Raw genomic sequence first — 56,771 nt, forward strand, 5'->3', positions numbered from 1 at the left:
GTGCGCACCGGTGGCCGGGTCGATCAGCTCAACGAGCACGTCAGGGGACGCGGTGAAATGCATGCCGTCGCCCTGCTCGCACTCCGCCCACATCGCGGGCAGCACGTCGCCGAGGCCCATGAACTCGCTCACGCGGGTCGCGCCCCACGCGTCGAGGATCCCCTGTCGGATGTGCGGCACGCCGACGCCGGGTTCGCCTCCTGCGATGACGGTGTGCACCCCGAGCGCAGTCGCCGGCATGTTCAGCTCCTCCTCGCAGCGCTTCGCGAAGTGCGCGGAGAACGACGCCGTGGCCACCAGCACATCGGCGTGGGTGCGCTGCATCCCGACCGCCATGCGCGGCACGGTCTGGCCGCCGATCCACGCCAGCGCGCCGCCGGCTTCCCTGATGCCGTCGGCGTACGGCAGCCCGCCGGCGACGATCGCCATGCCCGTCGTGTGCGCCACCCGCGTGCCGGGGTGCACACCTGCCGTGCGGTAGGCGTTGCCGATCAGCCGGCGCCAGCGTTCGAGATCGTATTCGGTGAGGCCGAAGAACACGGGCGTTCCCGTCGTGCCGGAAGAGCTCGTGATCTGGCGCAGGTCGACCGTGTCGGCGACCTGCAGCGTGCCAAGGGGCTGCTCCGCGGTGGTCTCCGCCTGTGCGCCGCGCAGGTCGGCCTTCGTGGTGAACGGAATCTCGAGCAGGTCGTCCTCGTGCGTCGCACCCGCCGGAGCCCCGGCGAGCTTCTCGCGCCACGCGTCCGCTCCGCGCAGTCTGGCCAGCAGGGGCGCGACGTCGGCGAGCTGCTGCTCGCGGAGCCGACCCCACGGACGAGTGTCGACGTCGGGGTGGAACAGCGCGGTTGTCATCTCTTCTCGCTTCTCTTCAACACGGTGTGTGCGTTCACTATCGCCGTGACGGCAGCCGCCGTTCACATCCGATTCCGTGTGACAGAAGGAACGCCGCCGGTGCGACGCGGCACCGGCGGCGTTCGGGAGCGCTCATCCCTCGGTCAGCTCCGCCTTCATCCGGCGCATGTCGACCTTGCCGCTCGGGCTGCGCTCGAGCGAGGTGCGAATCGAGATCAGGCGCGGCTTCTTGTAGCCGGCGATCAGGGCGGCGCAGTGCTCCCGCACTGCCTCGGGTGTGAGGCCGCTCGCATCCGTGGCGATGACCGCCGCAACGACCTCGCCGAACCGCTCGTCCGGCATGCCGAAGACCACGGCGTCATCGACGTCCGGATGCGCCAGCAGCGCCTCCTCCACCTCGGCGGGGAACACCTTCTCACCGCCGGTGTTGACCACGGCGCTGCCTCGGCCGAGCAGGTCGATCGTGCCGTCGGCGCTCACATCGACGAGGTCGCCTGCGACCACGTGGCGCCGGCCGCCGATGACCTTGAACGTCTCGGCGGTCTTGGCCTCGTCGCCGTGGTACCGCTTCGGAAGCGTGCCGCGGAAGGCCAGCACTCCGTGTGCGCCTGGCACATCCTGCACCTCTCGGTCGTCGTCGTCGAGCACGACCGCACCGGGGAACAGCCGCAGCCTCGCCGGCAGGTCGTCGGCGCCGCGCGAGACGGCGACGGCGTAGGGGCCGCCCTCGGTGGAGGCGAGCAGGTCGGTGATGGTCATGTCCGCCAGCGCGTGCAGGCGGGCCTTGACATCGTCGGTGAACCGCATGCCGGAGCTGATCGCCGACTCGAGCGAATCGAGCCCGCCGCCTGTGCGTTCGGCCGCCTCGGCGATCGGCGCCGCGATCGCGTCGCCCGCCACGATCAGCCTGGTCACACTGTGCTGCCGGATGAGCGCCACCGCGGCGTCGACGTCGAGGCTCGCCTTCGGCAGCAGCACGATGGTGCCACCGAGCACGAGAGTGTTCATCGACGTGAACAGCGCGGTGCCGTGCATCATCGGCGCCAGCGGCATCGTGACGGGAATCGGTGTGGTCGGGTCTGAGGCGATCCGGATGATCTCCTCGAGCGAGGTCGGTTCGTCGAGCCCGATCGTGCCGAAGATGGAGTACATCTGCACCTCGAACAGTTCGGCCACACTCCACACCACGGCCTTCGGGCGACCGGTGGTGCCTCCCGTGTACAGGAACAGCTCGCCGGACTCTGGAGCGTGCTCAGGCAGATCCGGATCGAACTGTTCGAGCGCGTCGAACGGCAGCTCGCCCTCGAGGGGCTCGCCCGGCCTGTCCTCGTCGTCCACACGCAGTCGGAGCCGGATGCCATGGGCGTCGAGCCGGTCGATGACAGGAGCCAGCGAGGCGGCGAACACCAGCGCGACCGCGTCGCAGTCGTCGATCAGTTCGCCCAGCTCCTTCTCGCGGTAGCGGAAGTTCACCGGGACGGGCGTGATCCCCGTCATGTACGAGGCGAACAGCGCGACGAGGTGCTCGGCACGGTTGTGCATGAACAGCATCACGCGCTCGCCTGGCCGGATGTCGTGGGCGCGGAACAGGGCGGCGAGCCGGCCGGCACGATCGAGCAGCTCGACGTACGTCAGCGAGCCGTCACTCGTGACGACCGCGGTGCGCTCGCCGAAGCGCTCGGCCACGGCCCGCCAGATCTCGGCGTAGTTGAGCTTCATCCGGCACCCGTCCTACTGCGGTCCCGAGACCTGCGCCTGCGAGGCGAACTGCGTGCGCCACGCGTCATCGATGCCGTCGGCCGTCCAGCCGCCGTCGCTGTAGGCGGCATCGAGCGCTGTCGGGTGCGCGTACAGGGTGAGCCGATCGCCGCCGATCCCGATGGCCTGCCCCGTGACGCCCTCGGACGCCTCGGACGCGAGCCACACGATCAGCGGGGCCACATCATCCGGCGAGCCGAGGGCGTGGTCGTGGCGGAACTCCGCCGGGATCTCCTCACCGGCGACGAAGCGCTCGTACAGGTCTGCGTATGCGGGGATCGTCGCCGTCATCGGGCTCAGAGCCGTGGGCACCACCGCGTTGGCGGTGATTCCGGCCCGTGCCAACTCGAGCGACCACGTGCGCGCCATCGCCACCAGGCCGGCCTTGACGCTGGCGTAGTTGGTCTGGCCGAAGCTGCCGAACTGCCCGGCGGGGGAGCCGATCAGCACGATGCGTCCTCCCTCGCCCTGCTCCTTCATCGCGGTCGCCGCGGCACGGCCGCAGGTGAAGCTGCCGCGCAGGTGCGTGTTCACCACCAGGTCGAAATCCTCGTCCGGCATCTTCCACAGCACGCGATCGCGCAGCACACCGGCGTTGGCGATCAGTGCGTCGAGGCGGCCGTACGTCTCCATCGCGGCCGCGACCAGCTGATCGGCGGTCTCTGCGGGGCCGACCGGCGCGACCACGGCCGTCGCGCGACCGCCGGCCTGCTCGATCTCGGCGACGACGGCATCCGCGGATTCGGCGTCGACGTCGTTGACGATGACCGCTGCGCCTGCCTCGGCGAGCGCGAGCGCGTATGAGCGGCCGAGGCTGCGCCCGGCTCCAGTGACGATGGCGACCCTGTCCTTCATCGTGACGGCGCTCATCGGTAGTACCTCAGAACCAGCTCGGCGACGCAGACCGGTTTGGATCCGCCCTCGATCTCCCACGTGATCGGCGTGACGAGCTGATAGCCGCCGGCGACCTCGTCGACGCTCGCCACTTCGCCGGTCACCCGCACGCGCGATCCGGTCGGCACCGGAGCGGGGAAGCGCAACCGATTGAGGCCGTAGTTCACACCCATCGACGCGCCGGTGACCTCGAAGACCTCGGCCATCATCGGCACGACGAGCGACAGGGTCAGCAGGCCGTGCGCGATCGTGGTGCCGTAGGGGGTCTTCGCCGCGGCGGCAGGGTCGACGTGAATCGGATTGTGGTCGCCGGTGACCTTCGCGAACAGGTCGATCTCATCCTGCGTCACCTCTCGCCACTCGGACGGACCGAACGTCTTCCCTGCGATGTCTGGCAGGTTCTCGACGGCGGTGGTCAGCGTGGGCGGGGCGTCTGAGGGCTCGGCCATGGGTGCCTCCGTGATCGGCCGCGCATCGATGCGCGGCGGGGTATCGACAATGATCCGTGATTTCAGGGAAACTGAAATCGAAAGCCACGGTAGCGAAGATCCTGCCGGATGTCACGGGTCGGCATCCGGATGATCTGCCGCCGGATGGGAAGATGCGCACGCAGGGCGAGTCGCGCCCGGGCGGATGAGGAGGCGTCATGGACGAGACGACGGGAGCATACGGGGCGATCACGGTGGAGAGGCCGGGGGAGTTCCGCGGCTTCGCCTACGTGATCAAACAGCTGGAGCTCGCGCTGCGTCGCAGGCTCATGGACGCCTGCCGGGAGAGCGGTCTCACGTCGGCGCAGTACACGGCGCTGTCAGTGCTCGTGCGACGGCCGGGGCTGACGAGTTCGGAGCTCGCCAGAAGGTCCCTCGTGCGTGCGCAGACGATGGCGATGACGATCGATCCGATGCTCGAGACGGGGTTCGTGCGTCGTGAGCCCGACCCCGCACACGCCCGCCGCCGCCTGCTCTTCCTGACGGAGCTCGGGGCGCGCAAACTCGAGGAGGTCGATCCGCACATCGCGGCGCTCGAGGAGCATATGGTCGCAGACCTCGACGCTGCGGAGCGGGACATGCTCGCTGAGCTGCTGCGGCGGTGCCGCCGCACGTTCGAGTAACGAACACGGACGCATCCGACTGCGGCGATTGACACGTCCTGTGCGGAGGTGTCACAGTACCCAGTATCAGTCTATCTGAAAGACATCCGGGTCCAGCGTGGGACACCGGATGAGACGCACGTGAGCAAGGGAGCTTCACATGTCGGTCGACGCCGGAACGGAGCCGCTGCTGCGGGTCCGCGACGTGGAGCTCTCGTTCGGAGGGCTCAGGGTGCTCTCCGACGTCGCGCTCGATGTGCGCGCCGGCACGATCCACGGGCTGCTCGGTCCCAACGGCGCGGGCAAGACGTCGCTGTTCAACTGCATCAGCGGGCTGTACCGCCCGCAGCAGGGCAGCATCACGCTGTCAGGCGATGAACTCCTCTCCCATCCGGCGCATCAGCTCTCCGGCCTCGGCCTCGCACGCACGTTCCAGCACCCGACGCTCGACCAGCACCTCACGGTGCTGGAGAACGTGATGGTCGGAGCGCAGAGTCACATGGCGGGCGGATTCTTCAGCGGCGCGTTCCGCCTGTCAGGGGTGAGGCGGGACGAGAAGCGCGTGCGCGCCCAGGCGATGGACCTGCTGGCGTGGACCGGTCTCGCCGATCAGGCTGATGAGACGCCAGGATCGCTGCCCTACGGCAATCAGAAGCTGGTCGAGCTCGCGCGCGCTGTCGTGTCGCGGCCGAAGCTGCTGCTCCTCGACGAACCGGCCGGCGGGCTCTCGCATCAGGAGATCGACGAGCTGGCGCTGTGCATCCGGGCGCTCAGGGACGAATGGGGGATGACGATTCTGCTTGTCGAGCACCACCTGGGCTTCGTCGGCGACATCACCGACATGGTCGACATCCTCGTCGAGGGGAACAACATCATCACCGCGCCGGCCGCCGAAGCGCAGAAGGATCCCGCGGTGATCAAAGCGTACTTGGGGCAGGCCGTATGACCCTCCTGGAACTGACTGACGTGCACGCCTCGTACGCGGGAGGGAACCGAGTGCTCCACGGCGTCTCCCTGAACGTGGACGAAGGCGGGGTCACGACGCTGCTCGGCGCCAACGGTGCGGGGAAGACCACGACGCTGCGGGCCATCTGCGGCATGGTCGGCCGTCGAGGAACGATCCGGTTCGACGGCCGCGATCTCACGCATATGCGCGCCGACAGGGTCGCCCGCCTCGGCATCGCGCACGTCCCGCAGGGACGGGGCACGCTGACCGGTCTCACTGTGCGCGAGAACCTCGACGCTGGTGCTGCTCTGCGCAGGGATCGCGCCCAGGTCAGGAAGGACCTGGACTTCTACTTCGAACTGTTCCCCCGCCTCGTCGAGCGGGGCAAGCAGAAGGGCAGCAGCCTCTCCGGTGGCGAGCAGCAGATGCTCGCCATAGCCAGAGCGCTGATGGGGGCACCGCGGCTCGTGCTGCTGGACGAGCCGTCGCTCGGCCTGGCGCCGAAGGTCACCAGCGAGGTGTTCGAGACGATCTCGACGCTGCGGCGCGAGACAGGAGTGGCGATGCTGATCGTCGAGCAGAACCCCGCACTGGTCCTCGACATGGCCGACGACGTGATCGTGCTCGAGAACGGACGCGTCGCGGCCTCCGGAAGCCCTGCGGAGCTCTCGGCGCAGGACGCCATCCGACGCGCATACCTGGGAGGCGGGGAATGACTGCGGCGCTGCAGCAGGTGATGGACGGCCTCGCGACGGGGTCCATCTACGCGGCCCTGGCACTCGCGCTCGTCCTCGTGCACCAGTCGACGGGCGTTGTGAACTTCGCCCAGGGCACGATGGGGGCCTTCGGCGCCTACCTCGCCTGGACGATGTGGAGCATCGGGCTGCCCATCGGCGTGGCCGTGCTCATCGCGGTCGTGCTCTCCGTGCCCTTCGGCGCCGCTACCGAGCGCTTCGTGATGCGGCGGCTGTACGGCAAGCACCCTCTGACGCTCATCGTCATCACGGTCGGCATGCTGATCGCGCTGACCGGCATCATCAGCCTGATCTGGGGTCACGGCGCCACGCAGTTCCCGACGATGTTCCCCGAGGGAGTGTTCCGGATCGGCGGTGTCGCCGTCACCTACGAGAGCCTCGGCAACCTCGTGATCCTCGCCATCGTGGTGCTGCTGATGCAGTTCGTGTTCATGCGCACCCGGTTCGGCCTGGTGATGCGCAGCGTCGCCGACAACCGCGAGTCGAGTGCGCTGCTCGGCATCCCCACGGGCCAGCTGCTGATGGTCGGCTGGGGCATGGCGGCTGCGTTCGGAACGCTGGCGGCCTGCCTGATCGCGCCGAGAGTGTTCCTGAGCCCGACCCTGATGGACACTGTGCTGATCTACGCACTCTCCGCCGCGATCCTCGGCGGGCTGAACAGCCCGCTCGGCGCCGTGGTGGCCGCGCTCGCGATCGGCGTGGTCGAGAACCTCGCGGCGACCTACGTGCCCGTGGTGTCCACCGACCTGAAGATCGTCGTTCCGCTGGTGCTGATGGCGATCATCCTGGTCTTCCGCCCGCAGGGCCTGTTCGGAACGAAGGAACTGGTGCGCGTATGAACCGGCCGCTTCTCATCGTCAAGTGGGCGGTCGGCGCACTCGTCGCCGTCGCATTGTTGCTGTTCCCGCTGAACGCGTCGCCGTACGCCACGCTTCAGCTCTCGCTCGCCGCGGCCTACGCGGTCGCCCTGGTCGGGCTGAGCATCGTGACCGGTCATGCCGGGCAGATCTCGCTCGCGCAGGCGGCGTTCTTCGGGCTCGGCGCCTATTCCACCGCGATCTTCGCGAACATGGGCGTGCCCGTCGTCGTCGCCTTCGCTGCGGCCTGCCTCATCCCAGGCCTGCTCGGTCTCATCGTCGCCTTCCCTGTCGTGAAGCTGCACGGCCATTCGCTGGCTCTCATCACACTCGCACTCTCGCTGATCGCTGTGCCCATCGCCATCCGGTTCAAATCCCTCACCGGCGCCACGCGCGGCCTGCGCGCCGACATCGGCGAGGCACCGGCGTGGTCGGGGCTCGCACGCGACCAATGGGGCTTCTACGTGAGCGTGGTCGTCGCCGCGGTGCTGTTCCTCGTGGCGCGCAACATGGTCAAGGGCAAGATGGGCAGGGCGCTCGCGCTGGTGCGCACGAACGAAGTCGTCGGTGCGTCCATGGGCGTGCCGATCCGCCGGTACAAGATCCTCGCCTTCGCGATCTCCGCCTCCTTCGGCGGAGCCGGCGGATTCCTCTTCGTGTACAACACCCAGTACGTCTCGCCGGACACACTCGGCTTCCTGCTGGGGATCACCCTGCTGGCATCGCTGGTCATCGGCGGGATGCGCAGCCTGGTGGGGCCCGTGATCGGCGCCTTGTTCTACGTGTACGTTCCGACGATCGCCGGTTCGGTCAGCCCCGAACAGTCGGCGCTGATCTACGGCATCGTGCTCGTCCTGGTCGTGCTCTTCGTGCCAGGCGGAATCGCCGGAGGGCTGGCACTGCTGCCGCGCCTCATCGCGCGACGACGACGCACCGGGGAGGCGACGGCCGCCGAGCGCGTGCGGGCGCCGCTCCCGCCCAAGGATTCACCCGAACCCATCCATACGCACCATGGAGGAGAACAATGAACACCGCGACCAGTCGTCTCATCGCCGGGATCGCCGCAGTCGGCATCGCCGGCCTGGTCCTGTCTGCCTGCTCACGACCGCCGTCGACAGGAGAAGGCGAGGGCGAGGGCGGAGAAACGGTCACCGCCTCGCCCGGAATCACAGACGACACCATCAAGATCGGCTCCAGCCTTCCCCTTTCCGGCCCGCTCTCGCGCAACGGCGAGACGCAGCTGGCGTCGATGCAGGCCTACGTCGACGCGCTCAACGCCGACGGCGGTGTGACGATGGGCGACGGCAATACCCGCGAGGTGGAGTTCGTCTACTACGACGACGCGTACGACCCCTCCAGGCTCGTGCAGAACTTCCAGCGACTGGTCGACCAGGACCAGGTGTTCGCGACCTACGGCATGTTCGGCACCGCGTCGAACCTCGCCGTGATGCCGACCGCCACTGATCTCGAGGTGCCGCAGGTCTTCCTCGGCACCGGCGCCGCAGCGTTCAGCGAGGACCGTGAGGCGAACCCGTACACCCTCGGATGGTGGCCCACCTATCAGAACGAGGCCGCCACCTTCGGCGAGTACCTCGTCTCGCTGGATGAGCCGATGACGGTCGCCTTCCTCGCCCAGAACGACGACCAGGGCGAGGCCTATCTGGAAGGCCTCACATCGGCGATCGAGGGGTCGCAGGTCGAGCTCGTCGATCAGGCGTCGTTCAGTTCGACCGATACCGTCTACGACAGCCAGGTCTCCGCGCTGGCCGCCAGCGAGGCCGACGCCTTCTTCTCCGGCGTGAACGTGCCGTCGGCTCAGACGGCCGTGCTCGAGAAGCTCGGCGACCTGCAGTGGTCGCCGATCACCTACCTGCCGATCGTCTCCGCTGCGCCCGACGTGGTGCGTGAGGCGAGCGCGGGGGACTACCTGCCTGACCTCTACTCCGGGGCGTTCACGAAGTGGCCGTGCTCGCCAGCCGATGAGGAGGACGAGGACGTCCAGAACTACCTGGACGCCATGGCGGAGTACTCCCCGGACGTGGAAGCGTGCTACATCAACACCGTATTCGGATGGGCGATGGCCGACACCCTGACGAAGGCGCTGGAGGCCACCCAGGAGCCGACGCGCGAGTCGTTCATGGAGGCGATCGCGGGCCTTCAGACGGATGAGATCTCGCTGATGCACGATGACCTCACCCTCGACGGCGGCAATCTCGGCAGCCCGCCGATCGCCGACCTCGCCGTGCGCAAGTGGGCATCCGACGATGATGACTGGATGACAGCCGACCTCGGCTGAGTCCGGGCCCCGGCGATGCGCTGAGCTGAATAAGGAGAATCATGGCAGGGATCGAGCTGCCCGAGATCACACCTCGACTGTGGATCGGAGGGCGGTGGCGCGACGCCGCGGACGGCGGCCGGATGGACGTGATCGATCCGTCGACAGGAGAGGTCGTCATCCGTGTCGCCGACGGCGCAGCAGCGGATGTCGAGGCAGCCGTGGCCGCGGCGCGGAAGGCCTTCGACGACGGCGGGTGGTCGCGCATCCCCGCGCGTGAGCGCTCGCGGGTGCTGCTGCGGATCGCGGCCGGCATGCGCGAGCGCAGCGAGGAGCTCGCCGCTGCCGAGAGCATAGACGTCGGCAAGCCGATCTCCCTCGCACGCGCAGTCGACGTGAACAACACTGCGGACTCGTTCGAGTACTGCGCAGCGCTCGCGCAACAGCTCGACGGCGCCACCCGCGATGTGCCCGCTCCCGCCTTCGCCTACACGCGCATCGAACCGCGCGGCGTGGTCGGGGCGATCACGCCGTTCAACTTCCCGATCATCCTGTCGAGCTCGAAGATCGCGCCGGCGCTCGCCGCGGGGAACACGATCGTGCACAAGCCGGCCCCGCAGACGCCGCTGAGCGCGCTGCTGATGGCCGAGATCCTGCGCGATGCGGGAGTTCCCGACGGGGTGTACAACGTGGTCACCGGCGCGAGCCCCGAGCTGGGCGATGCGCTGGTGACGCACCCGGATGTCGACATGGTCGTGTTCACAGGGTCGACGAAGGTGGGCCGGATCGTCGCCAGGAACGCGGGTGAGCATCTCAAGCCGGTTGTGGCGGAGCTGGGCGGCAACGCCGCGAACATCGTGTTCGCCGACGCGGATCTCGACAAAGCGATCGGCGCCGTGATCAGTGCCTTCGTCTTCAACACCGGACAGTTCTGCATGGCGGGACCCCGCCTGCTCGTGGAGCGCTCGATCCACGACACAGTCGTGGGCATCCTCCGCGACGCCGTCGGGAATGTGCCGCTCGGCAGGCCGAGCGACCCCGAGACGGTGATCGGACCGCTGGCGAGTGCCGACCAGCTCAGACGCGTCGAGGAGATGGTGCAGGACGCCGTCGCATCCGGCGGCGAGATCGTCACGGGCGGGGAGCGCATCGATCTCGACGGCGGCTACTACTATCAGCCGACCGTGATCTCGGGGCTCGACCAGAATGCGCTAGCCGTGCGCGAAGAGGTGTTCGGCCCTGTGCTGACCGTGCAGCCGTTCGACACCGAGGAGGAGGCGATCGCGCTCGCGAACGGCACTGCGTACGGTCTGGCCGCCGGCGTGCAGACCACCGACATCAGCCGCGCCCACCGCGTCTCCGCGCGGCTCGAGGCCGGCATCGTGTGGGTGAACGGCTGGGCGATGCTCGACGCGTCGATGCCGTTCGGCGGCGTCAAGGATTCCGGATGGGGCCGCGAGAACGGCCCGGAGGCCCTCGCCTCCTACACCCGCACGAAGTCGGTGCTGATCGGGCTGGAGGAGTAGCCGGATGCGCAGAAGGGGCCGGACGGAGAAGACCCGTCCGGCCCCTTCTCGTCGCGTCAGCGCGTGGCGCCGGCGCGACGCTTGTTGTAGATGTCGAAGGCCACCGCGAGCAGCAGCACGAGGCCCTTGATGATCTGCTGGGCCGACTGCGGCACGCCCATCAGCTGCATGCCGTTGGTCATCACCGCCATCACCAGACCGCCGACGAGCGCGCCGCCGACGCGGCCCACGCCGCCCATCGTCGATGCTCCGCCGATGAAGCAGGCCGCGATCACATCGAGCTCGAACATGTTGCCCATACCGGGCTGCGCGCCGTTGGATCGCGAGGAGAACACCGCGGCGGCGATGCCGGTGAGCATTCCCATGTTCACGAAGATCCAGAAGTTGACGCTCTTGACGTTCACACCCGACAGGCGCGCCGCCGACAGGTTGCCGCCGACGGAGTAGACGTGGCGCCCGAACACTGTGCGGTTCGTGACCACCTGGTACACCAGGATGAGCACGGCCACGATGATCAGCACGAGCGGGAAGCCGCGGTTGTAGGCCAGCGCCCACGCGAAGGCGAGCAGCACGACCGAGACCGAGGCGATCTTCAGGATGAACAGGGTCATCGACTCGACGGGCTGGTTGTAGCCGAGGCGGGTGCGGCGGCTGCGCCACGCGCTGACGATCACACCTGCGACAGCGAACACGCCGATCAGCAGCGTGAACACGTCGACGGTCTGCGCGACGGACTTCAGGCCCTCGCCCTGGCCGACCACGATCTCGCCGAAGACCGGATCGATGAACCCGCTCGCGACTTCTCGATAGGCGTTCGGGAACGGCGACAGCGAGACGTTGTCGAGCACGAGCCACGTCAGTCCGCGGAACAGCAGCATGCCGGCGAGGGTCACGATGAACGCCGGAATGCCGACGAAGGCGACCCAGAATCCCTGCCATACCCCGACGATGAGACCTGTGATGATCGCGGCGATGACGCCGACCCACCACGGCAGGCCCATCCGGATGACGAGCACGGCCGACACGGCCGATGCGAACGCCAGCACGGAGCCGACCGAGAGGTCGATGTGGCCGCCGACGATCACGAGGATCATGCCGAGCGCCATGATCAGGATGTGCGCGTTCTGCAGCACGATGTTGGTCACGTTCTCGGGGCTGAGCAGCGTGCCGTTGGTGAGGATCGTGAACAGCACGATGATCGCGACGAACGCGATGTAGATGCCGGACGTGCGCAGGTTGTGGGTGAGGAGGTTCTTGGCCTCAGTCAGCACGTTGTTCATGCTGCGGTCTCCTTCGCGGAAGTGCTTTCGATTGTCATGAGGCCCATCATCTTCTCCTGCGTCGCCTCAGCGGCGGGAAGCTGGCCCGTGATGCGCCCGTAGGCGAGAGAGTAGATGCGGTCGGACAGCCCGAGCAGCTCAGGCAGCTCGCTCGAGACGACGATGATCGCCTTGCCCGCGGCCGCGAGCGCGCCGATGATCTCGTAGATCTCGTACTTCGCTCCCACGTCGATGCCGCGTGTGGGCTCGTCGAGGATGAGCACATCGGGGTCGGTGTACAGCCACTTCGACAGCACGACCTTCTGCTGGTTCCCGCCGGAGAGGTTGCCCACCACCTGCGCGACCGTCGGAGACTTGATGTTCAGATCGCGGCGGTACTGCTCCGCGATCTTGATCTCCTCATTGCCGTTGACGAAGACCGACGCGGTCGAGAGCTTGCCGAGCGCCGACGAGGAGACGTTCGTCTTGATGTCGCTGATCAGGTTCAGCCCGTACGTCTTGCGGTCCTCGGAGACGTACGCGATCCTGTTCGCGATCGCGTCCTTGACCGTGCGCGTCGAGATCTCCTTGCCGTGCAGGAACACCTTTCCCGACGCGTCGCGCCCATAGCTGCGGCCGAAGACGCTCATCATGAACTCGGTGCGTCCGGCGCCCATGAGGCCGGCGATGCCGACGATCTCTCCTGCCCGCACCGAGATCGAGGCGTCGTCGACGACGATGCGCCCCGGCTGGGTGGGATGCGAGACGCGCCAGTTCTCGACGCGGAAGATCTCTTCGCCGATCTTCGGGGTGCGCTCGGGGAAGCGGCTCTCGAGTGCGCGCCCGACCATGCCCTGGATGATCCGGTCCTGCGTCGCGTCCTGACCGTGCATATCGATCGTCTCGATCGTCTCTCCGTCGCGGATGATCGTCGTCGAGTCGGCGATGTCGACGATCTCTCCCAGCTTGTGCGAGATGATGATGCAGGTGATGCCCTGCTCGCGAAGGTCGCGCAGCAGGCCGAGCAGATGCTCGGAGTCGTTGTCGTTGAGGGCGGCCGTCGGCTCGTCGAGGATCAGCAGCTTCACGTCCTTGGTGAGCGCCTTCGCGATCTCCACGAGCTGCTGCTTGCCGACGCCGAGCTGACCGATCGGGGTCGTCGGGTTCTCGCGCAGGCCCACCCTCTCCAGCAGCTTGGCCGCCTCGGCGTTGGCCTCGTGCCAGTCGATCAGACCCCCGCGGACGATCTCGTTGCCGAGGAACAGGTTCTCCGTCACCGACAGGGCCGGGACGAGGGCGAGTTCCTGATGGATGATGACGATGCCGGCTCGCTCGGAATCCTTGATGGCACCGAAACGCTGCGGCTTGCCGTCGAAGACGATATCGCCGTCGAATGTGCCGTGCGGGTAGACACCGGACAGCACCTTCATGAGGGTTGATTTTCCGGCGCCGTTCTCACCGCAGATCGCGTGGATCTTGCCTCGTTCGACGTTGAGGCTCACGTCTTTGAGGACCTTGACGCCGGGGAAGTTCTTGGTGATGTTGCGCATCTCGAGGATCGCGTCAGACATCGCTGCTCCTGTCATTCGTTCGCAGAATCGATTCGGGCCGGTCCGGCGGGGCCGCCGCGTGCGACGGCCCCGCCGGACCTCAGCGCGCGGAGTTACTCCGCGACGCCCGCTTCGATCTCGTCCTCCGACCAGTAGTCGGAGTCGACCAGCAGCTCGCCGATGTTGTCGGCGACGACGATGTCGGACTCGAGCAGGAACGACGGTACGACCTTGACGCCGTTGTCGTACGACTCGGTGTCGTTCGCCTCAGGCTCCTCGCCCTCGGCGAACGCCGTGGCTGCTGCGACGGCCTGCGAGGCGAGCTTGCGAGTGTCCTTGAAGATCGTCGCGTACTGCACACCGTCGCGGATCAGCTTGACCGATGCGATCTCGGCGTCCTGACCGGAGAGGATCGGCAGGCCCTCCTCGATCGTGGAGCCGTAGCCGGCGTTCTCGAGTGCCGTGATGATGCCGCGCGAGATGCCGTCGTAGGGCGCGAGCACGCCGTCGAGCGGGTCGGAGCCGCCGTTGTAGGTGCTCGTGAGCAGGTCCTCCATGCGCTTCTGTGCCGTGGCCTGGTCCCAGCGCAGCGTGGAGATGGTGTCCATGTCGGTCTGACCGGACGGCACCGTGAGGCGGCCGTCGTCGAGGAAGGGCTGCAGCGTGTCCATCGCGCCCTGGTAGAAGAACTTCGTGTTGTTGTCATCCGGCGAACCGGCGAACAGCTCGACGATCTTCTCCTCGTCGAGCCCGGTCTCCTCGTTGTTCTCGTCGAGGTAGCCGAGACCGCGCAGCAGCGACTGCGCCTGCTGCACGCCGACCGTGTAATTGTCGAAGGTGACGTAGAAGTCGACGTTCTCCGTGCCGTTGATGAGGCGGTCGTACGAGATGATCGGGATGCCCTTGCCCGCGGCGTTCTCGAGCTGGGTCGCCAGCGCCGTGCCGTCAATCGATGCGACGATCAGGATGTCGGCGCCGTTCGTGATCATCTGGTCGATCTGCTGCTGCTGACGCGGGATGTCGTCGTTCGCGAACTGGAGGTCGACGTCGTAGCCGGCATCCTCCAGCTGCGACTCGACCGCCTCGCCGTCGGCGATCCAACGCTCGCTCGTCTCCGTCGGCATCGCCACACCGACGGTGATGTCCTCTGCCGCGCCGTCTCCTTCGCCTGATCCCGAGCCGTCGCTCGCACACCCGGCAAGACCGATGCCCAGGGCGACGGCGCCGGTGATGGCGATCAAACGCATGCCAGTTCGCTTCATTGCTGTGTCTCTCTTCGTTGAAAGTGGGAGCGCTCCTATCCGTGGAACGGGGCGCATCGTGCTCAGTGGCCGCACAGCCGGGCTGCGGAACCGCTGGATGGCACATTACATATTGACGAGCCTATGGACAAATTACTTTCGCGTAACATACGGTGACGTCAGGCGGCTCAGAGAGGAACGCGGCTCAGCACACATGGTGGATCCCATCCTGCGCATGTCGGGGATCACGAAGCGATTCCACGGCGTCACGGCGCTGTCGGACGTGTCGATCGACGTGATGCCCGGCGAGGTGCACGCCATCTGCGGCGAGAACGGAGCCGGCAAGTCGACCCTGATGAACGTGCTCTCCGGTGTGCACAGGGCGGGATCGTTCGACGGGAGCATTCGGCTCGACGGGCAGGACGTCGCCTTCCGCTCGGTCAGGGACAGCGAGAGTCACGGCATCGCCATCATCCATCAGGAGCTCGCCCTCGTCCCGAACCTCTCGATCGCCGAGAACATCCACCTCGGCAACGAGATCTCACGCCGCGGGCTGATCGACTGGCGTCGCACGAACGCACGGGCCGCCGAGGTCATGGCGCGCGTCGGTCTCGACGAGAACACCTCTACCAGGGTCGGCGATCTGGGCGTCGGCAAGCAGCAGCTCGTGGAGATCGCCAAAGCGCTCGCGAAGGACGTGAAGCTTCTCATCCTCGATGAGCCGACCGCCGCGCTGAACGACTCGGACTCCGAGCGGCTGCTCGGCCTGATCGACCAGCTGCGTGCGCAGGGGATCACCTGCATCGTCATCTCCCACAAGCTGCGCGAGGTGCTCCGCGTCGCCGACCGGATCACGGTGCTCCGCGACGGCAGGACGATCGAGACGATGCGACGCGACCATCCGGCCACGGACGAGGGCAGGATCATCCGGGCGATGGTGGGGCGCGACCTCGACAGCCTCTTCCCTCCGCGCGATCCGGATATCGGAGATGAGATGTTCCGCGTCGAGAACTGGAGCGTTCATCATCCGGCTGACCGCGAACGGGTCGTCGTCGATGACGTCAGCCTCTCCGTGCGGGCGGGAGAGATCATCGGGCTCGCGGGCCTGATGGGGGCAGGGCGCACCGAACTCGCCATGAGCATCTTCGGACGCTCGTACGGCTCGGCCATCACCGGATCGGCGTTCAAACGCGGGCAGCGGATCGAGCTGCGCACCGTGGAGCAGGCGATCGGGCACGGGATCGCGTATGCGACGGAGGACCGCAAGCAGTACGGGCTCAACCTGATCGGCGACATCCGGGCGAACGTCTCCTCCGCCGCGCTGTCGCGCCTCGCCAGGTTCGGCATCGTCGACCGCTTCCGCGAGCACAAGGTGGCGGACGCGTATCGGTACAAGCTGAACATCAAAGCGCCCGGCGTCGACGCCGTGACGGGAGGGCTCTCCGGCGGGAATCAGCAGAAGGTCGTGCTGTCGAAGTGGATGTTCACGAACCCGGACGTGCTCATCCTCGACGAACCGACGCGCGGCATCGACGTCGGCGCGAAATACGAGATCTACGGCATCATCAATGAGCTGGCGGCACAGGGGAAGGCGGTCATCGTCATCTCCTCGGAGCTGCCGGAGATCATCGGACTCTCGGATCGCATCTATACGATCGCCGAGGGACGCATCACGGCAGAAGTCGCCAGGGAGGATGCGACCCAGGAACTGCTCATGCGCGGCATGACCGCCGGATTGTGATGGGTGGCGTTGATGACGATGGATGAGGTGGGATCAGCGCGCGATCGCGGGACGGCATCGTGGGCCGGGGCTCCGTCGCGCACCACGGGCACGCGCACGACGAACGAGGAGGTCAGGCAGCAGAATCTCTCGGCCGTGCTCCGCCTCGTGCATGTGAACGGCGCGCTCTCACGTTCGCACATCGGCGCCGCGACAGGGCTGAACCGATCGACGATCACGGCGCTGGTGACCGAGCTGCTCGATCTCGGCGTGACCCGTGAGGCGGAGACGGCGCCGACGGGACGTGTCGGTCGGCCGTCCCTCGGCGTCGCGGCCGACGATGCGGTGGTCGCGCTCGGCATCCGCGTCGAGCCCGACGCCGTCTCCGTCGCCCTCGTGGGGCTGGGCGGCACCGTGCACTCCCGTGTGCGGCACGACCTGTCGAGTCCGCCGAGCCCGCGCCGCTTCGTCCAGATCGCCCGCTCCCTCGTCGACGGCATGCGCGCCGACATCGACCGTCACTACCGACTGGTGGGCGCGGGGCTCGCGGTGCCGGGGCTCGTCGATGAGGCTGGCACCGTGGTGGTCGCCCCTCCGCTGGGGTGGCGGCGGGAGGCGATCGCGACCCGGCTCGAGCGCGCACTGGGCATTCAGGTGACCGCAGGGAACGACGCCAGCGTCGGCGCCATGGCCGAGGCGCGCTTCGGAGTGGGGCGCGACGCCGACAACCTGCTGTACCTGGGAGGCGGCCTTCACGGCATCGGCGGCGGCCTCGTCTTCGATCGCACGTTGCTGCGGGGCACGTCGGGGTTCGCGGGCGAGCTGGGGCACACGGTCGTCGACCCGCGCGGGGCGCGATGCGCCTGCGGGCGCCGCGGATGCCTGTCGGCCGAGGTGAACCCCGCACCGCTGCTCGAGCTGCTCGGGCGCCGCAAGCTCGATGAGGACGAGCTCGACATCGAGCTCGGCGTCGCGCGCGACCCTGCGATCACAGCGGAGCTCGAGCGCCAGGTCGACGTGCTGTCACTGGCGCTGACGAACTTCGTCAACGCGTTCGCCCCGGAGGCCGTCATCCTGTCCGGATACCTCGGCGTGCTGTTGGCGGCCAGTCGCGAGCGGCTCTCTCGGGCGGTGCACGTCGACCCGGTCGGCGCCGAGGGGCGCCACGTCCGCCTCGAACGCGCCCACATGCGCTCCCGCCTGATGCAGCTCGCCCCCGCCGAGATGGCCTTCGCCCCGCTGCTGGCCGACCCGGTCGGACTCGCCCCGCGGCCGGGGCGCTGACGCGCGCGTTCACCTGACGCCAACTGCTCCAGAAACGACGTTGTGGTAGCAGCTGGCGTCAGGTGAACGGGGTCCCTACAGCGCGCCGGTTGAGCGCCAGCCGCCCTGGTAGGTGTCGCGGGCGACCGCGGCGTAGGGGACGGGGCTGACGATGGCGCGCACCTTCAGCTGCTGGTGCGGCTCGACGGTGGTCTTGTCGCTGCCTCCGTCGGGCTCGCCCCAGACGACCGTGACCTCGGCGCCCTCCGGCACATCGCGGTCGACGGTCGCCAGCGACAGGCCGCGCTTCTCGTTCGCGGTGACACCGGTGAACAGCGACAGGCCGATGTTGGTGCCGTCGGCGTCGAGCACGGCGTCGAAGTTGCTGGAGCCGTAGTTCGCGTTCGGCAGGTCGAAGAACTGGTAGCCGTCGCCATCGCGGTCGAGCACCGTGGTGAGCGCCTTCGACAGGTCCTCGTCGTTCCATGCGAGCGTCACCTTGCGGCGCTGCTTCTCCGGCTCGACCTTCTCGAGGGCGTCGCGGCCGATGAAGTCGTGGTCGAACTTCACGAACGAGCCGTAGCCGAGCTCCCACGGGTTGAGGTAGTAGTCCTCGATGTTGTCCGAGACGAACGAGCCGGCGACCGCGTTGATCGCCTCGTAGCTGTTCGTCGGCAGCCACTCGCGGTAGGCGCGCTCAGCCTCGCTCGAGTAGATCGCCGGCAGCGGCGAGGGGATCCATCCGGACTCGAGCGTGTTCGACGAGTACGCGCGCGAACCGCACGGCTCGATGCCGAACTCCGCACCGGCTTCGAGGATCGCGTTGCGGATCTTCTCGTGCTCGGAGTACGGGCCCCACAGCTCCAGTCCCGGGGCGCCCGCCATGCCGTGGCGGAGCGTGCGCACCTGCACGCCCGCGACCTCGAGGTAGCCCATGTGGAAGAACTTGACCTTCTCCAGTGTGCCGCCGTTGAGCTTCTCGATGATCGACCACGCGGCAGGGCCCTGGATCTGGAAGCGGTAGTACTCGCGCGTCACGGCGTGCCCGTACGGGCGCGAGGGGGAGCGGTCGTCGTAGCGCCACTCGACGTCGTACCCGCCGGTCTCGGCGTGGAACTGCAGCCAGTTCGCGCCAGGTGCACGGCCGACGTAGACGTACTCGCCCTGCGATTCGTGGAACAGGATGCCGTCGCCGATGACGCCGCCGTTCGACGCCGTGGGCACGAACTGCTTCGCCGTGTTCACCGGGAAGTTCGCGAAGCTGTTGATGCCCGTGTCGCTGAGCAGCTTCAGCGCGTCTGGACCCTTCACGAAGAAGTTCACCATGTGGTGCGTCTGGTCGTAGAGCACAGCCGTGTTTCGCCACGCCTTCTGCTCGCGGCGCCAGTTCGAGAACTCGGTCGGCACGACCGGGTAGATGTAGGTGCCCAGTTTCGAGTTGCGCAGCAGTTCGACTGTGCTGCCCGACTCATCGAGCAGTTCCTGCAGGTTCTTGGCCATCGTGGCTCCTTCGACCGTGAGTGACGTCCTCGTCTGATCTTCCCCGCGAGAGGGCCCGCGGGGAACCCGGATGTCTCCTGACGGAAGACCCGGATGAGAGGTACCCATGTTCATAGGTATCTCGTAACCAGAATTGTAGACAAAATGTTGATCATTTCGCCAGGGGGTGATTCACTGTTTCTGCGCGCGGACCATCACGATGCGCGCAGAACGGAGAGCTCTTCCATGGCAGAGCAGACCCCGGCGCTCCTCGTGGTGAGCGCCCATGCCGGCGATTTCGTATGGCGCGCGGGCGGCGCGATCGCGGCCGCGGCGATGCGCGGTGAGAAGGCGACCGTCGTGTGCGTGTCGTACGGTGAGCGGGGAGAATCGGCCAGCCAGTGGCTCGCGGGGAAGTCGCTCGACGAGATCAAGGCAGTGCGCCGCGAGGAGGCGACAGCGGCCGCCGATGCGCTCGGAGCCGAGATCGAGTTCCTCGACATGGGTGACTATCCGCTGGTGGAGTCGCAGGAGGCTGTCGCCAAGCTCGTCGATGTGTACCGCCGTGTGCAGCCGACGGTGGTGCTCACGCATCCCCTCGCCGACCCGTACAACGGCGATCACCCGGCGGCTGCGCGGATGGCGCTGCAGGCGCGCGTTCTGGCCCAGGCGATCGGCGTGGCGAACTCCGACGGCACGTTTCCCACCACGGATGACATCATCGGCGCGCCGCCGGTGTTCTTCTTCGAGCCGCACCAGCCAGAGCAATGCGATTTCAAGCCGAACGTGCTGCTCGACATCACCGATGCGTTCCCGCGCAAGCAGGCGGCGATGGAGTGCCTGCCGGCGCAGAAGCACATGTGGAAGTACTACACCGACCTCGCCGAGCGCCGTGGCGTGCAGGTCAAGCGCAACGCCGGCCCGAACCTCGGCCTGCCGCACGAGACGATGGGTGAGGCATACCAGCGGTACTACCCGCAGGTGACGGGGGAGCTGAGATGAGCTCGCCTCTCGGCATCGTCGTCACCGACATCCGGCGCGGCGACGCGGCCGTGATCGCTCGCCTGGCTGAGCACGGCGTGGCGACCGTGCACGAGGCGCAGGGCCGCGTGGGTCTGGTGGGCCCAGGCATCCGGCCGATCCAGCAGGGTGCGCGCATCGGCGGGTCTGCTGTCACGGTGCTGAGCTGGCCAGGCGACAATCTGATGATCCACGCGGCGATCGAGCAGTGCGAGCCGGGCGACGTGCTCGTCGTGGCCACGACATCCGGATCCGCCGACGGCGCGTTCGGTGACCTGTTCGCCACGGCGCTGAAGGCGCGCGGGGTGCTCGGCCTCGTCACCGAGACGGGCGTGCGCGACACCGCCGACCTGCGCGAGATGGACTTTCCTGTCTGGTCGAACGGCGTGCACTCGCAGGGCACCGTCAAGGCGACCGCGGGCTCGGTCAACGTCTCCGTCACGGTGGGCGGGCAGCTCATCCGGCCCGGCGACATCGTGATCGCCGACGACGACGGCATCGTGTGCGTGCCTCGTGAGGGGGCCGATGCCGCGCTCGAGAAGTCCGACGCCAGGCAGGCGAAGGAGGACGCCGACCGTGAGGCGTACGGATCGGGTGCGGAGCTCAGCCTCGACCGCAAGGGTCTGAGAACGACGCTCGAGGGCCTCGGAGTGCGGTATATGTCGCAGGAGGAATACGGCCGATGAGTATCGGCATCCCGTGCATTCAGATGCGGGGAGGCACGTCCAAGGGGGCGTACTTCCTGGCCTCCGATCTGCCGGCTGACGCCGCCGAACGCGACGAACTGCTGCTGCGCACCATGGGCACACCGGATGAGCGGCAGATCGACGGCATCGGCGGCGCGCACCCGCTCACCTCGAAGGTCGCGGTCGTCTCGCCGAGCGACGGCGCCGACACCGATGTCGACTACCTGTTCCTGCAGACCGGCGTCGACGAGGCGTTCGTCAGCGACAAGCAGAACTGCGGCAACATCATCGCAGGCGTCGGCCCGTTCGCCGTCGAGCGCGGGCTCGTCGCGGCGACGGCCGGCCAGACGCGCGTGCGCATCCGGATGCTGAACACCGGGAGCATCGCGACGGCGACGTTCCGCACCGAGACCGGTGCGAGCGGCACGGTCTCGGTCGACTACGACGGCGACCAGGCGATCGACGGCGTGCCGGGAACAGCGGGTGCGATCGCGCTCGACTTCGAGGGCACAGCGGGCTCGACTGCCGGAGCGCTGTTCCCGACCGGGAGCGTCAGGGACGAGATCGACTCCGTCGCCGTCACCTGCGTCGACAACGGCATGCCGTCCGTGCTGCTGCGGTCTCAGGACCTCGGCATCGATCCGGATGCCGCGCCGGCAGATCTCGAAGCGGACGCCGCCCTCGCCGAGCGTCTCGAACACCTCCGGATCTCTGCGGCCGACCGGATGGGGCTGGGCGACGTCGCGCGGGCCACGATCCCGAAGATGGTCGCCATCTCCGCCCCGCGAGGCGGGACCGGTATGACGACGCGCACGTTCCTGCCCCAGGGCGGTGACGGCTTCCGTGTGCATACCTCCGTCGGTGTGCTCGGCGCGCTCACCGCGGCCGCGGGCGCCGTGGCGCGAGGTTCCGTCGGAGAAGGCGTGGCCGTGCCGCCGGCGGAAGGCGAGCCGTTCGTCGTCGAGCACCCCACGGGTCACTTCGACGTCGACGTCGCCATCGCCGAACGGGACGGCGCATTCGACGTGACGCGGTCCGTCGCCATCCGCACCGCGCGCAAACTGTTCGAGGGAACCGTGTTCCCCCGCCCGAGACTGTGATTCACCCGAGCGCGCCCCGATCATCCGGGGCATCGCGCAACACCTGTCAGAGAGGACGACGATGACCGACTACACATCGTTCGACATCGCACACCTGGCGAACGTCGAGCTGTACACGCCGAAGTTCGACGAGAGCCTGTTCTTCTTCCGCGACCTGCTCGCGATGCGGGTCGTCGCCGAAGCGGGTGATTCGGTGTACCTGCGCACGTGGGACGACTACGAGCTGTACACCATCAAGCTCACGAAGAAGGACGCCGCCGGCGTCGGCCGCACGTCGCTGCGCGCATCGAGCCAGGAGGCACTGGAGCGGCGCGTGAAGGAGATCGAGGCCGCCGGTCTCGGCATCGGCTGGGTCGACGGCGAGGTCGGCACAGGCAGGACGTACCTGTTCAACGACCCGGACGGTCACGAGCTCGGGATCTACTACGAAACCGAGCGCTACGTCGCCGGCTCAGAGGACCGACCCGCGCTGAAGAACCAGGCATCGAAGTTCCCCGGCGTCGGCGTGAACGCGCGACGGCTCGATCACATCAACTTCCTGGGCAAGGACGTCGAGGCCAACGGCGAGTTCATGCGCGATGCCCTCGGCATGCGCGAGAGCGAGCGCATCAGGCTCAACAACGGAAAGTTCGCCGCCTGGTGGTTCCACTTCGGGCTGAAGTCGTACGACATGGTCTACAGCGATGACTGGACCAAGCACGGCAACCGCCTGCACCACATCGCCTTCGCACCAGACACGCGCGAGGACATCCTCAAGGCCGCCGACATCTTCCTCGAGAACGGCATCCACATCGAGTCAGGCCCGCACAAGCACGCGATCAACCAGACGTTCTTCCTGTACGTGTGGGAGCCGGGCGGCAACCGCATCGAGTTCGCCAACGCCGGCGCGCGCCTGCTGCTCGACCCGGATCAGCCGGTCGTCGAATGGAGCGAAGAAGAGCGCAAGAAGGGTCAGGCCTGGGGAATGAAGACGATCGAGTCCTTCCACACCCACGGCACTCCCGTCGTGTGACGGGTGCGTCGGCGAGTCAGGCTCCGTCGACGATCTGCAGGAGCAGCCGGTGCAGCTCGGCGCGGTCGTGTTCGTCCGCGCCGCCGGTGACGATCGGCTCGATGGCGTCGACCTTCGGGCGCAGGTCCGCGAGCGCTTCGGCGCCGTCCGGAGTGACATGCAGCGACTTGCTGCGCGCATCGTCGGCGGACGCGGTCCTGGCGAGCAGGCCCCGCCGCACCATCCGCGCCACGAGGTCGGCGATCGTCGACCGGTCGAGGCCGAGGGTCGCACCGAGCCGCGCCTGACTCGCACCTGGCTCGCGTGAGACGACGTGCAGCGCCGCGTACTGCACGCTCGAGATCGTGGTCGACACGTGCGCGTTCCACGCCGCCTGGTGCACCTGCTGTGCGCGCCGGAGGAGGTGACCGGTGTGGGTGAGGAGGCGGGAGTCGATGGTGCTCATGACGCCGGCCTGCCAGTCGCGACCGGGCGGAAGAACGCGCGCTCGAAGAACGCGACGAGCTCTTCTGTCGCCTCGAGCGGCAGCACCTGTGCGATGTACTGATCGGGCCGCACCAGCACGAGAGCGCCGCGTTCGCGATCGATGCCGCGCATCGCGTAGATGTCTCCGGCGCCTGGCACGAACGCCTTGTGGTGATCGGTCAGCCCGAGCCTGCCGGCACGCGGTGCGAGCAACGGGGGCACGTTCGACGCGTCGGCGTCGTGCAGGTCGCGCTGCAGCACGCCGCGCACGTCGAGGATCGCGTCGACGTCGAGTCCCGCGCCGTAGCGCCGGATGGGGGAGCCGTCGCCTGCTGCGAGCCACTCGCACAGCGCATTCATCCGGTGCTCACCCGCATCGGCGAACAGATACGCACGCCACCGGCCATCGGCGGTGTGGCAGTGGCCGAGCTGCATCGGCCGCCCGTCGCCGACGCGCACGACGGGCGCGGAATGGAACCTCTCGCCGACGATCAGACCCGTCGCGAGCTCCTGGTGCGCATCGGTGCCGGTGAGGGGAGAGTGCTCCGGCGCGTAGCGTGCGGCGACGCCTGCCGTGTAGCGCCCCTGCTGCGTGAAGTACGCGGCCAGCTCGTCGGGGTCGATGCCGCCGCGCTCCGGATGATCCGGATCCGCCGCCGGCGCGGCGATCATCTCCGACCATTCCTTGTCGAAGTCGATCAGCTCCTGCGCGATCGGCCGGCGCTCGGCATCGTAGGTCTCGAGGAGCTGCGGATCGGCCCGCCCCTCCAAGACCGCTGCGAGCTTCCAGCCGAGGTTGAAGCCGTCCTGCATCGACACGTTCATGCCCTGCCCCGCCTTCGCGGAGTGCGTGTGGCACGCGTCACCCGTGATGAACACGCGCGGGTCGACGCCAGCGCGGCCGACCGCGTCGTCGAAGCCGTCGGCGATCCGCTGGGCTACCTCGTACACGCTGAACCACACTGTCTCGGCGGCCTCGATCGAATACGGCTGCAGGATCCGCCCGGCCACCGCGAGCACGTCCTCCGCCGTCTTCGAACGGATGTCGCCGCGATCGGCTTCGGTCACGGTGCCGAGATCGACGTAGAGGCGCACCAGGTGCCCGCCCTCGCGCGGGATCGACAGCAGGGAGCCGTGCCCGTCCGACTGCACAGCGTTCTTGAACCGGAAGTCGGGGAAGTCGGTGATCGGCATGATGTCCATCACGCCCCATGCATGGTTCGTGCGGTCACCGGAGAGCGTGCGATCGATCGCCCCGCGGACATCGCTGCGAGCGCCGTCGGCTCCGATGACATAGCGGGCCCGGATGACACGCGCCTCGCCGCTCGGAACGCCTCTGAGCGCGACCTCGACCGGATGGGAGCGCGAGTCGTCACGGGTCAGGCCGATGAACTCCCAGCCGTGGTCGACGCCGAGCCGGGTCGGCGCCTTCGCCATCGCGCCGCGCAGATGGTCGTGGATGCGGGCCTGGTTCAGGATGATGTGCGGCATCTCGCTGAGGTCGTCGGCGACGTCCTGCACGCGATCGGCTCTGCGGATCTGCGAACGGGCATCCGGATCCGGCCGCCAGAAGTGCACCTCGGTGACCCAGGCGCCCTCGTCGATCATCTGCCCGGCGAGGCCGAACGCCTGGAACATCTCGAGGGAGCGGCAGGCGACGCCGTCGGCCTGGCCGAGCTGCAACGGCTCGGGTCGGCGCTCGATGACGGCCGTCGAGATCGCCGGGAACTGCGCGAGCTGCGCGGCGGCGACCAGTCCGGCCGGCCCTGACCCGACGACCAGCACGTCGACCTCGTCGGGGAGACCGCTGCGCGGGGGAGCCGTCGCCGGGCGAACGGCGGGATCGCCGGGGTGGAACCCGTCTCGGTAGTACTCCATGCCGGACTCTTTCGTTGGGGTACGAACAGAATATGGTACGTACCCCAACGAACGCAAGGAGCAATATCGCGGGCGCCGGTGTTCGGATGCGGAACGGCCCTCGGCTTCGTGTGAAGCCGAGGGCCGTTCCGGAAGGTGGTCGTCACGCGTTGATGTCGACGTCCTTGGTCTCCTTGCCGAGGAGCAATGCGACCAGGGTGAGTACACCGGCGGCCGACATGTACAGGCCCACCAACCACGGGTTGCCGTCGCCGACGCTCCACAGCCAGATGGCGATCAGCGGAGCGACCGATGCGCCGAGGATCGAGGAGACGTTGTACGCCACGGCTGATCCGGTGTAGCGCACCGATGTCGGGAACAGCTCAGGCAGCAGCGCGCCCATCGGGCCGAACGTCATGCCCATCAGTGTGAACCCGAAGATCAGGAACGTCTGCGTGAGAGCCCCGGTGAACTGCGCGCTGTCGTGCGGCATCAGGAAGACCGTGTACACCAGGCCGAGCGCGATGATGCCGCAGGTCACCCAGATCAGCAGTCTGCGGCGGCCGATCTGGTCGGCGAGGGGACCGGAGATGAGGGTGAAGATGCCGAAGAACACCACCCCGAAGATCTGCATCAGCACGAAGTCGGTGCGCGCGAAACCGAGCCCCGGCACGTCGGCATCGGCGGCCGTGGTGCCGTACGAGAGCGTGAAGTTCGTCATCAGGTAGAACAGCACGTAGGTGGCGAGCATGAAGAACGTGCCCAGGATGAGCTGCCACCAGTGCTTGGCGAACACGTGTCCGAGCGGTGCCTTCTTGATGTCGCCCTTCTTCTCGGCGCGCTGGAACGCGTCGGACTCGACGAGCTTCAGCCGCACCCACAGGCCGACGACGACCATCACGGCCGAGAACAGGAACGGGATGCGCCATCCCCAGGAGAGGAAGGCGTCTTCGACGTTGGCGGCGTCGCCGGGGAGAGCGTAGTTCAGCACGAGGAACAGCAGGTTCGCGATGATGAAGCCGATCGGAGCACCCAGCTGCGGGAAGGTGCCGTACAGCGCGCGTTTGCCCTCGGGCGCGTTCTCGGTCGCCACCAGGGCGGCGCCGGACCACTCGCCGCCGAGCGCGAAGCCCTGGGCGAGACGCAGCACCAGCAGCAGTCCGGCGGCCCACAGCCCGATCGCGTCGTACGTCGGCAACAGGCCGATGAGGAACGTCGCGATGCCCATCGTCAGCAGCGATGCTACAAGCGTGGACTTGCGGCCGAACTTGTCGCCGAAGTGGCCGTACACGATTGCGCCGATCGGACGGGCGACCATTGCTGCGCCGAACACAGCGAACGACGACAGCAGGCCGGCGGTCGGGCTGAACTCGGGGAAGAACAGGTGCGGGAAGACGAGGGCGGCGGCGGTGGCGTACGCGTAGAAGTCGTAGAACTCCACCGTCGTGCCGACGAGGCTTGCGGCGATCACGCGGCCGCGGGAGTTGAGCGGCTTCGAAGCCGCCTGAGTGGTGCTGGTCATGAGCTGCCTTAGCAATGATGCGGATGAAAGGCAGGCCGGAAGGTGGGGTCTGCTCCGTCGGCTCCGGAGTCGGCTCGACGGGTCGCGCCGCGCCGCCCCGTGAGCGGTGTGCGGCGTCGTGGCCGGGCACAATCGACGATTCTATACCCGTGGATGCACCCGTCGGGCTCTCACGCGGGCAGCGGAGCGCGAATCGCTCAGCGCCACATCACAGCGAGACCGGCGTTGACCAGCACCAGCGCGCCGATCAGCCAGAACGTCCACACCGGCAGCGGCTTGTCCTTCTTCGCACGTGCGCTGGAGATTCCCATCAGCGCGCCGATGACGATGAGCACGATGAGCTTCGTGCCGATCTTCGCGTAGTTCATCTCACCGTCGCCCATGCCCCACGGGGCGGCGAGGGCGAGGCCTGCGACCAGGGCGACGACCATGCCGAGGTTCATCACCTTGTTCACCTTGAAGGTGCGCTGCGCGGCCTCGACGAACCAGCTGCCGAACAGGAGCGCGAACCCGATCAGGTGAATGAAAAGGGTGGCGTGCCGCAGAATCTCCATGTTTCTACCCTACGTAGAAATCTGAAGGATTCAAGTCTCGACTGAGTAACGCGCGGCTGCGGGGTCAGCGCGGATCGCGCAGCACCGCGGCGGTGGCCAGTGCGGCCTCGGCCGCTTCTGCACCCTTGTCCTCGTGGGAGTCGGCGAGCCCTGCGCGGTCGAGCCCCTGCTGCTCGTCGTCCGTGGTCAGCACGCCGAAGCCGACGGGCTTGCCGGTGTCGAGCGCAACCCGCGTGAGACCGTCGGTGGCCGCCGAGGACACGTACTCGAAGTGCGGAGTGCCGCCCCGGATGATCACGCCGAGCGCCACGACCGCGTCCGCGCCTCGGTCGAGGGCGGCTTTGGCCACGACGGGCAGCTCGAACGAGCCGGGGACCCGCACGAGCGCATGGGTCGCGCCCGCGGCGTCGAGCGCCCGCTGCGCGCCCGCGATCAGCCCTTCCGAGATCGTCTCGTGCCACGTGCCGGCCACGACGACCACGTTCAGGCCGGTGCCGTCGATCCGGTCGGCCTTCGGTGCTCCCTCAACGCTCATGCGCTCTGGTTCCCTTCGATCTGCTCGCCCTGGTGGGGCTCGTCCTTCATCAGTGCGATGGCGGCGGCGAGCTCGTCCTCGCCGATGATGTGACCCATCCGGTCGCGTTTGGTGGTGAGGTACTGGTGGTTGTTCGGGCCGACGCCCACGATCAGCGGAACCTGCTCGGCGACGTCGATGCCGAACCCGCGCAGCTGGGTGACCTTGTCCGTGTTGTTCGTGAGCAGGCGCACGCTCTTCACGCCGAGGTCGGCGAGGATCCCGGCCGCCGCGGCGTAGTCGCGGGCATCGGCCGGCAGGCCCAGCGCGGTGTTGGCATCGAGTGTGTCGAGCCCCTCCTCCTGCAGCGCGTACGCGCGCAGCTTGTTGATGAGGCCGATGCCTCGCCCCTCGTGCCCTCGCATGTAGATCACGGCGCCGCCGTCGGCGTCGATGCGTTCGAGCGCCGCGTCGAGCTGGGAGCCGCACTCGCATTTCTGCGAGTGGAAGGCCTCACCCGTCAGGCATTCCGAGTGGACGCGCACCAGCGGCGCGTCGACCGCTGACAGATCGCCGGAGACGATCGCCAGGTGGTCGGTGCCGGTCATCCTGTCTTTGTACGCCAGGAAGCGGAAGGTGCCGTGCGCGGTGGGCACGACGGCGTTCGCCCGCAGGCTCACGGCGCGCCGCGTCGGTGCCAGCTCCTCGCCGCTGTCGTCGTGCTCGGCGAGGTGGGCGGCGAGTCTCTCGATCGTGGTGACCGGTACGTCTTCGCGCTGCCCCATCTCGATCAGGCCGGGCAGTCGCATCATGCTGCCGTCGTCGGCGACGATCTCGCCGATCACTCCGACTGGGGCGAGGCCTGCGAGTCGCATCAGGTCGACGGCGGCCTCTGTGTGCCCCGCACGCTCGCGCACGCCGCCGGGGACTGCGCGCAGCGGCAGGATGTGGCCGGGCCGGATGAGGTCGGTCGGCCCGGCGTCCGGATCGGCCAGCACGTTCAGCGTGCGCGCACGATCGTGCGCGCTGATGCCTGTCGTCACACCGGAGGCGGCGTCGACGCTCACGGTGTATGCGGTGCCGCGGGCATCCTCGTTGTGGGTCACCATCGGCGGCAGCTCGAGTCTGTCCGCCCACTCCGACGGCATCGGAGCGCACAGGTAGCCGGAGGTGTATCGCACCGTCCACGCCAGCCACTCCTGCGAGGCGAGCTCGGCCGACAGGATGACGTCGCCCTCGTTCTCTCGGTCCTCGTCGTCGGCGACGATGACGGGGCGGCCCTCGCGCAGCGCGGCCACGGCCTCCTCGATCGAGGCGAGATCGTTCGTGCTCATCGCATGGCTCCAGGGTCGGGAAGGTCGGGGTCTGTCAGTACGGTGTAGTCGGCGGCAGGGACTTCTGTCGTCGCGAACGAGACCGATCCCGGCCGCTGCTCCTCGTCATCCGGCACTGCGGCTTCGGCGTCAGGCTCGCCGCGGTCGAAGGCCAGCAGCCGCTCGACGTGCCGGGCGAGGATGTCGGTCTCGAGGTTGACGCGGTCGCCCGGAACGCGCTCACCGAGGGTCGTCGCCTGCAGCGTCTCGGGGATGAGTGAGACCTCGAACCACGCGGACAGGCCTCCAGGACTGCTCACGGCGCTCACGGTGAGGGAGACGCCGTCGACCGCGATAGAGCCCTTGTCGACCACCAGCGGCGCGAAGCGCGCGGGGAGACCGATCCGGATGACGCTCCACTGCTCGCCATGGGTGACGTTCAGGACGTGACCGGTGCCGTCGATGTGGCCCTGCACGATGTGGCCGCCCAACCGGCCGCCCGCCGTCATCGCCCGCTCCACGTTGACCCGGGCTCCTGGTCGCAGCCCGCCGAGCGTCGACATGTCGAGCGTCTGGCGCATCACGTCTGCGGTGAAGCCGTGCTCGTTGTGCGCCACGACCGTCAGGCACACGCCGCTGATCGAGATCGAATCGCCGTGACCGGCGTCGCTGACGGCCTTCGGAGCATGGACGGACAATCGAACGCCGTCGCCGTGCGGTGCGATCTGGGCGACCTCGCCGAGCTCCTCGATGATTCCCGTGAACATCAGCGTTCTCCCTCTTCTGGTGCGGTATGTGCGGCCGGTGCCGCTGAGCTGTCAGGCCATGCGCGGCGCTCGCGGAAGCGGGTGTCGAACAGGATGTCATCACCGAGCGTCGTGACCGAGTCGATCCGCAGTCGGCGCGCGTCTCCGATCGTGCCGACTCCGATGTCGGTGACCGAGAGGCGATCACCGCCGAGAAGCACGGGGGCGACGTAGGCGAGCAGGCGATCGGCCAGGCCCGCCTCGAGGAACGCACTCGCCAGGGCGGGGCCGCCCTCGACGAAGACGCGGTGCAGCCCGCGGTCGCGCAGGTCGGCGAGCACGGACTGCAGATCGCGGGTGCCGTAGACGATCGGCTCGTGCGGATGGTCGTGCAGCTTGGCTCGGCGGGGAAGCGCGCGGGTGCCGATCACGACGGGCACCGGCTGGTGCTCGGCGAGCTCGCCGTCGATGCGGGCTGTGAGTGCGGGGTCGTCGAACAGTGCCGTGCCCGTGCCGACGATGATCGCATCGGCGGCCGCGCGGTGGCGGTGCACGTCGGCGCGGGCCTCGGGGCCGGTGATCCATTGACTGGTGCCGTCTGCGGCAGCTCCCCGCCCGTCGAGGCTCTGCGCCCACTTCACCGTGACGTGCGGCCGCCCGAGACGGAAGCTGGTGACCCACGCCTCCAGGAATGCAGCGGCTTCGTCGCGGAGCAGGTGCGGCGCCACATCGACGTCGGATGCGGCGAGGCGCTCCGCCCCGCCGCCGGAGGCGACGCCCGGATCGTCGACCGCGTACACGACGCGGGTGATGCCGGCCGCGAGCAGCGCTTCGGCGCACGGGCCGGTGAGGCCGGTGTGGTTGCACGGCTCGAGTGTCACCACGGCCGTCGCGCCGTGGGCTGCGCCGTCCGGAAGGTGCGAGAGCGCGTCGACTTCTGCGTGCGCTGTGCCCGCACCGCGGTGCCAGCCCTCGGCGAGCACGACGCCTGAGGGAGAGAGGATGACGGCGCCGACCTGAGGATTGCGCCCGCGCGGCCCGCGGGCGGCGAGCTCCAGGGCGCGCGCCATCGCCAGGCGCTCCGCCTCGGTGAATGCCATCCGGACCTCCGGTCGTCGATGCGCACCGGGGTCTCGGGCGCGACCCCTCCCGTGAGAGGGGCAACGCCCGTGCTGCCTTCCATCCGGACTACACAGGCTGCGCCTGCATCACCGTCGGTCCCGGAATTCCACCGAGTCAGCCCCGCCTGCTCAGAGCCCGAATGGGCCCTTCGCCGCGGAGGTCGCGGACTGTCACCGCCGGTTCGGATTCTCACCGACCCCGGAGCACGTATTGCTCTGTCAGTCTACCCAACGCGTCGACGGGCGATGTATTCCCCGCACCGGGCAGAGTCGAGATGCGCTATTCCTGGGTGTGATCTCTCGTGTCGGCGAGGAGGCGTTCGAGGTCGTGCTCTTCGTCGCCGATGCCGCTGAGGAGGGTCTGCATGATGAGGCGGGCCCATCCGGATGCCGAGTCGTCGTCGTCTCTGGCTGTTGCTGCCTCGTGGATCAAGGCCATGTAGATGCTCCGCATCCAGGGGATGTCGACATTCCGGCGCAGGAGTCCCGTGTCGCGCGAGCGCTGCAAGAGGGCGTCGAGCTCGGCGATGATGTCGGCGTCGATGCCTTGGGTTCCCTCGTCGACGAGCTGCCAGGCCGCGCGCCAGTCCGCTTTGAGATCGAGCGTCGTCATCGTCAGCTGGTAGAGGGCGACGAGAGGGGGAGCGGTCTCCACGTGCGCGCTGGCGAACGCCTCACGCAGCTTCGCGTTGATCACTGAGACGAGCGCGTCTCGCAGCTCGTCGCGGGAGGAGAAGCGCCTGTGCACGGTTGTGCGAGCGACGCCGGCCGCCGTGGCGATCTCCTCCATGCTCGCGAAGGGATCCGTGGCGAAGACGCGTTCCGCCGCCTCGAGGATGCGAGCCATCGACCTCTCGGCGTCGGCTCGGAGCGGACGCGCGGGTCTATGCGGGAGCGCTGACATACAGGAGATTCTACAGTCCTGTTTCTTGACTTAACTGCAACACTGATGTTTCAGTTAACGGTGGCATATGCCCGACTCAACCTAAGGAGCACCACGATGGACCTTCATATCTCCGGCAAGACAGCTCTCGTAACCGGCGCCAGCAAAGGAATGGGATTGGAGGTGGTGCGCGTGCTGCAGGAGGAGGGCGTGACCGTGGTAGCCGTCTCGCGAACGGTGACACGAGAACTTGCAGAGACCGGCGCGACTGCGCTCGTCGGTGATCTGTCCCAGCCAGATGCTCCTGCTCGGGTCGTGGCTGAGGCACTCGACGCCGTGGGCGGGCTCGACATTCTGGTCAACAACGTCGGCGGTGGCGACGCAGGTGCACCTGGTGCGGGCTTCCTCGATTTCGATGATGCCGCCTGGGCATCCACCATCGAACTCAACCTCCACGCGGCAGTTCGTACGACCCGCGCTGCTCTGCCCGCGCTTCTGGCTTCGCGAGGGGCGGTGGTGAACGTCTCCTCAGACAGCGCGCGCCGACCTCAGACGGCCCCGTTGCCGTATGGTGCCGCAAAGGCCGCGCTCAACGCCGTCACGAAGGGGCTGTCCGAGGAGTTCGGCCCCCAGGGTGTGCGGTTCAACACTGTGACGCCATCCTCCACTCGCACGCAGCTGTGGGAGGGGGAGCAGAGCTTCGGTGCCGACCTCGCGCAGGCGATGAGCGTCACGCAGCAGGAACTGATCGCGGCTCTGCCCTCACAGATGGGAATGATCACCGGCCGTTTCATCGAGCCGCGTGAGATCGCGACCGCGATCGCCTACCTCGTCTCACCGCTCGGGGACAGCGTCCACGGCGCCAACTGGGTCGTCGACGGCGGCGTCTCGAAGGCCGTCTAGCGTCGGAAGGCGACGGACGAAGGTTCTTGCGGCGAGTCGAGGAAGTCCCAGGGCGCGCGAAGCGGCCCCGCCGCACCCGGAGGTGCGGCGGGGCCGCTGAAGGCGTCGCGTTACGAGCGTGCGCCGAGCAGGTGCTCGGTGGCGAGCTGCTGCAGTCGCACGAAGCCGAAGCCCTTGCCGTCGAGATAGGCGTTCGCGTCGAAGTCCTCGTACGCGCGGCGGTCGGCGAGCAGGTCGTCGTAGCTCTCGCCCTCGTTCAGCGTCGGGGTGCGCAGCTCGGCGACCTTGGCGGTGGCGAGCGCCTCCTGCACCTCGGGGTCGGCGCGGAAGGCCTGCGCGCGCTCCTTCAGCAGCAGGTAGGTCTGCATGTTCGCCGAGACCGAGTCCCACACGCCCTGTTCGTCTTCGGTGCGGCTCGGCTTGTAGTCGAAGTGGCGGGGGCCGGTGTAGGCCTGGCCGCCCTCCGGCGCACCGTGCTCGAGCAGGTCGACCAGCGAGAAGGCGTTGTGCAGGTCGCCGTGACCGAAGACGAGGTCCTGGTCGTACTTGATGCTGCGCTGGCCGTTCAGGTCGATGTGGAACAGCTTGCCGTGGTAGAGCGCCTGCGCGATGCCGGCGGTGAAGTTCAGGCCGGCCATCTGCTCGTGACCGACCTCGGGGTTCACGCCGACGAGCTCGGGCCGCTCGAGCGACTCGATGAACGCCAGTGCGTGGCCGAGGGTGGGCAGCAGGATGTCGCCGCGGGGCTCGTTCGGCTTCGGCTCGATGGCGAACCGGATGTCGTATCCCTTGTCGGTGACGTAGTCGCCGAGCAGGTTCACGGCCTCGCGGTAGCGGGAGAGGGCGGCCTGCACGTCCTTGGCGGTGTCGTACTCAGCACCCTCGCGGCCGCCCCACATCACGAAGGTCTTTGCGCCGAGTTCTGCGGCGAGATCGACGTTGCGGAGCACCTTGCGCAGCGCGAAGCGTCGCACGTCGCGGTCGTTGGAGGTGAAGCCGCCGTCCTTGAAGACGGGGGCGCTGAACAGGTTGGTGGTGACCATCGGCACGACGATGCCGGTGTCGGCCATCGCCTGCTTCAGGCGGTCGATCTGCTTCTGACGCTCGGCGTCAGTGGAGCCGAAGGCGAACAGATCGTCGTCGTGGAACGTCAGCCCGTACGCTCCCGCTTCGGCGAGCTTCTCGACCCCGTGCACGACGTCGAGCGCGCTGCGGGTCGGGCCGCCGAACGGGTCGGCGCCGTTGTAGCCGATGGTCCACAGACCGAACGAGAACTTGTCGGCCTTGGTGGGGGTGAGTGTCATGGGGTGTGCCCTTCAGCGTCGTCGGTGAAATGTTGTGGACACGAACTTATCACTTGTGGAGGGGTGGCGCAACGCGTTCGAGCATGCGAAAGGTGGGTGCGGCGAGCGATTTGTTGTCGCTCCAGCGAAAAGGGTTGTGGTCCGCCGCGACTCGCGCTACGCTCGCCGGGACGATCGTCGAAGCGCTTAGACAAACGGGTGAGAAATGGTGACCATCAACGACGTGGCCAAGGCTGCGGGCGTCTCCATCAGCACCGTCTCGTACGCGCTGTCGGGTAAGCGAACGATCTCGGGCGAGACGAAGAGCCGCATCGATGGAGCGATCCGTGAGCTCGGCTACCGTGCGCACGCCGGGGCAAGGATGCTCGCCGGAGCGAAGACGAACATTCTCGCCCTCAGTGCCCCCTTGCACGACGACGGCCACCTCCCGACCCACATGCGCTTCGTCAGTGCCGTCGTGCAGACCGCCCGTGAGTACGACTACGACGTGCTCCTGCTCGCGACTGACGACGAGATCAGCGGCATCCAACGGGTGGCGGCCAGCTCGCTGGTCGACGGCGTCGTGGCGATGGGGGTCTCGGAGCACGATGACCGAGTGGGCCTCGTGCGCGAGCTCGGAGTGTCGTCGTCGTTCATCGGAATCCCCGACGGTGCCGAGGGACTCGCGTGCGTCGACCTCGATTTCGCGGCCACGGCATCCGTTGTCGTCGCTCGCCTCGCTGACGAAGGTCACCGCACAATCGGCGTGATCGGACATCCGCACGGCTATGTCGAACGACGGCAGGGCTTCATGACCCGTTTCGAAGACGGGCTCACCGCAGCGGCCGACGCGCGCGGAGTGCGCATCGTGCGCACGTGGGCGGAGTTGGGGCGCGGATCGGGCGCTCGCGCCGTCGACGCGCTGCTCGACGGCGGCGAGGACGTGTCGGCCATCATCTTCCACTGCAACGAACCCGTCGTCGAAGACGCGGTGCGGCGGCTAGCGGAGCGCGGCGTCGATGTGCCGAAGGACATGTCGCTCGTCGCGGCCGCAGCCAGCTATGACCCGGGTGGGTTCGACGTGCCGCTGAGCGGGGTGACGCTTCCGCTCGAGCGAGTCTGCCGTGTCGCCGTCGAGTCGGCGCTGGCCGCAGACCGGGGCGCGATCGCGGGTGACCCGCTTCTGATCGAACCGGAGTACGTCGATCGGGGGTCCGTGAACCGCGTGAGCAGCTGAGCGCAGCACGACACTCGAATGCCTTTTATCGAAGCGCTTCGATTCCATCACGACGCCACCCAATCGCTTTCCATCACATCAACGGTCGATCGGCCGCACCATCTCGGGGGCAGTGCCCCACTACAAGGAGGTAGAAGATGAACATCCGACGCATCATCGCTGTGACCGGGGCCGCGGCTCTCGGGACTGCGATGCTCGCCAGCTGCGGCCCGGCCGAGCAGGAGTCCGACAACACGCTCACGCTGTGGCACTACGAGGGGTCCAACTCCGCAATGGGCATCGCGTGGGACCGCGCCATCGAGGTCTTCGAGGAGGAGACCGGGGCGACCGTGGAGTTCGAGGAGCGAAGCTTCGAGCAGATCCGCCAGACGGCAAGCCAGGTGCTGAACTCAGACGAGGCCCCCGACCTGCTGGAGTACAACAAGGGCAACGCAACGGCGGGGCTGCTTGCGAGCCAGGGACTCCTCGCTCCCCTGGACGACGCAGTCAGCGAATACGGGTGGGACGACGTGCTCGCGCCGTCGTTGCAGACGACGGCGCGCTACGACGAAGACGGGGTGATGGGCTCCGGCAGCTGGTACGGCGTTCCGACGTACGGAGAGTACGTGCAGTTCTACTACAACGAGGAGATGTTCGACGAGTACGGGCTCGAGGTGCCCACCACCTTCGATGAGCTCGAGCAGGTCATGCAGGTCTTCGTCGATGAGGGCGTCACCCCGCTCGCGGAAGCCGCAGGAGAGTATCCGCTCGGCCAGCTCTGGTACCAGCTCGCGCTCGCGCAGGCCGACAGGCAGTGGGTCGACGACTACCAGGTCTACGACAACCCCGTCGACTTCTCGGGGCCCGAGGTGACGAGCGCGACCGAGACCGTCGCCGACTGGGTCGACGAGGGGTACATCTCCTCCGACGCGACGGGCCTGGCCGCGGAGGACGCCGGAACGGGCTTCATCTCCGGCACCTACCCGATGTTCTTCTCCGGCAGCTGGTGGTTCGGTCGGTTCCTCGACGAGGCTCAGCATGACTGGTCGACCTTCCTGTTCCCCGGCGCTGAGATGTCGCCCGGCTCGTCTGGCAACCTCTGGGTCATCCCGACGACGTCGGGCGATCCGGAGCTCGCTGAGCAGTTCATCGACATCACGCTGCGCCCCGAGATCCAGGCGATCATGGGTGAGAACGGCGGCGTGCCTGTTGCGGCAGACGCCTCGGATGTCGAGAACGAGGCGAATGCGCGTCTGATCGAGAACTTCAACACGCTGCTCGACAGGGACGGGCTCGGGTTCTACCCCGACTGGCCGACGCCGACCTTCTACGACGAGCTCAACGCCGGCCTGCAGGGTCTGCTCAACGGGACGCTCTCGACCGACGAGATGAACACGCAGATCGGCTCCGACTATGAGGCGGGCCTGCCCGCCGTCGCGAACTGATCGGGCGCGGCGCATGAGCACCTCCCACAGCGGGTCGTTGGTCCCGTTCCTGTCGGGACGCAGCTACTGGTGGTATCTGCTCCCGGGTGCGGCACTGCTGACCCTGATCGTCCTCGTGCCGCTCGGATGGAACGTGTACCTGAGCTTCACCGACTACCGCGGCATCGTCGCGCCGACATGGTCGGGACTGGACAACTGGGTCACGCTGATCGGCGACGAACGGTTCTGGCTGTCGTTCCGCAACAGCGTGGCGATGATCCTCGCGATGGTGATCGCGCCGACGCTGATCGGTCTCGTCGTCGCGGCCGCGCTGTTCGACGTCATCGGGCGCAAGTTCGGCGGAAGGCTCGCATCGTTCCTACGAGCGACGTACTACCTGCCGCAGATTCTGCCGTCCGTCATCGCCGCGATCGTGATCGGATGGATTCTGCGTCCGGAGAACGGCGCGCTCAACACGATCCTCGAGTCGATCGGACTCGGGCATCTGGCGAGCAACTGGCTGGGATCACCCGACACGGCGCTCGTCAGCATCATGGCGGTGCTCGTGTGGATCCAGGTCGGCTACCCGGTCGTCATCTTCATGGCGGCGCTGCAGCGCGTCGATCCCGAGCTGTACGAGGCGGCCGAGATCGACGGGGCCGGATGGTTCAGGCGGTTCGCGGCGATCACCATGCCGATGATCCGTCCGGAGATGTTCGTCGTGGCGCTCACCTGCACGATCGCGGCGCTGAAGGTCTTCGGTCCCGTCTACGCCCTCACGGGTGGCGGGCCGAACTTCGCCACGATCGTGCCGAGCTACTACTCGTACAGTCAGTTCTTCCAGAGTCAGCAGGTCGGATACGGTGCGGCGATCGCGACCGCCCTGACGATCGTCATCCTGCTCGTGTCGATCGTGTTCGTGTCGGCACAGAATCGCGCGGAGCGGAAGGAGGCAGCGCGATGAGCGCCACCACCGCGATCATCACCGGATCGCCCAAGCGCCGCAACCGTCGTCGCCGCACTCCGACGGATTGGATCGTGCTCGGGTGCGTCGTCATCCTCGCGGCCATCGTGCTGTTCCCGTTCGTCGTCATCCTCATCAACGCGTTCAAGTCGCCCGAGGACTACGCGACGGGCGGCCCGTTGCAGCTGCCGACGTCGTTCTACGTCGACGGGATCGCTGCCTTCTGGGATCGGGTGAACTTCCCCCAGAAGCTGTGGAACAGCTTCTTCATATCCGGCGTCGTCGCCGTGGTCGCCGTCGTCGTGTCCGTGCTCAACGCATACGCGATCGGCATCGGAAGGGTGCGAGGGCGCGTGCCGCTCATCCTCGTCTTCCTGCTGGCGAACATGCTGCCGCAGGAGGTGCTCCTCTACCCCCTGTACACGATCTTCCGCGCGGTGGGTCTCTACGACAACGTCTGGTCCGTGATCATCACCTTCGTCGTCATCCAGAGCGCTTTCGGCACGTACCTGCTCGCGAGTGTCTTCGGCACATTCCCGAAGGAGATCATCGAGGCGGCCGCACTCGATGGGGCAGGGCGCTGGCGAACGCTGTGGCGGGTCATCGTTCCCGTGAGCCGACCGACCCTCGGCGTGCTGATGGTGTTCTTCTTCATCTGGACGTGGAACGAGTTCCTCATCCCGCTCACCTTCCTCATCTCGGGGGAGAACCAGACGGTCCCTGTCGCGATCAGCGTGCTGCAGGGCGACCGGCTGATGGACGTCACCACCACGAGCGCCTCGGCACTGCTGGGTCTGCTCCCGACGCTCATCTTCTTCCTCATCTTCCAGCGCACGCTTTCTCGCGGCATCACGGCAGGAGCAGTCAAGTAATGAAGTTCACCGACGGATTCTGGCAGGTCAGGCCCGGCGTCGACCCGCTCTACGGACGTGAGGTCTACGACCTCGCCGTCTCAGGACGCGGCCTCGTGGCGACGGTTCCGACCAAGGTCATCGCCGACAGGGGAGACACCCTCAACCGTCCGACGCTCACAGTCTCGCTGCATTCGCCGCACGAAGGCGTGATCGGCGTGCGCATCGCCCACCACACCGGAGGGCGCGTGCCGCAGGGCTTCGACCTCGTCGGCGCCTCCGAATGCGGTGAGGCGACGCTCGACGGAGACGAGGGACGTCTGGTGAGCGGCCCGATCACGGCGGTCGTGCGCCGCGGGCACGAGTGGTCGCTGGAGTTCCGCGACACCGTGACGGGGCGGGTGCTCACCTCGAGCGGCGAACGCTCGCTCGGGTTCATGCGCCTCGCCGAGGATGCGGCCGTCGACCGCGGCATCGTGGGGAATGCGCGGGGCGGCACGCCGACGCCCCGGCACGGCACGTACATCCACGAGCAGCTCTCGCTCGGTGTCGGCGAGGTCGTCTACGGGCTCGGCGAGAGGTTCGGTCCGTTCGTCAAGAACGGCCAGACCGTTGAGATCTGGAACGCCGACGGCGGCACGTCGAGCGAGCAGGCGTACAAGAACATCCCGTTCCATCTCAGCAATCGCGGATTCGGCGTGCTCGTCAACGACACCGGTCACGTCTCCTACGAGGTCGGCTCGGAGACGGTCGAGCGGGTGCAGTTCTCCGTCGCGGGCGAACAGCTGGAGTACTTCGTCATCGCAGGGCCGACCCCGACCGAGGTGCTCGACCGGTACACCTCGCTCACCGGCCGCCCGCCGGAGGTGCCGGCGTGGTCGTACGGGCTCTGGCTGTCGACGAGCTTCACAACCGACTACGACGAGCAGACCGTGAACGCATTCCTCGACGGCATGCGCGACCGCGACATCCCGCTCGACGTGTTCCATTTCGACTGCTTCTGGATGCGCGAGTTCAACTGGTGCGACTTCGAGTGGGATCCGCGCGTCTTCCCCGATCCGGATGGCATGCTCGAGCGCCTGCACGAGCGCGGTCTGCGCGTGAGCGCGTGGATCAACCCGTACATCGCGCAGCGCTCGCCGCTGTTCGCGGAGGGGGTCGAGAACGGCTACCTGGTCAGGAGAGCGGACGGATCCGTCTGGCAGTGGGACATGTGGCAGGCGGGAATGGCACTCGTCGACTTCACGAATCCCGACGCGACCCGGTGGTATCAGGAGCACCTGCGCCGCCTCACGCGCCAAGGGGTCGACTGCTTCAAGACCGACTTCGGTGAGCGGATCCCGACCGACGTCGTCTACTTCGACGGCAGCGACGCCGCCGCGATGCACAACCGCTACACCCACCTGTACAACCAGGCGGTGTTCGAAGTGCTCGAGCAGGAGCGAGGCGAGGGCGACGCCGTGCTGTTCGCACGGTCGGCGACGGCCGGCGGGCAGCGGATGCCCGTGCACTGGGGCGGCGACAACACGTCGACCTTCGAGTCGATGGCGGAGACCCTGCGCGGCGGCCTGTCGCTCGCGATGAGCGGGTTCGCCTTCTGGAGCCACGACATCGGCGGGTTCGAGGGGATGCCGGATGCCGGCGTCTTCAAGCGCTGGCTCGCCTTCGGCCTGCTGTCGAGTCACAGCAGGCTGCACGGATCGGGCAGCTACCGCGTGCCGTGGCTGTTCGACGAGGCGGAGGGTCGAGACGAGAGCGATCCGCAGAGTGCCGTGTCGGTGGCTCGCCGCTTCGCGCGGCTCAAGGCATCGCTGATGCCATACCTCTTCGCCGCGGGCAGGGAGGCGCACGTCACCGGCACGCCAGTGATGCGTCCGATGGCGCTGGCGTTCCCCGACGACCCGGCCGTCTCGCACCTCGACCGCCAGTACATGCTCGGCCCCGACCTGCTGGTCGCCCCGGTGTTCTCCGCCCACGGAGAGGCGGAGTTCTACCTGCCGGACGGAGAGTGGACGAGCCTGCTCACCGGGGAGACCGTGTCGGGCGGGCGCTGGCGCCGTGAGACGCATGACTTCGACAGTATCCCGCTGTACGTGCGGTCCGGGGCGGTTGTGCCCCTCGGAGGTCACGACGAATCGGCCGACTACGACTACCTCGACGGGCTGCGTCTGTTCGTCGCGCCCGGAGACGGCGCGAGGGAGATCGAGGTGACGGCTCCGGATGGCCGCACGGCGCGGGTCCGCATCGAGCGCGACAACGGCAGCGTCGTGGCGCTCAGCGATGACCTCGAACGGTTCCGGATCGAGGATGCCGGCGGGCGGCATGCAGAGGCAACCGAGGGGCGCGCCGAACTCGGGATCGAAGGGAAGCAGGCATGATGAGAACCGTGACAGCTGAGCAGACCACACACATGACCGACTACCGAAGCGTGCCGCTCGAGTTCCCGCCGGGATTCGTGATCGGGTCGGCGACCGCGTCGTACCAGGTGGAGGGGGCGGCGGCCGAGGGCGGGCGCACCCCGTCGATCTGGGACACGTTCAGTCGCACGCCAGGCAACATCTGGAACGACGACAACGGCGACGTCGCGTGCGATCACTATCACCTGCTCGAGCCCGACCTCGACATGATGGCCGGTCTCGGGCTCGAGGCCTACCGGTTCTCGATCTCGTGGTCGCGCGTCCTGCCGCACGGCGGCTCGGTGGTGAACCAGGAGGGCGTCGACTTCTACTCCCGCCTGGTCGACGGGCTGCTCGCCCGCGGCATCCGGCCGATCGCCACCCTCTATCACTGGGACCTGCCGCAGGAGCTCGAGGACGCGGGCGGCTGGCCTGTGCGGGAGACGGCCGAACGCTTCGTCGAGTACGCGGCGCGCACCGTCGAGGCACTCGGCGACCGAGTGCACACCTGGACCACGCTGAATGAGCCGTGGTGCTCCGCATACCTCGGCTACGGATCGGGAGCGCATGCTCCCGGCCGCACCGATGGCGCCGATTCGCTCGCCGCCGTGCACCATCTCAACCTCGCGCATGGTCTCGCCGTGCCCGAGATCCGGCGCGCGGCGACGAATGATCCGGATGTCTCGGTGACGCTGAACTTCCACGTCCCGCGCGGCGAGGCTGACGCCGCGCGCCGTGTGGACGCGCTCGCGAACCGCGCGTTCACGAGCCCGATGCTGCGCGGTCGATACGACGACGATCTGCTCGCCGACACGGCGGCGGTGACTGACTGGTCGTTCGTGCGCGACGGCGACCTCGAGACGATCCACCAGCCGATCGACGTGCTCGGCGTCAACTACTACTCGACCGTGACGGTGCGCACCTGGGACGGCGTCGGAGAGCGCGTGCGCAACGACGGACACAAGGACGTCGGCGGATCGCCGTGGCCGGGTGGTGAGAGCATCGAGTTCCTGCCGCAGGACGGGCCGTACACCGACATGGGGTGGAACATCGCTCCTGACGGGCTGGAGGGCCTGCTGGTGAGCCTGTCGGAGCAGTTCCCCGATCAGCCGCTGATGGTCACCGAGAACGGAGCGGCGTTCGCTGACGAACTGGTCGAGACGGCGGAGGGCAAGCGCGTGCACGACGCGGACCGCACCGACTACCTCGTGCGGCACTTCGGCGCAGCCAGGCGTGCGATGGATCGCGGAGTCGACCTGCGCGGGTATCTGGTGTGGTCGCTGCTGGACAACTTCGAGTGGGGCTACGGCTTCTCGAAGCGGTTCGGGATCGTCCGCGTCGACTACGACACGCGCGAACGCGTCGTGAAGGACAGCGCCCGCTGGCTTTCCGGCCTCATCGCGAGCCGCCGGAGCGACTGAGCGTCGAGCCGCGCACGACGAGATCTGCCGACATCCGGATGTGCGTCGGCTCGGCGTCGTCGTCGATCATGCGCACGAGCAGGTCGACGGCCGAGCGGCCCATCGCCGCCAGCGGCTGGCGCACAGTGGTGAGCGGGGGAGTCGCGGCCGCGGCCTCCGGCACATCGTCGAAGCCGACGATCGAGACATCGTCGGGCACGCGCAGCCCGCGCTCGGCCGCGACGCGCATGGTCTCGATCGCCGAGAGGTCGTTCGCGGCGAAGATCGCGGTGGGCGGATCGGCGGCATCGAACAGCGCCGCAGCGCCGTCACCGGCTGCGGGCTGGCGGTACCCTCCCTCGGCGATCAGCGTCTGGTCGACTTCGATGCCCGCGGCGCGAAGCGCCTCCCGATAGCCCTGCTCGCGCAGCCGGGCGGATTCGAGATCGCCGCGGCCGCGCAGATGCGCGATGCGTCGGTGCCCGAGGGAGATGAGGTGTTCGGTCGCCTCGCGGCCGCCTCGCAGGTTGTCGGTGTCGACCGTGGCGGGCCCCGTAGGTCCCCGGTGCGGGTCGATCGCGACGATCGGCATGTTCGTCTCAGGCAGGTGCACGGTCGGGGTGACGACGATCGCCCCGTCGATGAGTGTGCCGCCGAGGCGCGAGAGCGAACGGTTCTCCCACCCGAGATGGGAACCGCTCGAGACGGCGCCCGCGTATGCGAGCACGTCGTAGGCGGTCTCGGACAGCGCTTCCGAGACGCCCTGCAGCAGCTGAAGGGCAAACGGCTCGAACTCCGCGACGAGCACGCCGATGACGTGGGTGCGGCTACCGCGCATCGATGTCGCGACGAGGGAGCTGGCGTAGCCGAGCTCCGTGACGATCTGCATGACGCGCTCGCTCGTCGCCGCTGCGACGCCGTCGCGCCCGTTGATGACCTTCGACACGGTCGCGACGGAGACGCCGGCGACGCGCGCGACATCTGTGATGGTCGTGCGGCCGCGACCTGCGGTGTGCGTGGCGCTCATGGTCTCCCTACGGTACGTCGCGATGCCCCACCCGGCGGACCGGCGGGCGTGGAAGTCGTATCGACGCGTTTAGAAAACGTTATCGATAACGTTTGACATCCTTCATCCATCCTGCCAGAGTCAGTGTCACGCCGGGCGCAGCGCGTCGCTCGGAACCAAGGCGAAACAGCACTCAATGAGGAGAGAACGCCATGAAGATGCGTAAAACATGGGTCGTCGCTGTGGCGACCGCGGCTGCTGCGACCCTCGCACTGTCGGGCTGTGCGGGCGGATCGGGCGAGGCCGACGGGAACACGCTGGAGCTCTGGCACAACTCGACCACGGGGGACGGCAAGGCGTTCTGGGAGGAAGCCGGTGCCGCGTTCGAGGAGGAAGCCGGTGTTCACATCGACATCACGTCGATTCAGAACGAGGACATGGACGGCAAGCTGCAGACGGCGGTGAACTCGGGCGACATGCCCGATCTGTTCATGGCGCGCGGCGGCGGCAAGCTCGCCGACATCGTCGACGCGGGAGCGGTCAAAGACCTGTCCGACCTGATCTCGGAGGACACGAAGGCCGCCTACGGTGACGCGCCCTTCAGCGCGTTCACGATCGAGGGCGCCGTGTACGGTGTGCCGGTCGCCGTGCTTCCTGAGGGGGTGTTCCACAGTCAGGACCTCTTCGCAGAAGCGGGCGTCGAGGCGACGCCGACCACCTTCGACGAGCTGAACGACGTCGTCGACAAGCTCAAGGACTCCGGCACGGAACCGATCGCGCTCGGCGCGAAGGACGCGTGGCCGGCCGCGCACTGGTACTACTCGTTCGCGCTCCGCGCATGCGGTCAGGAGACGATCGAGAACATCGCGGTCGACCTCGACTTCAGCGATGGCTGCTGGCTGCAGGCAGCGGAGGATCTGGAGGAGTTCGCGGCCACTGAGCCGTTCAACGAGGGCTTCCTCACCACCTCGGCGCAGCAGGGAGCCGGCTCATCGGCTGGCCTGCTCGCGAACCACAAGGCGGCCATGGAGCTCATGGGCGGATGGAACGTCGGCGTCATCGGCGGCCTCACGCCTGACGGCGAGCCGCTGCCCGACCTCGGCTGGTTCCCGCTGCCGGCCACCAGCGGAGGCGAGGGCGACCCGACCGCGATGATGGGCGGAGTCGACGGGTACGCCTGCGCCGCGGATTCGCCGTCGTCGTGCGAGGACTTCCTCAACTTCCTTGCGACGCAGGAATGGCAGGAGAAGTACGCCGTCGCGTTCAACGCCGTGCCCGCTTCCAGCGACGCGCAGGCCGCGGTGACCGACCCTTCGCTGCTGCCGATGATGGAGGCGTACAACGAGGCGTCGTACATCGTGCTCTATCTCGACACGCTGCTCGGACAGAACGTCGGAAATGCGCTGAACACGGCCGTCGTCGAGATGCTCGCCGGCGACGGTACGCCGGAGAGCCTGCTCGACACCGTCGAGCAGGCCGCAGTCCGCGGCTGAGGCAGCTATGACCTCTCCCGAGACGTACGCCGTGCGCACATCGGAGGAGCCAGCCGCCGGGGCCGACATCGCGTCGGCCCCGGCGCGGCGGCCCCGCGCCGACTGGCGCAAGCGCGGCGAGATCACGCTGCTGGCCGGGCCGGGAATCATCGTGTTCGTCTTCTTCGTCATCCTCCCGGTGCTGATGGCGGCGTTCTACGGCTTCTTCCGGTGGAAGGGCTTCGGCTTCCCCGATGACTTCGTCGGCTTCGAGAACTACGTGCTGATCCTGCAGGACGCCACGTTCCGCGAGGCCGTGTTCCACAATTTCTTCATCGTGGTCGCCTCGCTCATCCTGCAGGGGCCGCTGGCGATCCTGTTCGCGCTGCTGATGAACCAGAAGATGCGCGGGCGCACACTCATCCGGGTGCTCATCTTCGTGCCGTATGTGATCAGTGAGGTCGTCGTCGGCACGGGCTGGAGCCTGATGATGCAGGACACCGGCGCGGTGAACTCCATGTTGGCCAAGCTCGGGCTCGAGTGGATGCAGCAGTCGTGGCTGAGCGACCCGAGCGTCGCCATGGGCACGCTGATGCTCATCATCAGCTGGAAGTACATCGGCTTCGCCGTGATCCTGATGCTCGCCGGCCTCCAGTCGATCCCGTCAGAGCTGTACGAAGCCGCCGCGATCGACGGCGCCGGCTTCTGGCAGACGCAGTGGCGGATCACGCTTCCGCTGCTGGGCCCCACCATCCGGATCTGGGCGTTCCTTTCGATGATCGGCTCGCTGCAGCTGTTCGACCTGGTCAACATCATCTGGGGCCAGTACATCGCGGCCACGGCCGGCACCTCGACGATGGCGACGTACATGTACCAGAACGGCCACCTCGCAGGCAACTACGGCTTCGGAAACGCCGTCGCCGTGCTGCTGTTCCTCATCTCCCTCGTGATCGCCCTGATCTACCAGCGCTTCGTGCTGCGGCGCGACACGGCCGGCGCCGTCACCGGGCCGAGCGGAAGGAAGACGACATGACCGCCACCTCCGTCGCCATTCGTGCGCTGAGACCCGACGGCACGCCGCACAGGCCGAAGAAGTCGTGGGGGAACCCCTGGACCTACCTGCTCGCGACGATTCTGGTCGCGATCTGCATCGGTCCCGTGCTCTACATCATCATCGGCGGCTTCCGCACGAACGCGCAGATCACCGAGGACCCATCCGGCTTCCCCTCGCCGTGGGTCTTCTCGAACTACGCCGACGTGCTCGCCTCCAGCGAGTTCTGGGTCGCGATGGGCAACTCGACGATCTCAGCGGTCGGCACCACGGTGGGCGTCGTGCTCCTGGGGGTGATGGCGAGCTACGTCATCGCCCGCTACGACTTCTTCGGCAAGGGAGCGATGTACTCCCTGTTCGCCGCCGGTCTGATGTTCCCCGTCACGGTCGCCATCACACCGCTGTACCTGCTCGTACGCAGCCTCGGGCTGGTCAACAATCTCGCCGGCATCATCCTGCCGCAGATCGCGTTCGCGCTGCCGACCACGATCATCATCCTGGTGCCGTTCCTCAGGGCCATTCCGAAGGAGCTGGAGGAGGCCGCATCGATCGACGGCGCAGGCAGGCTCGGCTTCTTCTGGCGCATGGTGGTGCCGCTGAGCCTTCCGGGTGTCGTGACCGTCGGCATCCTCGCGTTCGTCACCACCTGGAACGGATACATGCTGCCGCTGTTCATCCTGAACGACGCCAGTCTGTTCACCCTGCCGCTCGGCGTGCAGAACTTCGCTTCGCAGTACTCCGTCGACACGGCGCGGGTGCTCGCGTACACGTCGCTGTCGATGGTGCCGGCGCTGATCTTCTTCAGCTTGTTCGAGAAGCGGATCGTCGGCGGGCTGCAGGGAGCGGTGAAGGGATGACGATTGCGCGGGACGAGAAGAAGCACAATGAGAGGATTCAGGACGTGACGACAGTGCAGGAGACCGAGGTGCCGGCGATGCCCGAGGCCTCGGAACGTGTGCGGGGAATCCTCGCCTCGATGACGCTTGAGGAGAAGGCCGCGCAGATCGTCGGCTACTGGCTCGACCAGGGCGGCGAGGTCGTCGCCCCGATGGCCGATGAGATGGCCACGAGCGATCGGAGCCGTTCCCTCGCAGCGATCACCGAGCACGGCATCGGTCACTACACCCGGGTATTCGGCACGCGGCCCGTCGAACCGGCCGCTCGTGCCGCATGGCTGCTCGAGGAGCAGCGGCGACTGGTGCGGGAGACCCGGCTCGGCATCCCCGCGCTCGTGCATGAGGAGTGCCTGACGGGGCTGGCCGCGTGGAAGGCCGCGACCTTCCCGACACCGCTGGCGTGGGGGGCGTCGTTCGATCCGGAGCTCGTCGAGGAGATGGCCTCTGCGATCGGCGACTCCATGCGCGAACTCGGGGTGCATCAGGGGCTCGCGCCCGTGCTCGACGTGATCCGCGACCCGCGGTGGGGGCGCGTCGACGAGTGCATCGCTGAGGATCCGTACGTCGTCGGCACGATCGGCACCGCGTTCGTGCGCGGCATGCAGTCGGCCGGCGTGCACGCGACGCTGAAGCACTTCCTCGGCTATTCCGGGTCGGTGGCCGGGCGCAATCATGCGCCCGTGCACGCCGGGCCCCGCGAAGTCGCCGACGTGTTCGTTCCGCCGTTCGAGATGGCGATCCGTGACGGCGGCGCCAAGAGCGTGATGAACAGCTACGCCGAGATCGACGGTGTGCCGGTGGCTTCGCAGCCGGAGATTCTCACGACCCTGCTGCGCGACGGGCTCGGGTTCGACGGCGTCGTCGTGGCCGACTACTTCGCTGTGGCCTTCCTCGAGGTGATGCACGCCGTTGCGGCCGACCGCGGCGAAGCAGCCCAGCTGGCGCTCGAGGCGGGCATCGACGTGGAGCTGCCGTCGGGCGACGCCTACCTCGAGCCGCTCGTCGCCCGCGTCGCGTCAGGCGCACTCGACGAGCGGTACGTCGACAGGGCCGTGCTGCGCGTGCTCACGCAGAAGGAGGAGCTCGGTCTGCTCGAACCGGATGCGTTCGACGCCGAAGTGCCGACCGAGATCGACGTCGACACGCCTCGTCATCGTGACATCGCGAGGCGGCTGGCGACCGAATCGGTCGTGATGCTCTCGAACGATGGTGCGCTGCCGCTGGCCGGCTCGGTCGAGCGAATCGCGCTGATCGGGCCGAACGCCGACAGGGCGGAGGCGCTGCAGGGGTGCTACTCGTTCGCCAATCACGTGCTCGCCCATCATCCGGGCTACGAGAACGGCTTCGAGATCCCCACCGTCGCCGAGGCGCTCGCCGCCGCGGCACCGGAGGTCGAGTTCGAGGTCGCGGCCGGATGCGAGGTCGACGGGGACGACCGGTCGCGCATCGACGAAGCGGTGCGTGCCGCGGAGGGCGCGGACGTCGCTGTCGTCGTCGTCGGGGATCAGGCGGGCCTGTTCGGCCGCGGCTCGGTCGGTGAGGGCAACGACGTGGAGTCGCTCGACCTGCCGGGTGTGCAGCGGGAGCTGGTCGAGCGCGTCACGGCGACGGGCACCCCCGTGATCATGGTGATGCTCACCGGCAGGCCGTATGCGGTCGAGTGGGCGTTCGACGGGCCAGGCATGAAGCCGGCGGCCGTGCTGCAGGCGTTCTTCCCCGGTGAGGAGGGCGGCACCGCGATCGCCGACATCCTGTTGGGACGGGCCGCGCCATCCGGTCGTCTGCCCGTGAGCCTGCCCCGTTCGGCCGGGGCCCAGCCGTACTCGTATCTGCGCCCCGTGCTGGGCGGGCCGAGCGACGTCACCTCGACGGACCCGACGCCGGTGCGCCCGTTCGGGTTCGGGCTGGGCTACGCGTCGTTCGCATACTCGGGCCTCGTCGTCGACGGCGAGGTCGCATCCGGGGGCGCGTTCACAGCTTCCGTGACGGTCGAGAACACGTCGGGCGTCGACGGGGTCGAGGTCGTGCAGCTGTACGGCCGCGACGTCGTCGGGTCCGTCACGCGGCCCGTCGCGCAGCTGCTCGGCTACGCGCGTGTCGCCGTTGCGGCCGGTGCGTCGCGCCGCGTCACGTTCGAGGTGCCGACGCAGCGCCTGGCGTTCTCCGATCGGCGCATGGTGCGCATCGTGGAGCCTGGCGACGTGGAGGTGTGGGTCGGCTCGCACGCTGAGGCGGCCCCCGCAGGCGCCGATGCCGATGCGGCGACCGGCGGCGTCATCCGGAACGAGCGGGCCGCACGCGCGCGGAACCTGCCAGGCATGGCGACGCCGCGCGCGCGTCTGTCGATCACGGGAGCGGTGCACGAGGTGAGCGCCCAGGACGCGCGCGTCGTCTCCGTCCGCGTGGAGTGAAGGCGGGCGCCGCTCCCGGCTCCGGCCCCGCGCCCCGGTAGTGTGGGGCGAACGGCTGGGCGTGAGGAGCGGCATGACGGGGCGCGGATCGAACGTCGAAGGCGTGCGCCGCGCGAATCTCGGTGCGATCCTTCGCCTGGTGCATCACGCGGGTCCGATCTCCCGAGCGGCGCTCACCCAGCACACGGGTCTGAACCGGTCGACGGTGGGGGATCTCGTGGCGACGCTCGCCGATGGTGGTCTCGTCGAGGAGCGCGACCCCGACCCCACTCGTCGCGTCGGGCGGCCGTCGCCGACCGTGGTGCCGTCGGACGATGTCGTCGGCATCGCCGTCAACCCGGAGGTCGACGCCCTCGAAGTCGGTGCCGTCGCGCTCGGCGGGACGGTGCGACTGCGGGTGCGCCAGGAAGTCGACCACGTGCTGTCGCCGGATGAGACGGCCTCTCGTGTGGCCGCAGTGGTCGACGAATGGCGGGCGGGGGCGCTGCGCGAGGCGCGGATCCTCGGCGCCGGAGTCGCAGTTCCCGGCCTCGTGCGGGCCTCCGACGGCATCGTGCGGAATGCACCGCACCTCGGTTGGCGGGACGTCGATCTCGCAGGTGCCGTGCAACGGGAATCGGGGCTGGTCACCGATGTGGGAAACGACGCTTCGCTCGGCGCCGTCGCCGAATGGCTCTTCGGTGCGGCACGCGATCACTCCGACGTGGTCTATCTCAACGGCGGAGCGAGCGGTATCGGCGGGGGCGTGATCCTGCGTGGAGCGAGCATCGGCGGGGGCGTGATCCTGCGTGGAGCGAGCATCGGCGGGGCGGGCGGCTACGCGGGGGAGTGGGGGCAGAACCAGCCGAGTCTCGGCGTCGACGGCGATCGACGTGTGCCGGGGGGCGTGCTGGAGGACGAAGTGAACCGCGCGCGGCTTCTCGCCGCGGTCGGCCTGCCGGGCGGAGACGACGATGCGCTGTCGGGGGCACTTGCCGGGGCGAGCGACGAGGTCGCCGCGGAAGTCGAGCGGCAGCGCCGGGTCCTGCAGTCGACTCTCGCGAACGCCGCGAACGTGCTCAATCCGTCGATGATCGTGCTCGGCGGTTTCCTGGCGGATCTGCGCGGCATCGGCACTGACGCCTTCGATGGCGGCGTGCGCGCACAGATGCTCGACGCGCCGGCGGAGGAGCTCACAGTGAGCGCGGCTGCGCTCGGGCGCGATCGTCTGCTCATCGGAGCGGCCGAGCGCGTGTTCGAGCGGCTGGTGTCCGACCCGCTGGGCTGAGCCCGCCGGTCAGGTCACCCTAGGTGTATCTCCGGAGAGCGGATGGGCGTCGATCATACGGTGCAAGGCGGCCATCACGATGGCACGGACGTCTGCTTCTTGCAGCGGGGCGGAAGCCAGCGCCGAACTGAACGAGAACCCCTCGACCAGGGTGAGCAGCAGGAGCGCCTCGCGATGCAGCGCCTCTTCGTCGACAGCACGGTCGGCCAGCGCATCGCGCAGCAGCGAGCGGATCACTTCTGCGCCCTCGAGAGAGGTCGCAGCGATGTCGGTCGCAAGCTCCGGGTCGGTGCGCGCCATGACGCGGTATTCGACCAGGGCGATGTTCTCCCGTCGCTGTTGATCGCTGGTCGGCGCGGCGAAGGCGATGACGTCGGTGATCCGTTCCACCGGGTCGTCGGACATCGTCGCCGCGCGTCGTGCAACGCGCTGCATGAGCACGCTCAGCGTGAAGCGCATGACTTCGCGGACGGTGTCTCCGAAGTAATACCGGATGCTCCCGATGGCCAAGCCGGTGCGCGCGGCGATCCGCGCGAGGGTCACCGAGCGGACCCCGTGCGCGGCGATCACGTCGATCACAGCGTCGGCGACCTGCTCCCGGCGGACATCCGGGTCGACTCGTTTGGACATGACCTCACCATAGCAATGTTTAGCATTGTCATGCTAAATTATTTGGCATGAGTATGCTAAACGCGCTTCGCGGCGGCTCTCCTTCCTGTTGCGGCTTCGGACAGGGCGAGACATGAAGGACTGGGACGACCCGTGGACCGGCTCGACGGGCAAAGATCCTCACGGTTTCGACGGGCTCGAAGGCCTCGACGACGATACGGGGGCGTGGTCGAAGCCCGCCCCAGAGCCTGGTTCGCCGTTGCCACCGTTCCGTCCCTCCCTCTCATTGCAGCGCACGCGCTTCGCAATCGACCTTCCCGATGCGTCGACGGCGACGGTCGATGTCGATCACATGTCAGGCCGGGCCTCGCTCTACCTGGACGACCGGCACCTGCGGGCCGCCGACATGCCGGTCCGATTCCCGCTCGGCGCGGACAGCATCGAGGTCGCCGCGAGCAGGTACGGGATGCAGCGGATCCACCTGATCAGTGCGAACGGTGACCAACGACGTCTCGATCCCGCGCCAGGGACGCCTGAGCACTGGCGCGCCCAACTCTCCCGCCGTCACCCTGGGGTCGGGCGCGCCCTGGCCGCCGGCGCCATCACCGTGCTGGTGGCCAACCTGATCCTGCTCGCGCCGCAGCTGCTCGAGGTGGTCACCCATCTGCCGCTCTGGGCGGATCGCTTCACGCCGTTCGACTCGCCCATCAGCCTGCCGGCATGGGCGAACACGGCGCTGACCCTCACTGCGGGCCTCGCGGGGATCGAACGAGCACTCACTCTCCGTCACCACCGGCTCCTGGACGCCGAGACGTATGGGGTCGAGGGCTGACGCCGCCGCTCCAGCCGGACAACGTCGCTGCTCTTCTACGGGATTGTGGTCAGCCGATGCTGACCGCAGTCCCGAACCTGTCCTATCAGCCCCACTCGACGGGACCGCGCGCATCTGTCGCGAGCAGCCCGGCGATCCAGCCGTCGACGCCTTCGCCGCTGTTCGTCCGGAACGCCTGACGGCGCACGCCCTCCAGCGCGAAGCCCAGCTTCTGGGCGACTCGTGCCGACGCGATGTTGCCCACGGCGGCGTGCCACTCGATGCGCTTCAGCCGCATCGGTCCGAACGCGAAGTCGAGCACGGTGTGCGCCGCCTCGCTCACGTAGCCATGGCCGCGTCCGGATGCGGCGACCCAGTAGCCGAGCTCGGCCGAGGACCCGGAGACGTGGTGCAGCCCGACCATGCCGATCAGGCCGTCGGGCTCGTGACGCGGGCGAATCGCCCACGCGTACTCGGCCCCAGACGACCACCAGTCTGCGACGTTGGCGACGTACGACTCGGCGTCCTCACGGGTATAGGGCGACGGCACCGTGGTGTAGCGCTGGATCAGCGGATCCTGGCACGCGTCGCAGATCGCATCGACGTCGGATGCGACCGGGGACGTGAGCAGCAGGCGGGGCGTTGTGAGGGCGACCGGCTCACCCACGGCGGAGCAGACCGACCCTGTCGGACACGTCGGAGAGGGTCGCGTCCGCGACGGCGTCCGCTTTGGCGGCGTTCACCGCGAGCACCCGGTCGAGCTCGGCCGGGTCGTCGAGCAGCTCGAGGGCGCGGGTTCGCACCGGCTCGAACTCGGCGACGACTGCGTCACGGACCGCCTTCTTGAAGTCGCCGTAGCCGCGGCCGGCGAACTCGTCTTCGATCTCGGCAGCGGTCGTGTCGGTGACGGCACCGTAGATCGTCATCAGGTTCGCCACACCAGGTTTGGCATCGCGGTCGTAGCGCACAGTGCCGTCGCTGTCGGTGACAGCACGCATGATCTTCTTGGCCGTGACGCTGACGTCGTCGAGCAGCCACAGCACGCCGGCGTGCGAGTCTGCAGACTTCGACATCTTCGAGGTCGGGTTCTGCAGGTCGTAGATGCGTGCGGAGCCCTGCGGGATGACCGGCTCCGGCACGACGAACGCCTCGCCGAAGCGCGCGTTGAAACGCTCGGCCAGGTCGCGGGTGAGCTCGACGTGCTGCTTCTGGTCGTCTCCGACCGGCACGACGTTCGTCTGGTAGAGCAGGATGTCGGCGGCCATCAGCACCGGGTAGGTGAACAGGCCGACGCTCGTGGCGCTCTCGCCGTAGCGCTGCGACTTGTCCTTGAACTGCGTCATCCGGCCGGCCTCGCCGAAACCGGTGATGGTCGACAGGATCCAGGCAAGCTCGGCGTGCGCACGCACGTGCGACTGCACGTACAGCGTCGACTTCGACGGCTCGATCCCGGCGGCGATGTACTGGGCAGCGGTGCGGCGGGTCTTCTCGCGGAGCTCGGCCGGATCCTGCGGCACGGTGATCGCGTGCAGATCGACGACGGAGAAGAAGGCGTCGTACTCCTCCTGCATGTTGCGCCACTGCATGAGCGCCCCGATGTAGTTACCGGCCTGGAGGGAATCGGCCGATGGTTGCATTCCGGAGTAGAGACGCTGCGTAGTCACCTGACAATCCTATTGCGGCGATGGCATGCTCGAGTCATGGAACCCGCTCTGCGTGCAGAGCGAGCCGATCTGGTGCTCCGGATCGTCGCCGCAGTTCTGACCGCTCTCATCGGGGTGCCGTACCTGGTGCTGGTCTCGGCTGTGCTGAGCAGCCGGTTCGGCGGCAGCTTCGACCCCCACGGCTACGTGCTGATCTTCGGCACGATGGCGGCCGTGGTGCTGGGGCTCGGCCTGCTCGTGTTCGTGCCTCTGATCTTCCCCAGCCGGATGCGCAGCCGCGCGTACGGAATCGCCGCGATCGCCTGGATCGTGGTGAGCGCCGGGCTCGTCGCGGCCTGGTTCACGGCGTAGCGCAGCGGGCCCGCCTCGCGAACATGAGGTTCGGCTGGTTTCAGAAGGGCGTGTCGGTGGTCGACGCGTACGCGGCGGCGAGGGTCGCCCAGGCGTGTGCGGTCTTGGCTTCGTCGCCGGTGCGGAGCATCGTCATGGCGCGACGGGTGCGGGCGCGGGCCTGCGGGTCGTCATGCTCGGTCGGACTGGCTCCGTCCGCCGGGCCGTGGCTGTCCGTCGGGCGTGCGTCTTCCGTCGGGGTGGGGCGCTGGGCTGTGCCCTGCCGCCCCGCGGGATCCTGCTTCTCCGCGGACTCCTCGCGTCCCACGTCCCCGCGTCGGACGTGCTCGCTCCTGGCACGTCGGGCGTCTTCGGCATCGACGAATCGCACCACCGGTGCCGGCCGGGTGAGGTATTCCAGCCCGGCAGGGCTCGTCCAGGTCACCTCCCCTCCGGGATGCAGCACCGGGGTCCAGGCAGACTGGTGCTTGAGGACGTGGTGATGGCGACACACGTGCGCGAGGTTCCCGACATCGGTGTCCCCACCGAACGCATAGTCGATGGTGTGGTCGATGTCGGCACCACCTGCGGTGCGGGTGCAGTGCGGGAACCGGCACGTCTCGTCTCGCGCGACCAGGTATCGGCGCTGCTCGGCGGTCGGCTTATACCGATCCACCGTGAGCAGGGCACCCGTGTCGGGGTGGTGGAACAACCGCACCCAGGCTGCCCCACCTGCCACCGCTCCGGGGCCCGCGTCTGCTCCGGCGGCGGTGCGTCGGGCGACGTTCGCGGCGACCGGCCCATACCCGGCCAGATCCGCCGGCTCGTCCTTCAACCCCGCGAGCGTCGCCACCGGGATGGTCACGTGCACTTTCGCGACGATCGCATCGAGGATGTTCTGCCCGGTCGGATCCGCGACATGATGCGCATCCGGAGCACCGGTGAGGAGAAGGTCCGCTGTGATGTCCGCCCGGATCTGATCGAACGACCGCTCATCGATGATCGGATTCCCATCCGCATCCACCGACGCGAAACCTGAAGCATCCGCATCGGCATCGGCATCGGCATCGGCATCGGCATCGGCGGCGTCTGCGCGCGAGGATGCACCGTCGGCGTCGGCGTCGGCGTCGGCGGCAGGCCCGAACGCAGACCCGGCCCCGCCCGCGGAACCGCCCGCGTTGCGGTTGTCGCCCACGTCCCCGCCGCCACTGCCGCTGCGGTCGCTGTTGCGGGCCGCGGCGATGCGGCGCGCCATCTGCGTCACCCGGTCATGTGCCCCGTGCACCGCGATCGCGTCTGCGACGAGGCACAGCTCCGCCATCCCAACATCCAGATCCCGCACGAACACGCCCCGCTTCCGCCGCGCCTTCTCATGCCGGACCTCCAGAGTCTCCGGCTCCAACTCCGCAGCGATCCGCTTCGCCGCCTGCCGTGTCGCATGCACGGTGGACTCTTTCGCGAACGAGAGCACGAGACGCTCGAACTCCGCCCGGACACCATCGTCCGTGAGGCGAGCACCTTCGGCGAGCATCGCCGAGACCCGGTCCGCGTCGACCTCACCACGACCATGCGCTGCCTCGACCTGCGGGAACTGGTGACGCAGCATCCTCGCCTCGCTCAGATCCGTCTGCACCGCCCGACGACTCTCATGACACGCCGCGGAGATCTCACTCTGCATCGCCCGCACCGCCGCATCATCCGCCTCGAACACCGGCACACCCTCCCGCGTCTGCCCCACGGGCACACCCTTGGCGCGCGCCTGCTGGCCCTGCGCGACCTGCAGCAGCAGCCCATCGATCACCGACTGGCTCGCCTGCAACTGCGCGATCGCCTGATCCGCCATCCGACGCATCTGCAACAATCGCGCCGTCACCGCCGCCTCCTCCGGCGTCGGATCCCACCCACGACGACGCGACGACCCCGCCCCCACACCAACACCATCCGACACGGCCCGAACCGGCCCGCCCCCATCAGCCCCGCCCGCGCCCGACACAGAAGACCCGCCCGCGCCCGACACCGACGACACCGCCGCCGCCGCGGGGTCGAGAATCTGCTGGCTGGTCATGCCCTCACCATCCCATCAACCTCCGACATTCCCGCCGTCCAGACTCCCGAGATCCACCCACCCACACGACCGTCACCCAACCGAGACAGCCGACAATCCGTGCGCGTACAGGGGTTCACCGCGTCGTGGATGGGGAGAGCAAATCGACTTGTTGCCGGGGCTCTCCTGCGCGTCGAGGAGCTAGGTCGTGTCTGATAATTCGTCGGCTACTTCGCTGGGCGCTGCGCACCGGCTCGCGTCGTTCTCGTCGGTCGACGATGGCTCCGCATCGCCTCCCTCCTCGGCCTAGCGATCCGGCACACATCGCCCATGCTCGCAACGCCGCGAATTATCAGACACTCCCTAGCAGGCACAGATCGCGCCAGCATTCCGCCCCCGGTTGGTTGACGCGAGTTTCAGATTGCCTGACAATCATCGAAGTGCTCTGCGCCGTGCGCGGGGTGCGCATGATCTCAATGACGAGAGGAATCGCTCATGCACGAACAGAATTCATC

General features: G+C 68.0%; 51 protein-coding genes (2 of these 51 only partly in view). 28 read left to right on the top strand and 23 right to left on the bottom strand.

Features of this window, described 5'->3' with window-relative positions; genetic code table 11:
• The 4 genes from CIK77_RS07535 to CIK77_RS07550 form a co-directional block, all read right to left on the bottom strand.
• A protein-coding gene (locus CIK77_RS07535) for a phenylacetate--CoA ligase family protein (protein ID WP_087054338.1) crosses the window boundary here: on the bottom strand, positions 1–852 show its 5' portion. It extends 483 nt beyond the left edge of the window; the window shows 852 of its 1,335 coding nt (coding positions 1–852); the start codon lies at positions 850–852; its stop codon lies beyond the left edge, outside the window.
• 132 nt (positions 853–984) lie between these two features.
• Positions 985–2,571: an AMP-binding protein gene (locus CIK77_RS07540; RefSeq protein ID WP_087054337.1), complete on the bottom strand. Its 1,587-nt coding sequence runs from the start codon at positions 2,569–2,571 to the stop codon at positions 985–987.
• A gap of 12 nt (positions 2,572–2,583) precedes the next feature.
• Entirely contained in the window at positions 2,584–3,480 is an 897-nt protein-coding gene (locus tag CIK77_RS07545) for an SDR family NAD(P)-dependent oxidoreductase (protein WP_087054336.1), read from the bottom strand.
• Positions 3,477–3,953, bottom strand: a complete 477-nt coding sequence (locus tag CIK77_RS07550; RefSeq protein WP_087054335.1) for a MaoC family dehydratase — start codon at positions 3,951–3,953, stop codon at positions 3,477–3,479. The genes CIK77_RS07545 and CIK77_RS07550 overlap by 4 nt, the downstream gene beginning before the upstream one ends.
• A gap of 197 nt (positions 3,954–4,150) precedes the next feature.
• Between CIK77_RS07550 and CIK77_RS07555 the strand changes: the two genes are divergently transcribed.
• The 7 genes from CIK77_RS07555 (at position 4,151) to CIK77_RS07585 (ending at position 10,953) form a co-directional block, all read left to right on the top strand.
• Positions 4,151–4,615 carry a MarR family winged helix-turn-helix transcriptional regulator gene (locus CIK77_RS07555; protein WP_087054334.1) on the top strand — a complete coding sequence of 155 codons (465 nt, stop codon included), beginning with the start codon at positions 4,151–4,153 and terminating at the stop codon, positions 4,613–4,615.
• 139 nt (positions 4,616–4,754) lie between these two features.
• Complete coding sequence (locus CIK77_RS07560; RefSeq protein WP_087054333.1) at positions 4,755–5,540, top strand: ABC transporter ATP-binding protein; 786 nt, start codon at positions 4,755–4,757, stop codon at positions 5,538–5,540.
• A complete protein-coding gene (locus CIK77_RS07565) occupies positions 5,537–6,256 on the top strand; it encodes an ABC transporter ATP-binding protein (RefSeq protein WP_087054332.1) in 720 nt (239 codons plus the stop codon). Before CIK77_RS07560 ends, CIK77_RS07565 begins: the two co-directional genes overlap by 4 nt.
• On the top strand, positions 6,253–7,134 hold the full coding sequence (locus CIK77_RS07570; RefSeq protein ID WP_087054331.1) for a branched-chain amino acid ABC transporter permease: 882 nt from the start codon (positions 6,253–6,255) through the stop codon (positions 7,132–7,134). The genes CIK77_RS07565 and CIK77_RS07570 overlap by 4 nt, the downstream gene beginning before the upstream one ends.
• Positions 7,131–8,180, top strand: a complete 1,050-nt coding sequence (locus CIK77_RS07575; RefSeq protein ID WP_087054330.1) for a branched-chain amino acid ABC transporter permease — start codon at positions 7,131–7,133, stop codon at positions 8,178–8,180. Before CIK77_RS07570 ends, CIK77_RS07575 begins: the two co-directional genes overlap by 4 nt.
• A complete protein-coding gene (locus CIK77_RS07580) occupies positions 8,177–9,448 on the top strand; it encodes an ABC transporter substrate-binding protein (protein WP_087054329.1) in 1,272 nt (423 codons plus the stop codon). Before CIK77_RS07575 ends, CIK77_RS07580 begins: the two co-directional genes overlap by 4 nt.
• Positions 9,449–9,489: 41 nt before the next feature.
• Positions 9,490–10,953, top strand: coding sequence for an aldehyde dehydrogenase family protein (locus CIK77_RS07585; RefSeq protein ID WP_087054328.1), 1,464 nt, complete (start codon positions 9,490–9,492; stop codon positions 10,951–10,953).
• A 56-nt stretch (positions 10,954–11,009) separates the two neighbouring features.
• On the opposite strand, the gene mmsB is transcribed toward CIK77_RS07585, so the two are convergent.
• The 3 genes from mmsB to chvE form a co-directional block, all read right to left on the bottom strand.
• Entirely contained in the window at positions 11,010–12,233 is a 1,224-nt protein-coding gene (gene mmsB, locus CIK77_RS07590) for a multiple monosaccharide ABC transporter permease (RefSeq protein ID WP_087054327.1), read from the bottom strand.
• Entirely contained in the window at positions 12,230–13,783 is a 1,554-nt protein-coding gene (mmsA, locus tag CIK77_RS07595) for a multiple monosaccharide ABC transporter ATP-binding protein (protein WP_087054326.1), read from the bottom strand. The genes mmsB and mmsA (CIK77_RS07595) overlap by 4 nt, the downstream gene beginning before the upstream one ends.
• 92 nt (positions 13,784–13,875) lie before the next feature.
• Positions 13,876–15,009, bottom strand: coding sequence for a multiple monosaccharide ABC transporter substrate-binding protein (gene chvE / locus CIK77_RS07600; RefSeq protein ID WP_249268506.1), 1,134 nt, complete (start codon positions 15,007–15,009; stop codon positions 13,876–13,878).
• A gap of 208 nt (positions 15,010–15,217) precedes the next feature.
• Here chvE and mmsA (CIK77_RS07605) point away from each other — a divergent pair, with 208 nt between their 5' ends.
• Together mmsA (CIK77_RS07605) and CIK77_RS07610 are read left to right on the top strand one after the other, a co-directional pair.
• On the top strand, positions 15,218–16,744 hold the full coding sequence (gene mmsA / locus CIK77_RS07605; protein WP_087054324.1) for a multiple monosaccharide ABC transporter ATP-binding protein: 1,527 nt from the start codon (positions 15,218–15,220) through the stop codon (positions 16,742–16,744).
• A gap of 12 nt (positions 16,745–16,756) precedes the next feature.
• Positions 16,757–18,007, top strand: coding sequence for an ROK family protein (locus CIK77_RS07610; RefSeq protein WP_087054323.1), 1,251 nt, complete (start codon positions 16,757–16,759; stop codon positions 18,005–18,007).
• Between the two features lie 75 nt (positions 18,008–18,082).
• On the opposite strand, the gene ligM is transcribed toward CIK77_RS07610, so the two are convergent.
• The gene (gene ligM, locus CIK77_RS07615; RefSeq protein ID WP_087054322.1) at positions 18,083–19,486 is read right to left on the bottom strand and encodes a vanillate/3-O-methylgallate O-demethylase; all 1,404 of its coding nucleotides are present in this window, start codon (positions 19,484–19,486) and stop codon (positions 18,083–18,085) included.
• Between the two features lie 225 nt (positions 19,487–19,711).
• On the opposite strand from ligM, the gene CIK77_RS07620 reads away from it, so the two are divergent.
• The 4 genes from CIK77_RS07620 to CIK77_RS07635 all read left to right on the top strand — a co-directional run bounded on the left by CIK77_RS07620 (position 19,712) and on the right by CIK77_RS07635 (position 23,283).
• The gene (locus tag CIK77_RS07620; RefSeq protein WP_087054321.1) at positions 19,712–20,467 is read left to right on the top strand and encodes a PIG-L deacetylase family protein; all 756 of its coding nucleotides are present in this window, start codon (positions 19,712–19,714) and stop codon (positions 20,465–20,467) included.
• Positions 20,464–21,171, top strand: coding sequence for a 4-carboxy-4-hydroxy-2-oxoadipate aldolase/oxaloacetate decarboxylase (locus CIK77_RS07625; protein ID WP_087054320.1), 708 nt, complete (start codon positions 20,464–20,466; stop codon positions 21,169–21,171). Before CIK77_RS07620 ends, CIK77_RS07625 begins: the two co-directional genes overlap by 4 nt.
• Complete coding sequence (locus CIK77_RS07630; protein ID WP_087054319.1) at positions 21,168–22,271, top strand: 4-oxalomesaconate tautomerase; 1,104 nt, start codon at positions 21,168–21,170, stop codon at positions 22,269–22,271. The genes CIK77_RS07625 and CIK77_RS07630 overlap by 4 nt, the downstream gene beginning before the upstream one ends.
• A gap of 61 nt (positions 22,272–22,332) precedes the next feature.
• Positions 22,333–23,283 (top strand): VOC family protein, encoded by a 951-nt coding sequence (locus tag CIK77_RS07635; protein ID WP_087054318.1) that lies wholly within the window; start codon positions 22,333–22,335, stop codon positions 23,281–23,283.
• A 16-nt stretch (positions 23,284–23,299) separates the two neighbouring features.
• On the opposite strand, the gene CIK77_RS07640 is transcribed toward CIK77_RS07635, so the two are convergent.
• The 9 genes from CIK77_RS07640 to CIK77_RS07680 all read right to left on the bottom strand — a co-directional run bounded on the left by CIK77_RS07640 (position 23,300) and on the right by CIK77_RS07680 (position 32,222).
• Positions 23,300–23,728, bottom strand: a complete 429-nt coding sequence (locus CIK77_RS07640) for a MarR family winged helix-turn-helix transcriptional regulator (RefSeq protein ID WP_087054317.1) — start codon at positions 23,726–23,728, stop codon at positions 23,300–23,302.
• Positions 23,725–25,626, bottom strand: coding sequence for an FAD-dependent monooxygenase (locus CIK77_RS07645; RefSeq protein ID WP_087054316.1), 1,902 nt, complete (start codon positions 25,624–25,626; stop codon positions 23,725–23,727). The genes CIK77_RS07640 and CIK77_RS07645 overlap by 4 nt, the downstream gene beginning before the upstream one ends.
• 142 nt (positions 25,627–25,768) lie before the next feature.
• Positions 25,769–27,127: an MFS transporter gene (locus CIK77_RS07650; RefSeq protein ID WP_087054315.1), complete on the bottom strand. Its 1,359-nt coding sequence runs from the start codon at positions 27,125–27,127 to the stop codon at positions 25,769–25,771.
• Positions 27,128–27,324: 197 nt separating this feature from the next.
• Positions 27,325–27,681 (bottom strand): Fe-S protein, encoded by a 357-nt coding sequence (locus tag CIK77_RS07655; protein ID WP_087054314.1) that lies wholly within the window; start codon positions 27,679–27,681, stop codon positions 27,325–27,327.
• 64 nt (positions 27,682–27,745) lie between these two features.
• Positions 27,746–28,216 carry a 6,7-dimethyl-8-ribityllumazine synthase gene (gene ribH, locus CIK77_RS07660; RefSeq protein ID WP_087054313.1) on the bottom strand — a complete coding sequence of 157 codons (471 nt, stop codon included), beginning with the start codon at positions 28,214–28,216 and terminating at the stop codon, positions 27,746–27,748.
• The gene (gene ribA, locus CIK77_RS07665) at positions 28,213–29,529 is read right to left on the bottom strand and encodes a GTP cyclohydrolase II (RefSeq protein WP_087054312.1); all 1,317 of its coding nucleotides are present in this window, start codon (positions 29,527–29,529) and stop codon (positions 28,213–28,215) included. Before ribA ends, ribH begins: the two co-directional genes overlap by 4 nt.
• Complete coding sequence (locus tag CIK77_RS07670) at positions 29,526–30,275, bottom strand: riboflavin synthase (RefSeq protein ID WP_087054311.1); 750 nt, start codon at positions 30,273–30,275, stop codon at positions 29,526–29,528. The genes ribA and CIK77_RS07670 overlap by 4 nt, the downstream gene beginning before the upstream one ends.
• Positions 30,275–31,354, bottom strand: coding sequence for a bifunctional diaminohydroxyphosphoribosylaminopyrimidine deaminase/5-amino-6-(5-phosphoribosylamino)uracil reductase RibD (gene ribD, locus CIK77_RS07675; RefSeq protein ID WP_087054310.1), 1,080 nt, complete (start codon positions 31,352–31,354; stop codon positions 30,275–30,277). Before ribD ends, CIK77_RS07670 begins: the two co-directional genes overlap by 1 nt.
• A 301-nt stretch (positions 31,355–31,655) precedes the next feature.
• The gene (locus tag CIK77_RS07680) at positions 31,656–32,222 is read right to left on the bottom strand and encodes a TetR/AcrR family transcriptional regulator (protein WP_212647455.1); all 567 of its coding nucleotides are present in this window, start codon (positions 32,220–32,222) and stop codon (positions 31,656–31,658) included.
• Between the two features lie 153 nt (positions 32,223–32,375).
• Between CIK77_RS07680 and CIK77_RS07685 the strand changes: the two genes are divergently transcribed.
• Positions 32,376–33,161, top strand: a complete 786-nt coding sequence (locus CIK77_RS07685; RefSeq protein WP_087054308.1) for an SDR family NAD(P)-dependent oxidoreductase — start codon at positions 32,376–32,378, stop codon at positions 33,159–33,161.
• A 110-nt stretch (positions 33,162–33,271) separates the two neighbouring features.
• On the opposite strand, the gene xylA is transcribed toward CIK77_RS07685, so the two are convergent.
• On the bottom strand, positions 33,272–34,465 hold the full coding sequence (xylA, locus tag CIK77_RS07690) for a xylose isomerase (RefSeq protein ID WP_087054307.1): 1,194 nt from the start codon (positions 34,463–34,465) through the stop codon (positions 33,272–33,274).
• Positions 34,466–34,670: 205 nt separating this feature from the next.
• Here xylA and CIK77_RS07695 point away from each other — a divergent pair, with 205 nt between their 5' ends.
• The 6 genes from CIK77_RS07695 (at position 34,671) to CIK77_RS07720 (ending at position 42,716) form a co-directional block, all read left to right on the top strand.
• Positions 34,671–35,681 (top strand): LacI family DNA-binding transcriptional regulator, encoded by a 1,011-nt coding sequence (locus CIK77_RS07695; RefSeq protein ID WP_087054306.1) that lies wholly within the window; start codon positions 34,671–34,673, stop codon positions 35,679–35,681.
• A 137-nt stretch (positions 35,682–35,818) separates the two neighbouring features.
• Positions 35,819–37,105: an ABC transporter substrate-binding protein gene (locus tag CIK77_RS07700; protein ID WP_170934081.1), complete on the top strand. Its 1,287-nt coding sequence runs from the start codon at positions 35,819–35,821 to the stop codon at positions 37,103–37,105.
• Between the two features lie 13 nt (positions 37,106–37,118).
• Positions 37,119–38,048 (top strand): carbohydrate ABC transporter permease, encoded by a 930-nt coding sequence (locus CIK77_RS07705; RefSeq protein WP_087054305.1) that lies wholly within the window; start codon positions 37,119–37,121, stop codon positions 38,046–38,048.
• On the top strand, positions 38,045–38,920 hold the full coding sequence (locus CIK77_RS07710; protein ID WP_087054304.1) for a carbohydrate ABC transporter permease: 876 nt from the start codon (positions 38,045–38,047) through the stop codon (positions 38,918–38,920). The genes CIK77_RS07705 and CIK77_RS07710 overlap by 4 nt, the downstream gene beginning before the upstream one ends.
• On the top strand, positions 38,920–41,277 hold the full coding sequence (gene yicI, locus CIK77_RS07715) for an alpha-xylosidase (protein WP_087054303.1): 2,358 nt from the start codon (positions 38,920–38,922) through the stop codon (positions 41,275–41,277). The genes CIK77_RS07710 and yicI overlap by 1 nt, the downstream gene beginning before the upstream one ends.
• A 32-nt stretch (positions 41,278–41,309) precedes the next feature.
• The gene (locus CIK77_RS07720; RefSeq protein WP_170934080.1) at positions 41,310–42,716 is read left to right on the top strand and encodes a GH1 family beta-glucosidase; all 1,407 of its coding nucleotides are present in this window, start codon (positions 41,310–41,312) and stop codon (positions 42,714–42,716) included.
• Here CIK77_RS07720 and CIK77_RS07725 read toward each other — a convergent pair.
• Positions 42,691–43,722: a LacI family DNA-binding transcriptional regulator gene (locus CIK77_RS07725; RefSeq protein ID WP_087054301.1), complete on the bottom strand. Its 1,032-nt coding sequence runs from the start codon at positions 43,720–43,722 to the stop codon at positions 42,691–42,693. The genes CIK77_RS07720 and CIK77_RS07725 overlap by 26 nt on opposite strands.
• A gap of 191 nt (positions 43,723–43,913) precedes the next feature.
• Here CIK77_RS07725 and CIK77_RS07730 point away from each other — a divergent pair, with 191 nt between their 5' ends.
• The 5 genes from CIK77_RS07730 to CIK77_RS07750 all read left to right on the top strand — a co-directional run bounded on the left by CIK77_RS07730 (position 43,914) and on the right by CIK77_RS07750 (position 50,798).
• The gene (locus tag CIK77_RS07730) at positions 43,914–45,194 is read left to right on the top strand and encodes an extracellular solute-binding protein (RefSeq protein WP_087054300.1); all 1,281 of its coding nucleotides are present in this window, start codon (positions 43,914–43,916) and stop codon (positions 45,192–45,194) included.
• Positions 45,195–45,201: 7 nt separating this feature from the next.
• Positions 45,202–46,206 (top strand): carbohydrate ABC transporter permease, encoded by a 1,005-nt coding sequence (locus tag CIK77_RS07735; RefSeq protein WP_087054299.1) that lies wholly within the window; start codon positions 45,202–45,204, stop codon positions 46,204–46,206.
• Entirely contained in the window at positions 46,203–47,081 is an 879-nt protein-coding gene (locus CIK77_RS07740) for a carbohydrate ABC transporter permease (protein WP_087054298.1), read from the top strand. Before CIK77_RS07735 ends, CIK77_RS07740 begins: the two co-directional genes overlap by 4 nt.
• Before the next feature lie 77 nt (positions 47,082–47,158).
• Complete coding sequence (locus CIK77_RS07745; RefSeq protein ID WP_249268526.1) at positions 47,159–49,531, top strand: beta-glucosidase family protein; 2,373 nt, start codon at positions 47,159–47,161, stop codon at positions 49,529–49,531.
• Between the two features lie 73 nt (positions 49,532–49,604).
• On the top strand, positions 49,605–50,798 hold the full coding sequence (locus tag CIK77_RS07750; RefSeq protein WP_087054296.1) for an ROK family transcriptional regulator: 1,194 nt from the start codon (positions 49,605–49,607) through the stop codon (positions 50,796–50,798).
• A 9-nt stretch (positions 50,799–50,807) separates the two neighbouring features.
• Here CIK77_RS07750 and CIK77_RS07755 read toward each other — a convergent pair whose 3' ends face one another.
• Complete coding sequence (locus CIK77_RS07755; protein ID WP_212647454.1) at positions 50,808–51,377, bottom strand: TetR/AcrR family transcriptional regulator; 570 nt, start codon at positions 51,375–51,377, stop codon at positions 50,808–50,810.
• A gap of 163 nt (positions 51,378–51,540) precedes the next feature.
• Between CIK77_RS07755 and CIK77_RS07760 the strand changes: the two genes are divergently transcribed.
• The gene (locus CIK77_RS07760) at positions 51,541–52,239 is read left to right on the top strand and encodes a hypothetical protein (protein WP_087054294.1); all 699 of its coding nucleotides are present in this window, start codon (positions 51,541–51,543) and stop codon (positions 52,237–52,239) included.
• Between the two features lie 85 nt (positions 52,240–52,324).
• Here CIK77_RS07760 and CIK77_RS07765 read toward each other — a convergent pair whose 3' ends face one another.
• On the bottom strand, positions 52,325–52,885 hold the full coding sequence (locus CIK77_RS07765) for a GNAT family N-acetyltransferase (RefSeq protein ID WP_087054293.1): 561 nt from the start codon (positions 52,883–52,885) through the stop codon (positions 52,325–52,327).
• Positions 52,878–53,882 carry a tryptophan--tRNA ligase gene (trpS, locus tag CIK77_RS07770; protein WP_087054292.1) on the bottom strand — a complete coding sequence of 335 codons (1,005 nt, stop codon included), beginning with the start codon at positions 53,880–53,882 and terminating at the stop codon, positions 52,878–52,880. The genes CIK77_RS07765 and trpS overlap by 8 nt, the downstream gene beginning before the upstream one ends.
• Positions 53,883–53,918: 36 nt before the next feature.
• Here trpS and CIK77_RS07775 point away from each other — a divergent pair, with 36 nt between their 5' ends.
• Positions 53,919–54,233: a hypothetical protein gene (locus CIK77_RS07775; RefSeq protein WP_087054291.1), complete on the top strand. Its 315-nt coding sequence runs from the start codon at positions 53,919–53,921 to the stop codon at positions 54,231–54,233.
• 40 nt (positions 54,234–54,273) lie between these two features.
• Here the strand turns inward: CIK77_RS07775 and CIK77_RS07780 are convergent, their stop codons facing one another.
• Positions 54,274–56,277 (bottom strand): HNH endonuclease signature motif containing protein, encoded by a 2,004-nt coding sequence (locus CIK77_RS07780; RefSeq protein WP_147271148.1) that lies wholly within the window; start codon positions 56,275–56,277, stop codon positions 54,274–54,276.
• 474 nt (positions 56,278–56,751) lie between these two features.
• Here CIK77_RS07780 and CIK77_RS07785 point away from each other — a divergent pair, with 474 nt between their 5' ends.
• Positions 56,752–56,771, top strand: partial view of an MBL fold metallo-hydrolase gene (locus CIK77_RS07785; RefSeq protein WP_249268688.1) — the start only. It continues 1,141 nt past the right edge of the window; the window shows 20 of its 1,161 coding nt (coding positions 1–20); its start codon is at positions 56,752–56,754; its stop codon lies beyond the right edge, outside the window.

Source organism: Microbacterium sp. JB110, from assembly GCF_003335195.1.
GTDB lineage: Bacteria > Actinomycetota > Actinomycetes > Actinomycetales > Microbacteriaceae > Microbacterium.

Bases quoted from the DNA above. Each gene is read 5' to 3' on its own strand.
- CIK77_RS07540 (WP_087054337.1), bottom strand. From the start codon at position 2,571: ATGAAGCTCAACTACGCCGAGATCTGGCGGGCCGTGGCCGAGCGCTTC.
- CIK77_RS07545 (WP_087054336.1), bottom strand. From the start codon at position 3,480: ATGAGCGCCGTCACGATGAAGGACAGGGTCGCCATCGTCACTGGAGCC.
- CIK77_RS07550 (WP_087054335.1), bottom strand. From the start codon at position 3,953: ATGGCCGAGCCCTCAGACGCCCCGCCCACGCTGACCACCGCCGTCGAG.
- CIK77_RS07555 (WP_087054334.1), top strand. From the start codon at position 4,151: ATGGACGAGACGACGGGAGCATACGGGGCGATCACGGTGGAGAGGCCG.
- CIK77_RS07560 (WP_087054333.1), top strand. From the start codon at position 4,755: ATGTCGGTCGACGCCGGAACGGAGCCGCTGCTGCGGGTCCGCGACGTG.
- CIK77_RS07565 (WP_087054332.1), top strand. From the start codon at position 5,537: ATGACCCTCCTGGAACTGACTGACGTGCACGCCTCGTACGCGGGAGGG.
- CIK77_RS07570 (WP_087054331.1), top strand. From the start codon at position 6,253: ATGACTGCGGCGCTGCAGCAGGTGATGGACGGCCTCGCGACGGGGTCC.
- CIK77_RS07575 (WP_087054330.1), top strand. From the start codon at position 7,131: ATGAACCGGCCGCTTCTCATCGTCAAGTGGGCGGTCGGCGCACTCGTC.
- CIK77_RS07580 (WP_087054329.1), top strand. From the start codon at position 8,177: ATGAACACCGCGACCAGTCGTCTCATCGCCGGGATCGCCGCAGTCGGC.
- CIK77_RS07585 (WP_087054328.1), top strand. From the start codon at position 9,490: ATGGCAGGGATCGAGCTGCCCGAGATCACACCTCGACTGTGGATCGGA.
- mmsB (WP_087054327.1), bottom strand. From the start codon at position 12,233: ATGAACAACGTGCTGACTGAGGCCAAGAACCTCCTCACCCACAACCTG.
- mmsA (WP_087054326.1), bottom strand. From the start codon at position 13,783: ATGTCTGACGCGATCCTCGAGATGCGCAACATCACCAAGAACTTCCCC.
- chvE (WP_249268506.1), bottom strand. From the start codon at position 15,009: ATGCGTTTGATCGCCATCACCGGCGCCGTCGCCCTGGGCATCGGTCTT.
- mmsA (WP_087054324.1), top strand. From the start codon at position 15,218: ATGGTGGATCCCATCCTGCGCATGTCGGGGATCACGAAGCGATTCCAC.
- CIK77_RS07610 (WP_087054323.1), top strand. From the start codon at position 16,757: ATGACGATGGATGAGGTGGGATCAGCGCGCGATCGCGGGACGGCATCG.
- ligM (WP_087054322.1), bottom strand. From the start codon at position 19,486: ATGGCCAAGAACCTGCAGGAACTGCTCGATGAGTCGGGCAGCACAGTC.
- CIK77_RS07620 (WP_087054321.1), top strand. From the start codon at position 19,712: ATGGCAGAGCAGACCCCGGCGCTCCTCGTGGTGAGCGCCCATGCCGGC.
- CIK77_RS07625 (WP_087054320.1), top strand. From the start codon at position 20,464: ATGAGCTCGCCTCTCGGCATCGTCGTCACCGACATCCGGCGCGGCGAC.
- CIK77_RS07630 (WP_087054319.1), top strand. From the start codon at position 21,168: ATGAGTATCGGCATCCCGTGCATTCAGATGCGGGGAGGCACGTCCAAG.
- CIK77_RS07635 (WP_087054318.1), top strand. From the start codon at position 22,333: ATGACCGACTACACATCGTTCGACATCGCACACCTGGCGAACGTCGAG.
- CIK77_RS07640 (WP_087054317.1), bottom strand. From the start codon at position 23,728: ATGAGCACCATCGACTCCCGCCTCCTCACCCACACCGGTCACCTCCTC.
- CIK77_RS07645 (WP_087054316.1), bottom strand. From the start codon at position 25,626: ATGGAGTACTACCGAGACGGGTTCCACCCCGGCGATCCCGCCGTTCGC.
- CIK77_RS07650 (WP_087054315.1), bottom strand. From the start codon at position 27,127: ATGACCAGCACCACTCAGGCGGCTTCGAAGCCGCTCAACTCCCGCGGC.
- CIK77_RS07655 (WP_087054314.1), bottom strand. From the start codon at position 27,681: ATGGAGATTCTGCGGCACGCCACCCTTTTCATTCACCTGATCGGGTTC.
- ribH (WP_087054313.1), bottom strand. From the start codon at position 28,216: ATGAGCGTTGAGGGAGCACCGAAGGCCGACCGGATCGACGGCACCGGC.
- ribA (WP_087054312.1), bottom strand. From the start codon at position 29,529: ATGAGCACGAACGATCTCGCCTCGATCGAGGAGGCCGTGGCCGCGCTG.
- CIK77_RS07670 (WP_087054311.1), bottom strand. From the start codon at position 30,275: ATGTTCACGGGAATCATCGAGGAGCTCGGCGAGGTCGCCCAGATCGCA.
- ribD (WP_087054310.1), bottom strand. From the start codon at position 31,354: ATGGCATTCACCGAGGCGGAGCGCCTGGCGATGGCGCGCGCCCTGGAG.
- CIK77_RS07680 (WP_212647455.1), bottom strand. From the start codon at position 32,222: ATGGCTCGCATCCTCGAGGCGGCGGAACGCGTCTTCGCCACGGATCCC.
- CIK77_RS07685 (WP_087054308.1), top strand. From the start codon at position 32,376: ATGGACCTTCATATCTCCGGCAAGACAGCTCTCGTAACCGGCGCCAGC.
- xylA (WP_087054307.1), bottom strand. From the start codon at position 34,465: ATGACACTCACCCCCACCAAGGCCGACAAGTTCTCGTTCGGTCTGTGG.
- CIK77_RS07695 (WP_087054306.1), top strand. From the start codon at position 34,671: ATGGTGACCATCAACGACGTGGCCAAGGCTGCGGGCGTCTCCATCAGC.
- CIK77_RS07700 (WP_170934081.1), top strand. From the start codon at position 35,819: ATGAACATCCGACGCATCATCGCTGTGACCGGGGCCGCGGCTCTCGGG.
- CIK77_RS07705 (WP_087054305.1), top strand. From the start codon at position 37,119: ATGAGCACCTCCCACAGCGGGTCGTTGGTCCCGTTCCTGTCGGGACGC.
- CIK77_RS07710 (WP_087054304.1), top strand. From the start codon at position 38,045: ATGAGCGCCACCACCGCGATCATCACCGGATCGCCCAAGCGCCGCAAC.
- yicI (WP_087054303.1), top strand. From the start codon at position 38,920: ATGAAGTTCACCGACGGATTCTGGCAGGTCAGGCCCGGCGTCGACCCG.
- CIK77_RS07720 (WP_170934080.1), top strand. From the start codon at position 41,310: ATGACCGACTACCGAAGCGTGCCGCTCGAGTTCCCGCCGGGATTCGTG.
- CIK77_RS07725 (WP_087054301.1), bottom strand. From the start codon at position 43,722: ATGAGCGCCACGCACACCGCAGGTCGCGGCCGCACGACCATCACAGAT.
- CIK77_RS07730 (WP_087054300.1), top strand. From the start codon at position 43,914: ATGAAGATGCGTAAAACATGGGTCGTCGCTGTGGCGACCGCGGCTGCT.
- CIK77_RS07735 (WP_087054299.1), top strand. From the start codon at position 45,202: ATGACCTCTCCCGAGACGTACGCCGTGCGCACATCGGAGGAGCCAGCC.
- CIK77_RS07740 (WP_087054298.1), top strand. From the start codon at position 46,203: ATGACCGCCACCTCCGTCGCCATTCGTGCGCTGAGACCCGACGGCACG.
- CIK77_RS07745 (WP_249268526.1), top strand. From the start codon at position 47,159: ATGCCCGAGGCCTCGGAACGTGTGCGGGGAATCCTCGCCTCGATGACG.
- CIK77_RS07750 (WP_087054296.1), top strand. From the start codon at position 49,605: ATGACGGGGCGCGGATCGAACGTCGAAGGCGTGCGCCGCGCGAATCTC.
- CIK77_RS07760 (WP_087054294.1), top strand. From the start codon at position 51,541: ATGAAGGACTGGGACGACCCGTGGACCGGCTCGACGGGCAAAGATCCT.
- CIK77_RS07775 (WP_087054291.1), top strand. From the start codon at position 53,919: ATGGAACCCGCTCTGCGTGCAGAGCGAGCCGATCTGGTGCTCCGGATC.
- CIK77_RS07780 (WP_147271148.1), bottom strand. From the start codon at position 56,277: ATGACCAGCCAGCAGATTCTCGACCCCGCGGCGGCGGCGGTGTCGTCG.